Source organism: Nocardioides ureilyticus, from assembly GCF_051280745.1.
GTDB lineage: Bacteria > Actinomycetota > Actinomycetes > Propionibacteriales > Nocardioidaceae > Nocardioides.
Genome location: NZ_JBNCOG010000015.1, coordinates 54,246 through 95,244, shown reverse-complemented (window position 1 = coordinate 95,244; position 40,999 = coordinate 54,246). Strand labels below are relative to the sequence as shown.

Sequence of the window (40,999 nt, the reverse complement as noted above, 5' to 3'; positions counted from 1 at the left end):
CTGCCGGCCGACCTGGAGCGGGCGCTCGGCGCGCTGGCCGACGACCTGGCCGAGGAGCCGTTCGCCGCGCCGTCGGCCGGTCGGCTGGCCGAGCTGGGGCTGGACGCGCGGCGCACCGCTGCGGCGGCCAAGGCGGGGCGGCTGCTGCGACTGGGCCCCGCGGTGGTGCTGCTGCCGGACGCCGACGTGGTGGCGACCGAGTGGCTGCGGGAGCTGCCCCAGCCGTTCACGACCAGCGAGGCGCGGCAGCGGCTGGGCACCTCGCGCCGGGTGGTGCTCCCGCTGCTCGAGCACCTCGACCGGACCCGCCGCACCCGGCGGCTGCCCGACGACCGCCGCGAGGTCGTCGCGGACTGACCGGCCGCCGGGATCAGTCGCCCAGCAGGGCGCGGACGTCCTCGGCGGTCACCGCGGTGGCCATCGCCCCGTCGCCGTCGACCACCTGGGCGAAGAGGGCCGCTTTGCGGGCCTTCAGCTCCATCACCTTCTCCTCGATGGTGTCGGCGGCGACGAGGCGGTAGACCATCACCGACTGCTGCTGGCCGATCCGGTGCGCGCGGTCGACGGCCTGCATCTCGGCGGCCGGGTTCCACCACGGGTCGAGGACGAACACGTAGCTGGCCTCGGTGAGCGTGAGCCCGACGCCACCGGCCTTGAGGCTGATGAGGAACGCCGGCGCGTCGCCGTCGCGGAAGCCGTCGATGGCCGCCTGCCGGTCGCGCGTGCGGCCGTCGAGGTAGGAGTAGCCGATCCCCTCCGCCTCCAGCCGGGCGCGCACGCGGGCGAGGAAGCCGGTGAACTGGCTGAACACCAGCGCGCGGTGGCCCTCGCTGGCGAGCTCGCGCAGGTGCTCGACGAGGACGTCGATCTTCGCCGAGCCGAGCGCGTCGTGGGCGGGGTCGACGAGGGCGGCGTCGAGGCTGAGCTGGCGCAGCTTCGTGAGCGAGCGGAAGATCGCGACCCGGTTGGCGTCGAAGTCCCCGATCAGGCCGAGGATCTGCTGCCGCTCCCGCTGCAGGTGGGTGTCGTAGAGATTGCGGTGCTTGGCGCCCAACGTCACGTCGAGCACCTGCTCCTGCTTCGGCGGCAGCTCCGTGGCGACCAGTTCCTTGGTGCGCCGCAGCAGGAACGGCCGGATCCGGGTGCGGAACCGGCGCAGCGCCCCGGCGTCGCCCTGCTTCTCGACCGGCTGGGCCACGACCTCGGTGAACTTCCGCGGTGACGGGTAGAGGCCGGGCGCGACGATCGAGAGGAGCGACCACAGCTCCATGAGCCGGTTCTCGAACGGCGTGCCGGTCAGCGCCAGGCGGAACCGCGCGTCGACGCGGCGCACCGCCTGGTAGGTCTTGCCCTGGTGGTTCTTGACCTGCTGCGCCTCGTCGAGCACCAGGCCGCCCCAGGCGAGGTCGGCGTACTCCTCGATCTCGAGCCGGAGCAGCGTGTACGTCGTGACGACCACGTCCGCTCCGGCCGCCACGTCCGCGACGCTGCGGCCGCGGCGCCGTCGCCCGGCCGTGACGGCGCGGACCTCGAGGTCGGGGGCGTGCAACGCCGCCTCGCGCACCCATCCGGGGACGACGCTGGTCGGGGCGACCACGAGGAACGGACCCGCGCCGGCGCGCCGCGCGTGGCCGACCAGCGCCAGCGCCTGGAGCGTCTTGCCCAGCCCCATGTCGTCGGCGAGGATCCCGCCGAGCCCGGCGTCGTGGAGGAACGCCAGCCACCGGAAGCCGTCGAGCTGGTAGCCGCGCAGGAGGCCGGCCATGCCGGGCGGGTCGACCTGCGGCAGGCCGGTGAACTCGCGCAGCGCCTGCGCCGCCTCCACCCACCGTGACGCCTGCTCGTCGACCACGCCGATCTCCGCGAGCTCGCCCCACACGCCGAGGTCCGTGGTGCCGACGTTGAGCCGGTCATCGTCGTCGTCGCGGTCCCGCAGCTCGCGGGCCGCCCGCACGGCGTCGGCGAGCCGCTGCAGGGCGGGGTGGTCGGTGCGCAGGTAGCGGCCGCTGGGCAGGAAGAGCAGCTCGTGGTCGAGGGTGATCGCCTCGACCACCTGGGCGACCGGGACCTGCTCGCCCTCGACGTCGACGACCACCCGGAGGCTGAGCCAGTCGACCGACCGCGTCCCCTCGCCGCCCTCGCCGGTCGCGGGGTCGTCGAGCTCGAACCGGATCTGCGGCTCCTCGGTGGCCGGCCGGTGGTCGGGCTGGACGCCGAGGTCCTCGACCTCCACGGCCGGCTGCTCACGCAGCGCGGGGAGCACCTGACCGACGAAGTCGAGCAGCCGGCTGCCGCGCAGCTCGTGGTCGCCGACCAGCCGACCGTCGGTGTCGCGCAGCAGGTCGTCACCGACCTCGCCCAGCTCGAGGGCCGCCAGCTGCTCGCGCTCCCGCGCGGGTCGGCGTACGTCGCCGCCCGGAGCGGGCGCGTCGAGCGGGAACCGGTCCAGGTGCTCGCCCAGCTGGTAGCACCACGCCCATGCCAGGTGCGCGACCCCGGGGCCGCGCCACGCCAGGGTCAGCACCAGCCGGGGCGGCGCCTCCTCGGGGATCGGGAGCGAGCCGTCGGACGAGGCCACCGGCAGGTGGCGGCGCAGCCGCGGCAGGTGCCGGCGGGCGAAGAGGTCGGCCTGGGAGGCGGGGATGCGGAGCGGGTCGGGGCTCTCGACCAGGCGCCGGACCGGCTCGGGCACCAGCCGGTCGAGCGGGGCGAGCACCAGCTCCTCGGAGGCCGGGTCGAGCAGGCCGACGCCGTGCCCCCGCCGGCCGACGACGAGCAGGTCCTCCCCGCTCCACCACCGACCGTCGTGCCACACCCCGACGGTCAGCCGGCCGGCCGCCTCCTCGTCCTCTTGCTGGCCGGCCTCCACGAGGTCGCCACCGTCCTCGGCGCGCACCTCCGCGACGAGGGGCAGCGCCCGGCCGAGCAGGGTCACCGAGGAGACTCCGGCGCCGCCGACGAGCCGGACTCCCGCGGCCAGCGCCCGGTCGAGCATCGACCAGACACCCGGGCCGAGGTCGTCGAGCGGGCTGTCGCCCCCGGAGGCGTAGTAGTGCGGCGAGCGCCGCGCCGCCGCGAGCTCGAGCAGGGTCGAGAGCTGCTCGGGGTCGTAGGCGCGGGTGTGGGAGCTGCGGGTCAGGTCGTCCCAGCCCACGCCCCGGCGGACCCACTGCCCCCGCGCGCCGACGGTCAGCGGGCGGATCCGCAACGACGGCCGGCGTGCCTGGACCTGCCAGGACGGCGCGCGACGGTGCTGGCCTCCGGCGGGGCCCACCGGCTCGGGGCGGTCGACGGAGAGCTCGAGGGCCAGCGGCGTGACCGCGAGCTCCGCGGGCGGGTCGAGCTCCGCGAGCACCCGCTCCAGCCGCTCGCTCCACAGCGGCCGGGGAGCCGTGGCTGGAGCGGCCCTTTCCGCCGGCTCGACGCCCCCGTCGCCGGCGGTGGTCGCGGTGGGGGCCCGGACGACCGTGAGCGCCACGGCGGCACCGTGCTTGCAGTCGATGCCCACCGGGCAGGTGCAGTCGCTGTAGAGCTGCCAGCGGCCGTCCTCGCGGACCACCGAGACCTCGACCTCGTACGGCGTCGGCCCGGTGCCCTCGACGCTCGCCGTCAGCAGCACCTCGCCGGCGTCGCTCTCCCGCACGGCGATCTCGCCGATGCGGTCGCTGCCGACGTAGTCGTGCGCCCGGGAGACGGTGCCGCCGTCGAAGGCCCGCCGCACCGTCGCCTCGTCGAGGTCGGCCAGCGGCATCGTGCCCACGAGCCCTCCCCTCGTCGTCAGCGGCGCCCGGTCGTCCGGCGGTCGGGGACGATCATGCCTCGCCGCACCGACACCACCACCTCCCGATCGGCCGCCTGTGGAAATGCCCCGGGATGGAGGACGGGGCCCGGCGCTCGCGCGCCGGGCCCCGTCGTGGTGTGCCTGGTGGAGAGGTCGACCGTGGCTCAGTTGACCCGGACGGTCATGAACCCCTGCCGCTCGTTGCTGTTGACCACCTCGATGGTGGTGCCGGTGCCGCCGACCAGCGTGCTGCCGCCCGGGTTCGCCGGGTCGTAGTAGCGGGTCGGGTCGGTGTCGTCGAAGACCGGCACCGGGGCCGAGGAGGGCACCTCGAGGGTGGTCATGCCGTCCGCGGTCTCCCGGTGCAGGGTGATCGCGTCGGTCCGGTCCAGGCCGAAGGTGGCGTCGAAGGTCTGGATCCGGTTGCGGGCCACCTCACCGTCGGACCAGCGCAGCGCCGTCGGCCGGGCGTCGACCGGCAGGGCCTCACCGCCGCCGGGGTGCTGGCTGGTGTTGTTGTCGCCGTACAAGCCGTTGACGTACCAGATGAGCAGGCCGTTCTGGTACGGGAACCGCTCGACCCGGTCGGGCGCCGAGACGCCCCAGCCGAAGTTGTACGGGCCCTCCCGCAGGGTGGCGTCGTAGCCGCCGTACTGCCGGTTCTCGGCGATGTAGTAGTGGGTGTACTCGGTGGTGTAGGAACCGTCCTCCACCACGAGGAACCCGTCGCGGGTCCAGTCGGCGGCGCCGTCCTCGAACCCGGTCTCCAGCGCCGAGCCGACGCTCACGTCGTCGACGAGGAAGCCGAGCTCGTGGATGGCCGCGTCGTTGACCATCGCGAACCGGAGCTGGACGGTCTGGCCGGCGAACTCGCTCAGGTCGGCGGTCAGGTCGACCCACGCGCCGTCGCTGCTGCCGGTGATGCCATGGCCGGCGTTCTGCTGGTAGGGGTCGGCGTCGGTCGACAGGTTCGTCTCCACCGGCGTGAAGGTCTGGCCCCCGTCGGTCGAGATGTTCGCGTACGCGTAGTCCCAGTCGGCCTCGATCTCGTACTTGACTTGGGCGCTCAGCTGGCCGCCCTCGGGCACCACGAACTCGGGACTGGTGGCGGTCGCGGTGCGGTCGTCGCCGTTGCCGGAGTAGAGGTACGTCGAGCCGGAGGCGGCCGGGCCGACCTCGGTGGCCGCCTTGCCCGGCGGCAGGTTGACGACGACCGCCTGCGCCGCCTTGGTGGCGTGGAACGCCGGCCCGAGCTTGACCTGCTCGCGCTCGCCGGCCTCGACGGTCTCGTAGTCCAGCCAGCCGAGGAAGAGCTTCTCGTGCGGGCCCATCGAGTCCGGCGTGGTGCCGATGGCGCCCGCGTCCGCGCGGCTGAGCCAGGACCCGGAGCTCATCAGGGTCCAGAAACCCGTCCCGTTCTCGCCGCCGTTGGTGTCGTAGTAGTCGGGCAGGCCGAGGTCGTGGGCGAACTCGTGCGCGAAGACGCCGAGGCCGCCGTTCTCGGGCTCGGTGGTGTAGTCGCGGATCCAGAAGCCGGTGTCGCCGATCTCGACGCCGCCCTGCTTGGCGCCCTCGGGGCCGACCGGCTGGTTGTAGTTGACCGCCCAGCGGTGGGACCAGATCGTCCACGGCTCGGCGCCGGCCTCCTCGCCCTCTCCGGCGTGGATGGCCTGGAAGTGGTCGATGTAGCCGTCGGCCTCCTCGTAGTCACCGTCGCCGTCGTGGTCGTAGCGGTCCCAGACGTCGAAGCGCTGCAGGTAGGCCCGGATCTCCTCGGGGCTCTTGCCGGCCGCCTGCTGGGCCTCGACCCAGGCGACACCCGCGTCGGCGATGAAGCGGGTCATGTTCGCGTTGGTCTCGCTGCCGTTGACGTTCTCGCCGTAGCTGGCGGCGGAGCCGGGCACGGTGACCCAGTCGCTGACGTCGCCCTGCAGGTCGAAGCGGCCCGACGACATCTCGTCGTAGGCGTCCGCGAAGGACTCGCCGCCCTGCTCCGGCATGCCGTCGAAGAACATGTCGAGGAAGTGCTCGCGGTCGAAGTCGGACGTCCAGTAGGTGCTGTTGTCCTCGGCGCCGGGCTCCTCGATCTCGTTGTGCTTGAGGTCGTCGAACTCGATGAGGAAGGAGAGCAGCTGCGCGGTCTCCTGGGTGCCGTACTCGACCCACTGGCCGGGGGCGACCTTGACGGCCTCGCCGCCGCCGCGGTTCTGGACCTCGGCCTGGCCGGTCACCACGAGCTCGGCGGCGCGGGCCTTGGCGGCGCGGCGCTTGGTGTGCAGCGGGTCGGGACGGTCGTCGGCCCGGTGCTGGGCCTGCTGGGGTTTGGCGTCGGGGTCGGCCGCCGGCACTGCCGTGGCGGACCCGGGAACGGCCGTGGCCGCGAGCCCGAGGCCCGCGGCCACACCGATGACGCCAGAGATGCGTCGGTTCACGTGTTCCTCCGAGATGTTTCCGAGACGCCCCTGGGGGTGGGGGGCGGGGCGGGCGATGCCCGCCGAAGCACCTGAACAGCCCGAGGTGCCCAGACGGAAGACCTCGGTGCACACCAGCACCGATTTGTTACGCATTCGAGACCAATGACGACGCCGCGTCACAGGTCCTTTACCTCACCGCCCGACCCGGCGCAATCACCCCGCGGGTCGAGCGGCGAGCCCCCTCAGGGAGCCGACGTCAGCGGACGCGGCCGTAGAAGTGGCTGCGCGTCCAGATCGGCGCGCGGGTGACCCGCTTGCCCGAGCCGGGCGCGTGCCAGATCCGGCCGCGACCGGCGTACACGGCGACGTGGTAGACCCGGCCGCCGTTGTGGAAGAAGACCAGGTCGCCGGGGCGGGCGGCGCCGCGGCTGATCCGGCGGGTGCGGCTGACCTGCGCGCGGGAGGAGTGCGGCAGGCGCTCGCCGATGGCGTTGCGGTAGACGAACTGGGTGAGGCCGGAGCAGTCGAAGCGGTGCGGGCCGGAGGCGCCCCAGGCGTAGGGGTCGCCGTTCTGGCGGCGGACGACGCGCATCAGCCGCTCGCTGCGGCTGACGCGGGCGCGCCGGCGCTCGGTGGTCCGGCTCTTCTCGATCTCGCTCAGCTGGCTTCGCTGGGCGAGCTGGGCCCCGGCCGCGCTGGCGGTCGGGGACAGGGGGCTGACCCCGACCGCGAGGCTCAGGGCGAGCGCGGCGGTGAGGGCGCAGAACACGATGCGGGCGCGCAGCAGCGCGCCGTCAAGGGCGTGGCTCAACGGTGGATCCTCGGCGATCGCCTGCGGAAGGTGTCCTGTCGGGTTCGGGCGCCGTGCCCGGCCCAGCGTCACTCGGATCAGCGCTGCTGGGCTCCACCCCGAGCCCTCCGCCGTCTCCGGCGGTGGGCGTCCTGCTCGGGTCTCCCGTGCCCGTCTCTGCTTCCTGTGCTCGGTGTCCACCTGGCGACGTGACGGGCCTCGGCGCGGTCCAGGTCTGTGCATGGCTGCCGACCGGGCTAGACCACCGGCCGACCGCGGAACGATGGCACCTAAGACGGCTCTCGCTCACTCTGCGGCGCGGTGAGGCTGCTCACGCGGCTCAGGCGCGCGAGACCACGGCGGCGATCTGCCGGACCGCCTCGGGGGTGCCCATCCGCGCGCGCTGGCCCGGCTCGGCGACGCAGCGGGCGACGACGGCAGCCACGGCGGCCGGGTCGGCGGCGAGGTAGCGGCTGTCGACGGCGAGCGCACCGGCCGGGGCGGCCGGCTCGCGCTGCCACAGCAGCCGGGTGGTGCGCTGCAACCGCGGCTGCGCCCGCACGAGGACGGCGAGCGGCTCTCCCGGCACCGCGCCGGTCACGTCCTCCCACGGCACCGACCAGCCGACGCCCTCCTTGCGGTGCTCGATCCCCGCAGCGGTGAGCCAGAGCCCGCCGGCGCTCACCTGGCGGCGGGCCACCGCGAGCAACGGGCTGGCCAGGAGCGCGGCGAGGAGGCCGAGGACGACGGCCGCGACGGGCCGCTCCTCCCCCGCGGCCAGGACGCAGCCGAGCAGCGCCCACCCGGCCAGCAGGGCGGGCACCACGGCCGACAGCACCGTCGGCACCGGGGAGCGGGCGACGACGGTCGCCGGCAGCCCCGACGGCGCCGTCCCCACCCGCGGGCCTGGGCGGTGGGTGACGTACCAGCTGTCGAAACAGACGAGCGCCAGCCCGGCGGCCGCGACCAGCAGGAGCAGCAGGCCCGACAGCAGGCCGAGCAGGCGGTCGCCGGCCTCCACGACGAGCAGCGCGCCGAGCGCGGCCAGGGCGACGTAGCAGCCGCCGAGGACGAGGTTGCGGACGGTTCGCGGCACAGGCGTCCCTTCCCCGCTGACGGCTGCTCGAACCTCGCCGTCTGGACCGGTGCGCGCCTCAGCCGCGGGCGGCTCCCATGCCCAGCAGCGCCGCGAGCCCGAGGGCGCTGCGCGGGGCGTACGCCGCACGCCACAGGCCGCCGTGCGCCGCGGCGTACGCCTCGTCCTGCCAGGGGTGCTCGTGCCGCGGCCCGCCGCCGGTGTGCAGGTCGTGGACGAGGAGCGCCGCCATCAGCACGTTCGACGTCGAGGGGTCGAAGACCTCGACGCCGAACCGGTGCGCGCCCGCGTACGCCGCGGCGAGGGCGCGGTTCTTCACCACCGACCGGGTGCGGGTGGGCGGGGCGACGTTCATGGAGACGGTGGTGCCCTCGTGCCGGGCCACGGTCGCGCGCCAGCGCTGCAGCCGCTTGGCGAGCGCGTAGTTGGGGCCCTGCTGCGGGACGAGCGAGTCGTTGAGCCCCGGGTCGGAGCCGGGGGCGTAGGGCCGGCGCAGCAGCCGGCCACCGGAGGCAGCGCGGAGCGGGCGGCCGACGGTCCTCGAGGCCCGGGAGCGGGTCTCGTAGCGCTCGGTAGCCTGATCGACGGCCTCGCGCGGCACGGCGAAGACGTCGGTGGGGGTGGCGAGGAAGCCCAGGGCGACGTCGTCGCGGGCCTCGAGCAGGCGGCGGCTCAGCTCGTCGACGGCGGTGCTCACGCGGACGTTGGTGGCGCCGTCGGCGTAGACGTAGTTGCCGACCACCAGCGTGCCCGGCTGGGCCGCGAGCCACTCGGCCAGCGCCGGCACGTCGGCGAGCAGGTCGGCGCCGGCCGTGCCGTCCTCGCCGGCGGCCGTCGGGCCGGTGACGGGCGCGACCACGGTTCCGGCCCCGGCGCGCGCGGCGCCGGCGACGCGGTCCCACAGGTTGGCTCGGGGCAGGTCGACGGCCGCGACCCGGGCGCCCCAGCGGGTCAGCGCCTGCAACGGCCCCATCTCGGACGCGGCCCCGACCACCGCGACGGTGTGGCCCTCGAGCCGCAGCCACTCGGGGTGGGTGAGCACGGCGTCGACCGCCTCGGCGACGGTCGGCTCGACGACGCCCGCCTCGACCCAGCGGTCGACCTGGCGGCGGATCTCGTCGCCCCGCAGCCGCTCGCCCCGGTACGGCAGCACCAGCTCCTCGACCGGCTCCGCCGTACCGGCCACCTCGACCTGGTCGAAGCCGCCGGCCCCGCCCGGCCACTCGGCCAGCGTCCCCTCGGTCTCGTCGCCGCGCACCCGCATCCGCTCGTGCAGCGACGCCAGCCCCGCCCGGGCGATGCCCACCGCGTCGTCGGGCGAGCCGAGCCCGGCCTCGACGAGGCGGCGGAAGTAGAGCAGGTACTCCGAGCGCCACGCCGTCTCGCGCTCCGCCGCCCGCGCACCCACCGGGTCGGCGGCACGCAGCGCGTCGGCCACGACCGCCCGCCCCGTCGCGGTGGTGCTGCGGCGTCCGCCCGCGTCGTCGGGGTCGCGGGGGAAGACGAGTCCGTGCTGTTCGTCGGCCATGCCGAACATCGTCGCCGACCGGCCAAAGCGGCGCCGGACTCGGCCATGCGCCGCGCGATGGCCGCTCCGATGGGGAACCCAGGCGTCGACGAACGTACACAACGGTCCGCCCGGCGTCCGGGCCGAGCGTGAGACGGCCGAGCGACCGGTCGTTGTGCACGTCCGACGACACCGAACCGCCGCCCGTGCCCGTTGAACACGGGCACGGGCGGCGGCGGCGGTCAGCGCTCGGGCTCCAGCTCCTTGCTCCACAGCACCGCGCCGGTGAGGTCGCGGAGGCTGACGGTGAAGCGGCCGTCGGCGTCCACCGCGACGTGGCCGAAGAACTGGTTGCCGACGCGCGGCGACTCGTTCGGGCGGGCCGCGTGCTTCTGGAAGACGACCTCCGGGCCGAAGGTGCCGTCGAGGTCGTTGGGGCCGAAGGTGCCCGCCGCGATCGGGCCGGCGACGAACTCCCAGAACGGGTCGAAGTCGGTGAAGCCGGCCCGCTCCGGGGAGTAGTGGTGGGCCGCGCAGTAGTGCACGTCGGCGGTGATCCACACGGTGTTGCGGACGCCGTGCCGCTTGAACGCCGAGAGCACGGCCGCGATCTCCTGCTCCTTGCCCAGCGGCTGGCCGGGGTCGCGGTTGGCGAGGCTCTCCTGGTTGACCGGCCCGTCGGGGACGACCAGGCCGAGCGGCATGTCGGCGGAGATGACCTTCCAGGTGGCCTTCGACCGCCGTACCTCGCGGATGAGCCAGTCGACCTGCTCGGCGCCCAGGATGCTGGTGCGCTCGCGCTCGAGCCCGGGGGTGTTGGGGTCCTTGAAGGTGCGCATGTCGAGGCAGAAGACGTCGAGGTGCGCGCCGCGCTCGATCTTGCGGTAGATCCGGGCGGGGGCGAAGCCGCTGTCGCGGCGGCCGGCGCGCGGGTCCGCGATCGGCATGTACTCCTGCCAGGCCCGGCGGCCGCGCGCGGCGAGCACGTCGACGCGGCGCTCCTGGGTGTAGCGCGGGTCGTCGAGCACCTCGCCGGGCCACCAGTTGTTGGTGGTCTCGTGGTCGTCCCACTGGGCGACGACCGGCACCTCGGCGTACATGGCGCGGACGTTGTCGTCGAGCAGGGTGTAGCGGTGGCGGCCGCGGAACTCCGCGAGCGTCTCGGCCACCTTGGTGACCTCGGGGATGACGAGGTTGCGCCAGACCTGGCCGTCGGGCTCGGTGACGGTCTCCTGGATCGGGCCGTCGGCGTAGATGGTGTCGCCGGCGTGGACGAAGAAGTCGGGGCGGGTGGCGTGCATCGCGCGGTAGGCGACAAGCCCGCCGAGGTCGGGGTTGATGCCCCAGCCCTGGCCGCAGGTGTCGCCGGTCCAGACGAAGCTGGTGGCCGCCTCGTGCAGGCTGGCGGTGCGGAAGGTGGCGAGGCGGGAGCCGCCGGGACGGCCGTCCTCGTCCTCGAACGACAGGCGCACGTCGTGCTCGCGGCCGGGGCCGAGCCCGCGGAGCTCGACCTTGGCGGTGAGGTCGCTGTCGGGGGTGGCCCAGGGGCCGCGGACGCGGCGGGTGCGGCGGCCGCTGGTCACCTCGGCGACGAGGCGGCCGGGGCGCTCGGCGCGCGCCCAGAGCACGGCGGAGCGGGAGGTGACGTCGCCGGTGGCGACGGCCATGGGGGTGCGTACGCCGTTGCGCACCAGCGACGGCGCGGTCCGGGACGAGCCGAGCTCGAAGCCGGCGAGGCCCGCCAGCGCGGTGGCGCCGACGGCACCGGAGTGGAGGATCGTGCGACGCGGGAGCGCGCGCCCGAGGGGAGGGTGTCCGAGAGGGTTCATGGCCCTCACGCTGGCGGGGTCCGGTGAGCCGGCGGTGTGGGCCAGGTGACGGCTCGGCGACGGGCTGCTGACCGCCCGGCGGGCTCGGCGACGAGGGCCGCCGACGTTTCGCGTCGGTGCAGGAACGGGGACAGGGTCCCGGGTGCCACGTGCCCTGCCCCCGGGACCCTGCCGCGCCGTTGCCGACCGGAGCGGTGGGTCAGCGGGAGGGGTAGCGCACCTCCACGGTGTGCGCGCCGCCTTCGACGCCGTCGATCCGCAGCCGCTCCTCGACCCGGCTGATCGCCGACCGGCCGGCGCGGGGGCCGACCGCCTTGCCGTTGTTCCACACGAGCCGGCCGTCGAGCCAGACCTGCGCCTTCTCGGCCTCGAGGGGCAGGCCGAGCGACCCGGTGGTGCCGGCGGGCGTCGTCAGCTCGACCCGCAGACCGTCCGCCCCGTCGACCCAGCTGGCCTCGATCGGCCCGGCGGCCGTGACCAGCCGGCCCTCCGCGCTAGCGAGGTCGGCGGTGTGCGGGTCGATCTCCCAGACCTCGCCTCCGTCGGCCTGCTGGATGCCGAGAACCTGCTCGGTGAGCGCCCGCGTCGGCCCGGTCGACCAGCCGTGGGCGTAGGACTGGTAGGAGCTGACGACCTCACCGGACTCGCGCAGCGACTCCCAGAAGGTGCTCTGCGGCCCCTGCGGGCTCTCGAGCATCCAGCCCCACTGACGGCGCATCAGGTCGACCGCCGCAGCTTGCGCCTCGGGGTCGCCGGCGGCGAGTTGCGCCTGGAGCTCGAAGGAGCCGAAGAGCAGCTGGAGGTCGTCGTCGCGCTCGGGCGTACGCGCGCCGCGCTCGACCCAGTTGCGCTCGCGGAGCGCGGCCATGGCCCGGTCGGCGCGGTCCCCCTCGAGGAGCCCCCACCAGACCGCCAGTGAGTTCGCGCTCTGCGGGTAGATGACGGTGTCGTCGGGGTACCACCGCAGGGCACCGACCTCGTCGTCCCAGAGGAGGGCGTCGATCGCGGCGGCGACCTCGGCGGCCTCGGCACGCATCTCCTCGGCCATGGCCGTGTCGCCGAGCTCGGTCGCGAGGTCAGCGCCGGTGAGCATCAGCCGCCAGTACATGACGTTGGCCATCGACTCCTCCCCGTCGGGGATCCGCGACTCGTGGGTGGTGTCGTTGGTCTGGTCGATGAAGAGCAGGCCGCGGTCGCCCATCTTGGCGCGGATGAACTCCACTCCCTTGACGTAGCTGGGCCAGACGTCGCGGAGCCACGCCTCGTCGGCGGTGTTCTCGAAGTTCTCGGCCGTCGCCAGGAGAGTCCACATGTGGTACGTGTCGGAGCGGTAGAACGAGAGCTCCGGCGCCGCGTACGGCAGCTCGCCGGTCGCGCGCTGGTGCTTGTACGCGGTCATGATCGAGTTGCGAACCGACACGGTGTCACCGGTCGAGACGAACGCGGTGCCCTGTGAGACACCCAGGTCGCCGGGCCAGACGGTGCGGTCCCGCTTCGCGCCGTCGACGAGGATCGAGTCCCCCACGCCGCTGGTCGCAGAGTTGTCCCACAGCGCGTCGGGCGCCGGCCAGCTGCGGCCGGTCGTCGGCTCGATGGTGGTCAGCTGGGTGGTGTAGGCGCCGGCGTACCAGAGGCGGTTGAGCAGGTCGGAGGAGGAGTAGAAGTAGTTGGGGTAGTCGCTGGGGTCCTCCATGAGCGGGGCTGCGGTGAAGTCGAGCACCACGTCGTCGACCTCGACCGAGGCCGCGTCGTCGACGAGCAGGGTGACGTAGCGGAAGGCCCCGCGGAGGAGCTGCGGCGGCGCGGTCCAGGTCGAGCCGGGCACCGCGTCGACCCAGAGGGTGCCGTCGCGGCCGCGGGGTCCGCCGGTCGAGGCCTCGGACTGGCGACCGACGTACTTCGAGGTCTCCGAGAAGGCGATGCCGACCTGCGGCACCTCACCGTCGGCGCCGGCCACCTCGCCGAAGGTGAGGCTGAGCGTGCCGCCGACGTTGAGGCCGTAGTCGTAGGTGACCTGGCCACCCTGCCCGATCACCGCGGCGCCGTCGCCGTAGGCCGCCTCGGGGGTGGTCACCGCACCCGAGGCGGCGTGGACGTCCGTGGGACGCAGCCTGCGGGTGGAGGGCGCGAGGACGTAGGCGTCCCACGGCTCGGCGGCGCTGGCGACCGGCGCAGCCGCGTCGTCGAGCGTGGGCGCTCCGGCGGCCGACGGCATGAGCGAGTGGCTGGCGAGGGTGGGGACGGCGAGGGCGACCAGGGTGCCAAGGGCAGCAGCACGCCGGCGGGGGGAGGGGGAGGGCATGAGGAACCTTTCCGAGAGTTGAAGCGTTTCACTAGCACGGCGAACTTGAGGGTGATCCACGTCACATGGCAAGGCTCGTCCTGCCGCGCCCTCCCGGCGCGTCGGTGTGCGCGCGTCGTTCGCCGGCAGCTGAGTGAATCGATTCGGTGCGGAGCGGCGCGTCGAACCTTCACCCAGGAGGTCTCACCTCCTGCCACGGACCGCCGACGTGATAGTCGACGGCTGCCCGGGGCCGTCGACTGTGCAGGCCACGGCGCTCGCGCGAGCGCCGATCGATTCCCAGGAGACCCCATGTCCGAACGACCGCGCACGACGCCCCTCGCGAAGCTCGGCGTCCGCAGCAAGATCCTGGCGGTTGGCGTCGCCGGCGTGCTCTCCTCGGTGGTGGTGGGCGCGATCGCGATTACCAACCTGTCCACCCTGGACCACATCACCCACGAGATGAAGGACCTGCAGGAGCTCTCGACCTCGGTGGAGGAGCTGCGGTTCTTCAACGCCTCCATCACCGGCTGGCAGGTCGCCTACGCGTGGGACACCCGACGGATGTCGCCCGCCGAGGCGGTCGACCCCGAGAGCGCCAACCGCGCGGGCATGCTCGCCGACGCCGAGCTGCTCCGCGAGCTGATGGCCGAGATGCCGGTGGAGACGATGACCGACGCCGAGCGGGCGGAGTACGCGAAGCTCGAGGGCCTCTGGGACGACTTCTTCGTCGCCGACGACAAGGCCGTCGCGGCCTACGCCCTCGGCACGCCCGCCGCGGTCGAGCGGGCCGACCAGCTGATCCTCGGCGAGGTCTACGACATCTACTACGAGATCATCGAGATCAGCGACGCCCTTGTAGGCAGCATCTCCGACCGGGTCGACGCCGACGCGGCCGAGGCTGCGGCCGCCGCCAGCTCGGCCCGCACCGCGGTGCTGGTCTGCCTGCTCCTCGGCGCGCTGGCCGTGGCCGGCGCCGCGATGCTCATCGCCCGCCGGATCGTGGCCGGGGTCGACGCCGTACGCCGCTCGCTCGAGGCCCTCGCGGCCGGCGACCTCACCCAATCCGCCGAGGTGCGCTCGACCGACGAGATCGGTCGGATGGCAGCGGCGTACGAGGTGGCGCGCCAGTCGGTCAACGACATCGTCTCGACGGTGGCGGGCTCCGCGGACGCAGTCGCCGCCTCGGCGGAGGAGCTGTCGGCCTCGAGCCAGCAGATCGCCGCAGGCGCCGAAGAGACGAGCGTGCAGGCCGGCGTCGTCTCCGGCGCGGCGGAGGAGGTCTCGCGCAACGTGCAGACCGTCGCCGCGGGCGCGGAGGAGATGGGCGCCTCCATCCGGGAGATCGCCCACTCCGCCAACGAGGCCGCCAAGGTCGCCTCACAGGCCGTCGCCACCGTGGAGTCCACCAACGAGACCGTCGCCAAGCTCGGCACCTCGAGCCAGGAGATCGGGAACGTCGTCAAGGTGATCACCTCGATCGCCGAGCAGACCAACCTGCTGGCGCTCAACGCGACCATCGAGGCGGCGCGCGCCGGCGAGGCCGGCAAGGGCTTCGCAGTCGTCGCCAACGAGGTCAAGGAGCTCGCGCAGGAGACCGCCCGCGCCACCGAGGACATCGCGCGGCGGGTCCAGTCGATCCAGGACGACACCGGAGGCGCGGTCTCCGCGATCGGTGACATCGCCACGGTCATCGCCAGCATTAACGACTACCAGCTCACGATCGCCTCGGCCGTGGAGGAGCAGACCGCCACCACGAACGAGATGAGCCGCAACGTCACCGAGGCCTCCACCGGCTCCGGTGAGATCGCCACGAACATCTCCGGTGTGGCGTCCGCCGCCGACGCGACGACCTCGGCGGTCAACCAGACGCTCACCGCCTCGCACGAGTTGGCCGCGATGGCTGCCTCGCTGCGGCAGGAGGTCAGCCGGTTCACCACCGCCTGAGCCGGACGTAGGCCGCAGGAGCCCTCAGCGCTGGACCGGCGCTGGGGGCTCCTTCTGGTTCGTTGGTCTCGCCGGCGCCCGATGAGCGGTTACCTCCCGCTGTCGCCCTTAGTAGCCTGCTCGGCATGTCCATGGGGAACATGGAGGTCGAACCGGACGACGTGGCGCCCGCCGTCCTGGAGGTCTCGCCGGACGCCGGCGTCTCCACTCACGAGTGACGCGACGATGAGCGCAGCGAACGTGACGATGCTCGTCGTCGGCGTCCTCCTGGCGGCCTGGACCACGCGTCAGCACCTCGGACGCAGCCGACGCGCCCGCGCGTGGGGCAGGGCCGGCGCCCGGAGCGTGGCCGAGCGGACGAACCTGGTCGTCCACCCGCTCCTGGCCGCACTCCTCATCCTCGCCGGCCTCGGGAACGACCAGGTCGAACCGGCCGGCGCCGGCGCGATCTTCTGGGCCGGCGTCGCCCTGTGCCTGCTGCTCCTCGGCGCCTACATCATCCTCCCGCTGCCCATCCCGGACGCCGTGAAGCCCCGCTGGTACCGCGACATGACCTGACGCCAACCCGGCCGTGCCTGACCCGGCTGGCGGCCTGCCACTCGCCTTCCCGCCGGGTCCAGGCCGCGCTCGCCGGACTCGACACCGGCGCGCCGACGTGCACGGAGTCCGAGCGCGGCTGACCGCGGGACCCAGCGGGCCCCGCGGTCAGTCTCGAACCCTCAGGCGGCAGCAGCGAGCCTGCGCCGCTCGTCGAGCACGTCCTCGAGCACGTCGGGGTAGTTGGTGATCACACCGTCGACCCCGCGGTCGAGGACCTCGTGCATGGCCGACGGCGCGTTCACGGTGTAGGTGTGCACCTCCATGCCGAGCGCCTGGACGCGGTCGACGTACGCCGCATCGAAGGTGCGGAAGCTCGGGTTGATCTGGTCCGCCCAGGTCGAGAGCTCCGGCAGGCGCGACTCGTCGGGCCGACCGAGCAGGCCGACCGGCACCGAGGGCTGGGCCTCGTGGTAGCGCGCCATCGACTGCCAGTCGAAGCTCTGCACGACGAGGCGCTTCGCACGGACCGCCGACTCGACGTAGCCCGGGAAGGAGGCGAACTCGTCAGCCACCTGCTGCTCGATGCCGGGGTAGGACGCCGGCGACTTGAGCTCCATCAGGATGCCCGCGCGGCTGGGCCGGACGAGCTGCACCATCTCCGCCAGCGTGGGCACCGGCTCGCCGGCAAACTCCTCTGAGAACCAGGAGCCTGCGTCCAGCTGACGGATCTCGGCGTACGTGAAGTCCTTGACCCGCCAAGGCGCCCGGTCGGGGAAAACCTCCTCCACGTCCGTGGTGCGCCGCAGCGTCGTGTCGTGAACGAGCACGAGGACGCCGTCCTGGGTCCGCTGCACGTCGGCTTCGATGAGGTCGGATCCCTGCTCGATCCCGAGCCGGAAGGCGGCCAGGGTGTTCTCCGGGGCGTACCCCATGGCGCCACGGTGGGCGGTGTTGACCACCGCGACATGCTCGGGCTGACCGGCGGCCGGGGCGGCCGCCTGGGAAGGTGCAGGGACGAGGGTGGCTGCCGCGGCGCCGACGACGGCGCTCGTGAGCAGGGCGGACAGGTGGGCAGTGAGGCGCATGCGGTCTCCCGAGGTCAGGATGTGCCGAACAGGTCGTCCCGAACGCTGTCTGCTGAGGCTAAGCCTGCGACTACTGGGGGATGACCAGTCCGGGACGCGCGGTCGAACGTCTTGCGTCGAGCCCCGTCAGGAAAGTGCGCTGGCGAGTGCCTGACGCCCGCAAGGGACTCGAGGACCGTCGTCTCTTCTGCGTGTTCCAGGATCTGAGCAGATCATCTGCGACAAGCTGAACGGCAATGACTTCTGAGCCCCTTGTCGACGGCCTGTACGAGCGCGTCGTCACCGCCGGTCTTGCGCCCCACCTCGACGACCTGGTGGACGCCGTCAGCGTCGCCGGCATCGACCCCGCGGACCAGCCGCATGTGCTCGCACGCCAGGTCTACGAGGCAACGCTGCGAGCACTCGAGTCGGCCCCGCAAGCCGAGCGGCGCCTCGAACTCGTCAACGACGTTCTGCAGCGCCTGGACGCCGAGCCCGACTTCGTCATCGAGCCGGCCCGCCGCCTCCTCCGGGTGGCTCGCACCCATGAGTTGAGAACGACTCGCTTCGTCGACGCCCGGCCGAGCACTCCCCTGAACGAAGCGGCGCTGCTCACCAACGCCCCCGGTGAGCCGAACCTCGGCGCGGAGTTGCGGGCCGAGATCGACACCTCGGATGAAGTCGACCTGCTGTGCGCCTTCGTGAAGTGGCACGGCCTCCGACTCCTCGAGACGGAGCTCGAACGCCGCCGGGTGCGAGGCGCACCGCTGCGCATCATCACCACGACGTACATGGGGGCGACAGAGCGCCGGGCCCTCGACCGGCTCGTGAACGACTTTGGCGCCGAGGTGCGAGTGCAGTACGACGCTGCACGGACCCGGCTGCACGCGAAGGCCTGGATGTTCCGCCGCAACACCGGCTACGACACGGCGTACGTGGGTTCCTCGAACCTGTCGCGAGCCGCCCTGCTGGACGGCGTGGAGTGGAACGTGCGGCTCTCCTCCACCGGCACCCCGACCCTGCTGGAGAAGTTCCGCAAGACCTTCGACACCTACTGGCACGACCCGAGCTTCGAGCTCTACCACCCCGAGCGGGATGCCGATCGACTCGACGACGCGCTGGCCGAGGCGTCCGGTCGAACGCAACACGACCGGGTCACCATCTCGCTGTCAGGCCTAGAGGTACGTCCCTATCCGTACCAGCAGCGGATGCTCGATGCCCTGCGGGCTGAGCGCGAGGTGCATGACCGTCATCGCAACCTGGTAGTCGCCGCAACCGGGACGGGGAAGACCGTGCTGGCTGCCCTCGACTACCGGGCCATGCGTGGCGACAGCAGCGCTGACCGGCCGTCGCTGCTCTTCGTGGCGCACCGACGCGAGATTCTCGAGCAGGCCCTGCGCACCTATCGAGAAGTGCTGGTCGATGCCACCTTCGGTGAGTTGTGGGGAGGCGACAGACGACCGGAGCGCGGCACCCATGTCTTTGCGAGCATCCAGTCGCTGACCTCGTACGGCGTTGCTTCAATCCCGTCTGACCGCTTCGACATCGTCGTCATCGACGAGTTCCACCACGCCGAGGCTGCGACGTACCGACGGCTGATGGACCAACTGAAGCCGCGCGAGCTCGTGGGCCTCACGGCAACACCGGAGCGAGGCGACGGTGTCGACGTCCGGGCGTTCTTCGAGGGCCGGATCGCAGCCGAGCTGCGGCTCTGGGACGCGCTCGGAGCGGACCTCCTCTCGCCGTTCCACTACTTCGCGGTGGCCGACGGAACCGACCTGCGAGGGGTGACGTGGAACCGCGGCCGGTATGACGAGGGCGAGCTGGAAAACGTCTACACCGGGAATGACGCGCGCGCCGCGCTCGTGCTCGAGCAGCTGCGCGACAAGGTGCTCGATCCGGGGTCCATGCGGGCGCTCGGCTTCTGCGTCAACGTCGCCCATGCGGAGTACATGACTCAGGTTTTCGTCCGCGCGGGTGTCCCGGCGCGCACGGTCAGCGGCCGCACACCACAGGCCGAACGCGAGCGGACCCTGCAGGACCTTCGCGCCCGCCGCATCAATGCCGTCTTCACCGTCGACGTCTTCAACGAAGGGCTCGACGTGCCCGACGTCGATACGGTGCTCTTCCTCCGGCCCACGGAAAGCGCGACCATCTTCTTGCAGCAGCTGGGGCGTGGCCTTCGCCGGGCGCGCGACAAGGCGGTCCTCACCGTTTTGGACTTCGTCGGCTACCACCGGCGCGAGTTCCGGTTCGACTTGAAGCTCCGAGCGCTCACCGGCCAGACCCGCAAGGGCCTTGAGCGCGAGATCGAACGAGGCTTTCCGCTGCTGCCGTCCGGCTGCCAGATCGTCATGGACCGCCAGGCGCAGGAGATCGTGCTGGCCAATGTGCGCGGTCAGGTGGCGAACCGCTGGCGGGACATGGTGGCCGAGCTCCGTCGACACCCGGATCAGGACCTGCCGACCTATCTCCGGGAAACCGGTGTGGAGCTGGCTGACGTCCTCAAGGCCGGTCAGAAGTCGTGGACCACTCTTCGCCGTGATGCCGGCGTCCTCGACGGCGAGGCGACGCCGGCCGAGCAGGGGTTGGTCAAGAGGATGCGGGCGTTGGCGCACGTCGACGACCCGGAGCGGGCACGGGGCTACCCGCGTCTCCTCTCAGAGGATCGCCTCTACGACGAGCTGTCCGCAGCGGAGCAGCGGCTGGCGAGGATGCTGTTCTTCAGCCTCTACCCGGCCGGCCGGCATGCGTCGTACGACGAGGGTCTGGCCCTCGCGCGGACCGAAGTCCACGCGGTGGCGGAGTCGCACGCCGTTGTCGACCTCGCCTTCGACTCGTCGCGCCACACGACCGCCGCGCTGGAGGGCGCCCTGTCTGAGGTGCCGCTGCGTGTTCACGCGCGCTACCAGCGCGAGGAGGTCCTCGCCGCCCTGGACTACGCGTCCCTGACGCGGAAGCCGACGAGCGTCATGCAGGGCGTGGCCTACTCCGAGGCGCTCAACGTCGACATCCTGCTCGTGACGCTGCGGAAGTCCGAGGCCGACTTCTCACCGACCACCATGTACCGCGATTACCCCATCGACGCGACGACGTTCCACTGGGAGTCGCAGTCAACCACCTCGGTCAGCTCGCCCACCGGCCAGCGATATCTCACCGGGGCGAGCACGGTGCTGCTCTTCGTCCGGCACGAGCAGAAGGACGACTTCGGCACGGCGCCGTACCTGTTCCTCGGCCCAGTTGCGTACGTCTCCCACCAGGGTGACCGGCCGATCGCCATCACCTGGCATCTGCAGCACGCCATGCCGGCCGAGTTCCTGGCGGCTGCCACAGTGGCCGCGCAGTAGGCAGGCGGCCGCTACGCGCCCCAGTGCGCCCAGGATGGGCTACCCCTGTTCGCCCACTATGGGACAGGCAGTTCGCGCGAAGCTCACACGCCCGTGCAGAGGAGAGCAGGATCTCCGATGACCGGCCACGCCTCGACGGCATCGCGTCCGGCGGTGCCGCCGGGGGTGGTGTCGAACGCCTGAATCCCGAAGCGATAGGGCTTGGCGAGCGCCACGCTGACCAGTAGGTCCATGCCGGGGGTGAGAGCCGGCGACTCGTAGACGACTGCGTCGTCGGCGGTGAACCTGATGAGTCCGCTGGACTCGTCATGAGAGATGTCAGCGACACCGAGAACGCCGCGGAAGGTCTTGCAGTGCCGACCCGCGGTGAATCGGGACTCCCACGTACCGGTGTGGGAGTAGGTGCGGGGGCCCCAGCCGTTGTACGAGTGGCCGTTGATCTGAGTGGTGCCGAAGCCTGCGGCATAGGGCTCGGCTTCGTAGTAGGGGGTGTACCGGGAGAGCGGAATCCATCGCCAGACAATGACGCCGACGGGCTTCGACCTGACCGGCTTGGCGCCTCTGTAGGAGACGACCGCGCGATACCGCTCGATGTTGAGTCCGGTAGCAACGACAGCAAATCTGAGCGTCCGCTTGCCTCGGACCGCCAGTGTCTTCACGGGCTCCCAGGTCGGCTCGCCGTTGTAGGGAGGCACCTGCCACTTGTGGAGCGTCACCTTGCCGGCTCTCCCCGGCGACTTGATGACCGCGGTGAGGGCGAGGCGGTCGCCCTCCTGCACCTCGCGCGCGGATGCCCGGAGAGTGGCGCCCCGCGAGGTGGCCCGCGACGCCTGCTGGTGACTGACGCTTGCTTCGTCTTGGCTCGAACCAGACGCGTGCGCCGCGTTCACGCCAAGAGCCACGGAGGCAGTCATCAGCACAGATGCCAACGCGGCGCTTACGTGGACTCGCTTCGACATCTCTCACCCTCCAAGTAGCCCGGCACGTTCAGTAGCGAGATCTTTACTTGTTGGACCGAGACGATGGGCGAGAACGGTGAAACCCGAGCAGCCTTCTCCCCTGGAGAGCCGACGGCCCCGACACCTCGCGGTGTCGGGGCCGTCGTACGAGCGACTAGCTGTCAGCTGCAGCCGGACGTGCTGCCGCAGCCCTCGCACACGTAGCAGGAGCCGGCGGGGCGCATCTTGGTGCCGCAGGTGAAGCAAAGCGGGGAGTCGACCGCGGTGCCCGTGATCTTCTCCAGGAGCTCGGCGGAGGTGTGGGCCTCCTTGGCGGGCTTGGCCGGGACCTCGCGGGCCTCGGCGCCGTGGGTGTCCTTGGTCTCGAGGTCGGCGGTTCCGGAGGTCGTGGTCTCGACAGGCTCGACCACCGAAGAGGACGGCTCGACCACCGAAGACGACGAGTCGTCGATGAGCTCCGACGCGCCGCCGGTCTCCTCGACGGGCTCGTAGGAGCCGGTCTCGAGGTGGCGCTGGCGCTCCTCGGCGGAGTAGATGCCGAGGGCGGAGCGCTGCTCGAAGGGCAGGTAGTCCAGGGCGAGGCGGCGGAAGATGTAGTCCATGATCGACTGCGCCATCCGGACGTCCGCGTCGTCGGTGAGGCCGGCCGGCTCGAAGCGCAGGTTGGTGAACTTCGAGACGTAGGTCTCCAGCGGCACGCCGTACTGCAGGCCGATCGAGACCGCGATCGAGAAGGCGTCCATCACGCCGGCCAGGGTCGAGCCCTGCTTGCCCAGCTTCAGGAAGATCTCGCCCAGCTCGCCGTCGTCGTGCGCACCCGAGGTCATGTACCCCTCGGCGCCACCCACGGTGAAGGAGGTGGTGCGCGAGACGCGGGACTTCGGCAGGCGCTTGCGGGTCGGGGCGTAGACGACCTTCTCCACGACCTTGGTCGCCGAGGCGTCGGCCGCGGCAGCCGCGTCGGCGGCGTCCTTCTTCGCCTTGCCGCCGCCGTCGGCCAGCGGCTGGCCGACCTTGCAGTTGTCGCGGTAGATCGCGGTGGCCTTGAGGCCGAGCTTCCACGACTGGAGGTAGACCTCCTCGATCTCCTCGACCGTCGCCGTCTCCGGCAGGTTGACGGTCTTCGAGATCGCCCCGGAGAGGAACGGCTGCGCCGCGGCCATCATCCGCACGTGGCCCATCGGCTTGAGCGCCCGGGCGCCCATCGCGCAGTCGAAGACCTCGTAGTGCTCGGGCTTGAGGCCCGGCGCGTCGACGACGTGGCCGTGCTCGGCGATGTAGGCGACGATCGCCTCCACCTGCTCGGGCTGGTAACCGAGCTTGCGCAGGGCACGCGGCACCGTCTGGTTGACGATCTGCATCGAGCCGCCGCCGACGAGCTTCTTGAACTTGACCAGCGAGAAATCGGGCTCGATGCCGGTGGTGTCGCAGTCCATCATGAAGCCGATGGTCCCGGTCGGCGCGAGCACCGAGGCCTGCGCGTTGCGGAAGCCGTTGGCCTCTCCCAGGTTGATCACGTCGGCCCACGCCTTGGTGGCGAGCTTGTGGACCTGCGCGTCGGCGATGTGCAGCGGGCGCACGGTGTCGTTGGCGGCCTGGTGCTTGCGCATGACCCGCTTGTGGGCCTCGGCGTTGCGGGCGTAGCCGTTGTAGGGGCCGACGATGCCGGCGAGCTCCGCGGAGCGCTTGTACGACGTACCGGTCATCAGCGAGGTGATGGTCGCCGCCATCGCCCGGCCGCCCTCGGAGTCGTAGCCCAGGCCCATGGCCATGAGCAGCGCGCCGAGGTTGGCGTAGCCGATGCCGAGCTGGCGGTAGTCGATCGTGGTCTGGCCGATCGCCTCGGTCGGGAAGTCGGCGAAGCAGATGGAGATGTCCATCGCGGTGATGATGAACTCCACGGCCTTCGCGAAGAGCTCGGCGTCGAAGGTGTCGTCGTCCTTGAGGAACTTCATCAGGTTCAGCGACGCGAGGTTGCACGACGAGTTGTCGAGCGACATGTACTCCGAGCACGGGTTGGACGCGGTGATCCGGCCGGTCTCGGGGTTGGTGTGCCAGTCGTTGATCGTGTCGTCGTACTGCAGGCCCGGGTCGGCGCACTCCCACGCGGCGGTGGCGATCTTGCGGAACAGGTCGCGGGCGTCGACCTTCTCGATGACCTCGCCGGTCATCCGGGCGCGGAGGCCGAAGTCGGTGCCGTCCTCGACGGCGCGCATGAACTCGTCGGAGACGCGGACGGAGTTGTTGGCGTTCTGGTACTGCACCGAGGTGATGTCGGCGCCGCCGAGGTCCATGTCGAAGCCGGCGTCGCGCAGGGCGCGGATCTTGTCCTCCTCGCGCGCCTTGGTCTGCACGAACTCCTCGATGTCGGGGTGGTCGACGTCGAGGACGACCATCTTCGCCGCGCGCCGGGTGGCGCCACCGGACTTGATGGTGCCCGCGGAGGCGTCGGCGCCGCGCATGAAGGAGACCGGGCCGCTCGCCGTACCACCGGAGGAGAGCAGCTCCTTGGAGGAGCGGATGCGGGAGAGGTTCAGGCCGGCGCCGGAGCCGCCCTTGAAGATGAAGCCCTCCTCCTTGTACCAGTTGAGGATCGAGTCCATGGAGTCGTCGACGGCGAGGATGAAGCAGGCGGAGACCTGCTGCGGCGACGGGGTGCCGACGTTGAACCAGACGGGGCTGTTGAACGAGAAGTACTGGTGGACCAGGAGCCAGGTCAGCTCGTGCTCGAAGACCTCGGCGTCGCCGGGCGTGGCGAAGTACCCGTGGTCGACGCCGGCCTTGGTGTAGGTCTTCACGACCCGGTCGATGAGCTGCTTGAGGCTCCACTCGCGGGCCTCGGTGCCGACGGCGCCGCGGAAGTACTTGGTGGTGACGATGGTGGAGGCGTTGGCCGACCAGAAGTCGGGGAACTCCACGCCGCGCTGCTCGAAGACGGCCTCGCCGGTCTTCCAGTTCGTCTGGACGACGTCGCGGCGCTCCCAGGTGATCTCGTCGTAGGGGTGCACGCCGGGGGTGCTGAACACCCGGTCGAGCGTGAGGCCCTTGCCCTTGGCGCCCCGGCGCGTCTTGCCTGCCGTCGCGCCGCTCGCGGCGCCGCTCACCGTCTCCGTCATCCCTCTGGGTCCCGTCTGTCGAGGTGGTTTGTTGTCGAGTCTTGCTGGGGGCACCGACAGTGCGGTGGCCCGTTACTTCTCTGCGGTTGGTGCGCCCGGCAGGCAGCTTCCCCACTACCTGCCGGGCGGTCTGTGGTCAGCCAGTTGGAGCCGGCTGAGGGGTGGCTGGGTCTCGAGACGGGCACGGAGCGCCCTCCTCAACCAGCCGGCGGTCGCGCAGCATCGCGATCTCGGCCTCGAAGTCGTCGGCCGACTCGAAGGCGCGGTAGACGCTGGCGAAGCGCAGGTAGGCGACCTCGTCGAGCTCGCGGAGCGGGCCGAGGATGGCCAGGCCGACCTCGTGGGCCGGGATCTCCGCCGCGCCCGAGAGGCGCAGGGCGTCCTCGACGGCCTGGCCGAGGCAGGCGAGCTGGTCGGCCGTGACCGGGCGACCCTTGCAGGCCTTCCGGACGCCGGCGATCGCCTTCTCGCGGGTGAACGGCTCGGTCGCGCCGCTGCGCTTGAGCACGCTCAGCTGCATCTGCTCCACGGTCGTGAACCGCTTCGCGCAGGACGAGCAGGTGCGACGCCGGCGGATCGAGCCGCCGTCGTCGGAGACCCGGGAGTCCAGGACGCGGGTGTCGGTGCCACGGCAGTACGGGCAGTGCATGTCGTCCCTCCTCCGGGCGCGCTCAGGACACCCGCCGAGGGGTGTGCGTCGAACTGTGGATAACGGCTGTTTCCCTGTGTAGAACAACGTCCCCGCTGTGGGGCTTCCACCTCGTGCTGTGCACTGGCGACCCTCGTCCTGTGTACGAAGGACCGCCGCGCTGTGCACTAGATGTGGATAACTACAACGTTGTAAGTACTACATCTGGTGGAACCGTACGCCGGGCCTCGGCGGCGCGCAACCTGATCGGCGTGTCTGGCCCGAAGTCTGGGGGCACCGGTCTGGACACGCCCGCAAAGCCGCAGGTCAGGGGCGTGCGGCGGGGGTTTCGAGACGGGCGCTGCGCGCCCTCCTCAACCAGCCGGCCCGGCGATGCGCGCCCTCCTCAACCAGCCGGTGGGAGGTCAGTCGGGCGTGTCGAGGCCGCAGATCATCGCCAGGTCCCGCCACCAGGAGAGCCGGTTCGGACGGCCGTCGTAGTCGCGTCGCTGGTTGGCGCCGGAGGCGCCGGGGAGCACGAAGACCTGCGCGGGCCCGACGTACCAGTCCTGGACGCCGAGCCCGGGCCGGCCTCGGCGGCCCAGTGCCTTGGACGCCTCGTGCGCGGCGCCCTTGCCGGTGATCGCCAGCCACTCCGGGTGCCACCGCTCGCACTTGGCGACCAGCTCGTCGATCTCGACCCAGCGGGGGTCCCAGTGGCCGACCAGGTCAGTGAGGCCGAGGCCTATCTCGGTGACCAGCCGGTCCTCGTGCGGCTGGAGGCGGCGCGGCGAGAAGCCGGAGAGGTGCAGCGACTCCCAGAAGCTGTTGCCGGGCGACTCGTAGTAGTGGTCGCGGTGCTTGGTGCTCGCCGCGCCCGCCAGCCCGCAGAAGACGACGAGCGGCTCGGGGGCGACGAGGTCGGGGAGCACCTGCACGCCGCCACGGTGACCGCCGTACGGCGCAGCCACACGTGCTCGCGCGTCCCCGCCGGTCGGATCAGGCCGGCGCTGAACCCTCGCCGAGCTCGAGGGCGAACCAGACGGTGGTGCCGGTGACGTCGCGCTCGGAGCCCCAGCGGTCCGAGAGCGCGTCGACCAGCTGCAGGCCGCGGCCGTAGACGCGCAGCGGGTCGGTGTCGCCCGACGGCTTGGGCTCGTCCCTGGCGGGGCGGCCCAGGCCGCCGAGGTCGCGGACGGTGACGGTCAGCAGACCGGCGTCAAGCACCACCCGCAGCTCCGAGGCGGTGCCGGCGTGGACGACGGCGTTGGTGACCAGCTCGGAGAGGCAGAGCTGGGCGTCGCCGATCGCGTCGTCAGGCACGCCCCACGCCTGCAGGTGCTGGCGCAGGAACCGGCGAGCGGCCGCCGTCGCCCGGGGGTCGCCCTCGAGGAGCACGCTGGTGGTCAGGGCCCCCTCGGGGATCACCGGCTCCTCCGGGACGGCGTCCGAGCCCTGCCGACCCGAGACCAGCCGTACCCGACGGATGGCGTCGGAGGCGCGGCGGGCCGCGCCCTCGAGCAGCTCCAGCTGGCTGGCGGAGAACTCGTGGTCGGCACCGGCGTAGACCAACAGGCCACCGATCGGGGAACCGGTGCCGGGCAGCGGCAGCGCCGCCAGCGCGCCGACGCCGAGCTCTCGCTGAACCTTGACCAGGGCGGCGTACCGGTCGCCGAAGGACTCGAGGGAGCCGTGGACGACCTCGCCGGAGCGGACGACCGTGGTGAGCGGGACGTCGTCGTAGGCGTCGATGTGGCACCACTCGACCTCGGGGTCCTGCTCCACCCGCAGGCTGTCGACGAACCGGAGCCGGCGCCCCCCGCCCTCACTGAGCGCGAGGGCCACCCGGCACACGCCGGGCAGGTCGGCCACGACCCCGAGCGTCGCGACCGCGATCTCGTCGACGTCGTGCGCCGCGCGGACCGCGTCGGCCAGACGGGCGAGCGGACCTCCCGACGCGTCCGAGTGCTCGATCCGCGCCGGCGATCTCCCCACCTCGCCGTGCACGCCCGAAAGGGTAAACCCTCGGCAGCCCGCCCGTCGCGGGGCGACCTGCCTGCCGGACCACGCACTCCCGACGAAGCCCGCGGGTCCGGCCCCATGGACACCCCGGATCGGTGACAATGGTGCGCGTGGGTCAGGGCAAGCGAGCAGGCGCGCGCCGGGGCGCGAAGCGCCGTACCGGCCTGCAGCCGCGCCTGCTGCTGCTCGCAGTGGGGATCACGGTCCTGGTGGTCGCGTGGGGCTATCTCGTCTACGCCGCGATCGACTTCGGCGCCAGCGCCCGGGGCGGCGAGTCGAACGCGTGGTGGTTCCTCGCGCTGGCCTCGGTCGGCGCGGTCGCCTGCCTCTTCGTCGGCCTGATGCTCGTGGCGCGACTGCTGCGCGCCATGGGCATCACCTCTCCTCCCCCGCCGCTCCGTGACGCCGAGCGCGAACGGACCCCTGTCGCGCCCGGGGGCCGGCGAGCCTCGCGCTGACCTGGTCACCGGAGGACGGGAAGGACGTACCCGCGCCCGCGCGGGAGTGCCCGGAGATGCCGCAGGGGCGGGGCCGTGCCCGGCCCCGCCCCTGTCTTCCCCGGCCCGTCAGCCGGGGTCGAAGCGGCTGACGGAGTCTGTGGTGTGTCGACTACTCGACGGGCACGCGGAGGCGCTGGCCGGCGTCGAGGACCGCGGAGTCGAGGGCGTTGAGTCGCTCGATCCGCTCCATCATGGCGCGGACGTCACCGTCCTCGGCGAGGTCGGAGGCGATCCCCCACAGGGTGTCGCCGGTCCCGACCATCACGACCTCGGTGGGCTCGGGCGTGCCGGCCTCCTGCGTGGCCACGGAGCCCGCCGCGATGAAGATCCCGGCCGCGAGCACGGCGGTGAGGGCGAGCAGGAACACCACCAGGCGGCCACGGCGGGTCAGCCGGACACCACTCGCGCCGGCGCCTGCACCGGCTCCGACACCAGCACTGGCTCCGACGCCGGCCCGGCGGGCGGGAGCGATGCGGGTGGCGCGGGGAGCGTTGACGGTGATGGTGCTCATGGGGACCTCCTGGGGAAGTGGCGGTCAGCCTCGGGTCGTCTCGATCTCGGTCGTCCCGATGTCTAACCGCCCCCACCGACAACGGCCGGCGAGCGAGGGGCGGAGCGACGATCGAGCAGACGTTCGATCGAACATGTGTGCGACCTTAGAGCACCTGTTCGAACGAATCAAGGGTCGGCGCGAACAAATGTTCGAACAGCCCAGGGCGGAGGTGCCGTGTCCGGGAGCTGCTCACCGCGGCGCCGGGCGCGCGGGAGCCTCACGGCCATCCCTGACGCTCCTCGGGTGTTGCAACAGCCGCGAAGCGTCAGCATCCCAAGTGAACTTGGGATGCTGACGCCTCCCCGCCTTTCCTGACCGAGGCCGACTACGACCGCAGCCGGCGCCTCCCCTGCGCGGCGAAGGCGGCGAGCACCGGCCCGGTTAGCGACGGCGCCAGCTGGCCGGCGCGCATCGCCGCACCGCGCCAGCCGGGCACCGTGCGCACCACACGACGACTGCCCACCAGGTCGACCGCCGCGGCGGCGACCTCCTCGACGGTCAGCAGCCGGCCGCCCGAGGCCACCAGCCGCTTGCCGAGCCCGCGGTCGTCCATGCCGGCGACCATGTCGGTGTCCACGCCGTCGGGGCACAGTGCGTGGACCCGCACGCCGCGCGGGGCCTCCAGGGCGACCGACGAGGCGAGCGAGACCACCGCGGCCTTGGTCGCGGCATACAGGGAGAGCCCGGGCACCGGCCCGAGGGCGGACAGCGAGGCGGTGACCACGACGTCGCCACCGCTGGACCCGAACGCGTCGAGCGCAGCCCGGATGCTCCACGCCGCGCCGAGCAGGTTGACCTCGACGACCTTGCGGACCTGGTCGTCGCCCAGGTCGGCCAGCGCGCCGTCGTCCCCGACGCCCGCGTTGGCGAACCAGGCGGTGAGCTCGCCGTGCCGGGCCGCGGCCTCGGCGACCCGCCGGTGCGAGTCGGGGTCGCGCACGTCCTGCACCACCGCCTCCGCCGCTCCGATCTCCTCCGCCGTCCGCGCCAGCGCCTCGCCGTCGACGTCGGTCACCACGACGCGGAAGCCGCGCGCGACCATGAGCTCGGCGATCCCGCGGCCGATGCCGCGCGCCGCGCCAGTGACGACGGCGCTGCTGGGAGTGGCGGGAGTGGTGGCAGCACGGCGGGGAGAGGCGTCCATGACCGGATCATGCCAACCCGCCCGCGCGGGCCGCCGACACGCCCGTTCGAACAGATGTTTGAACGACAGGCCGGGAGTCACTACCGTGCTGCCAGCACCCCGCACCAGACTCATCAGCACCTGCATCGGCAGCACGCGTCCCGCGCCCACCCCGGAAGGCACCCCATGGCGAAGAACCCCGGCCCGACCAACCCCGGCCCCCAGGTCTCCGAGCTGCCCGACGGTGCGCCCGGCGTCACGGGCCTCACCCCGCGGCAGACGCGGATCCTCACCCACATCCGCGACTGCGTGGAGAGCCGGGGCTACCCGCCCAGCATGCGCGAGATCGGCGAGGCGGTCGGCCTCACCAGCTCCTCCAGCGTGGCCCACCAGCTGAAGGTGCTGGAGGAGAAGGGCTTCCTCAAGCGCGACCCCCACCGCCCGCGGGCGCTCGAGGTCTTCCTGCCCGAGGCGATGGCCACCCGCCGCTCGATCTCCAGCGGTGACGAGAGCTCCTTCGACGAGACCGGCGTGGGCGACGCCATGCCCGCCGCGCAGTACGTCCCGATGGTCGGCCGGATCGCCGCCGGTGGCCCGATCCTCGCCGAGGAGCGGGTCGAGGACGTCTTCCCCCTGCCCAAGCAGCTCGTCGGCGACGGCCAGCTCTTCCTGCTCGAGGTCGCCGGCGACTCGATGATCGAGGCCGCGATCTGCCACGGCGACTACGTGGTCATCCGCCAGCAGCCGACGGCGAACAACGGCGAGATCGTCGCCGCGATGATCGACGGCGAGGCGACGGTGAAGACCTTCCAGCGCAAGGACGGCCAGGTCTGGCTGCTGCCGCACAACGCGGCGTACGAGCCGATCGACGGCACCCACGCCACCATCCTCGGCAAGGTGACGGCGGTCCTGCGCCGGATGTGAGGCCGGTCGGGGCCGGAGCTGGGGAGATCGGGTGAAGGTCAGGGTCAAGCCTGATGCCTAATCACCTGTCTTGATGAGAGGCTAAGCGCGTGCCTCCCTCCACCAGCCCGACCGGACGCTCCCGCCTGCGGCGCGGGCTCGCCGAGCTCGCGCTGCTGGCGGTCCTCTACGTCGCCTACAGCGTCTCCCGGCACTTCGCCGACGACGCGATGGGGCCAGCACTGAGCCGGGCCCAGGAGCTGCTGAACGTCGAGCGGCTCGTCGGCCTGCACTGGGAGTTCGCCCTCAACCAGCTCTTCGTGGAGATCCGACTGGTGGGTCTGCTGTCGAGCTTCTGGTACGCGACCGCGCACTACGTCGTCACGGCCGGCGCCCTGGTCTGGCTCTTCCGGAAGGGCCCCCGCCGCTACGTCCCCGAGCGACGCGCGCTGGTCGCCGCGACCACCGTGGGCCTGGCGCTCTACCTGATGCTGCCGATGGCGCCGCCCCGCTTCGTCGACGGGTACGTCGACGTCCTCGCCCTCCACGCGACCGAGGGCTGGTGGGGCTCCGACGCCTCGGCGCCGCAGGGCCTCGGCGAGCTGACCAACCAGCTGGCGGCGTTCCCGTCGCTCCACGCCGGCTGGGCGCTGTGGGTGGCCATCATCGTCCAGCGCCACTCCAGCAGCCGATGGGCGCACGGCCTGGCATGGGCCCACGCCGCGATCACCGCGGTGGTGATCGTCGGCACCGGGAACCACTGGGTCCTCGACGTGCTGGCCGGCTGGGCCGTCATCGGCGTGGGTTTCGCCGTCGCACGGTGGATGACCCCGAGAATGACCCGTACGAGGCATGCGCACGAGCACCCCGCTCCTGTTGGCTGACCCTCCCCGCCGTACCTGGAGCCCCCATGCGCGCTGCCCGTCCCCTGCTCACCCTTGCCCTGGTCCTGGCGACCGGCGCCTCCCTCGCGGCGCCGGCAGCAGCCGGTCCCCGCGCGTCGGCTGACCGTCCGGTCGCCGAGCGCACGACCGGCCCCATGACCGAGCCCACGCCGCGGGCGCTCTCCAGCGCACGCCGGGCCCTGGCCCGCGCCGAGGCGGTGCTCGAGGGCCGCGGCGGCCCCAGCGCGACCCTCGCGCTGCGCGACCTCACGCTGCGCCGCTCGACCCTCACCGGGGCCGAGCGGGCCCGCGCCGACGCGCTGCTGCGGCGGCCGGCGACCAGCCAGGCGCGGTGCACCGCCACGATCTGCCTGCACTGGAACGCCAGCGACGTCGAGCCCGGCTACGTCGACGCCGTGATCGCCACCGTCGAGGGCCTCCAGCAGACCTACGTCGACGCGGGCTACCGGCCGGTCAAGCCCGACGGCAGCGCCGGCGGGAACGCCCTGCCCGACATCTACCTGCAGGACGTCGGCGCCGAGCAGCTCTACGGCTACTGCAGCCCCGACCAGCCGCCGGCCGACGGCCGCTACGACACCTCTGCCTACTGCGTGCTCGACGACGACTTCTCGCCGACGCAGTTCCGGCACGGCACGCCGCTGCAGAACATGCAGGTGACCGCCGCGCACGAGTACTTCCACGCCGTGCAGTTCGGCTACGACGTCGCGGAGGACGGCTGGTTCATGGAGGCCACCGCCACCTGGGCGGAGGACGAGGTCTTCGACGACGTCGACGACAACGTGGGCTACCTCGGCACCAGCCCGCTCTCGCACCCCGCGCGCTCGCTCGACCAGTACGGGGACGGCCACGAGTACGGCGGATGGGTCTTCTTCCGCTTCCTCACCGAGCGGTTCGACACCGAGGCGGGCGGCATGCCCACCCTGGTGCGGGACATGTGGCGGCGCGCGGACGACGCGCCCGGCGGCCCGAAGCAGTACTCCCTGCAGGCGGTCGCCAGCGAGCTCACCGCCCGCGGGACCAGCCTCGGCGCGGCGTACGCCGCCTTCGCGGTGGCCAACCGCCGGCCGGCGCAGGCCTACGCCGAGGGGGCCGCCAACCGCTACCCGACCGCGCCGCTGGGCCGGTTCAGCCGCAAGCGCGGTTGGTACGCCACGAAGCTGGACCACCTCGCCTCCGCCACCGGCCGCTTCCTGCCCAAGCGGGGCAGCCGGCGGCTGGCCGTCCGGGTCGACATGGCCGACCTGAGCCGCGGGTCCATCGCGCTGGTCACGGTCGTGTCCCGGTCCGGCTCCACGACGACCACTCCCATCCGGCTCGACCGCAGTGGCGCCGGCCGCCGCACCGTCCCCTTCACCCGGGCCAAGGTCGCCGCGGTGGAGGTGACCCTGGTCAACGCCAGCGGCCGCTCGCAGTGCTGGCGGTCCAAGTCCTCGCCGTTCTCCTGCATGGGGGTGCCGGTGGACGACAACCAGGTCGCGCGGGTGAAGGCCGTCGTACGCCGCTGAGCGCGCGCCCGGCTGCTGCCGGCCGAGCCCGGAACGTCCGGCGTCCGGCGGTTGAACAGACGGTGCTCACATCGCCAAGCTCGTCACGTCCGGCCGCGAGTGTCGTTCACTGAGGCGTGAACACCACCACGACCGTCGGTCGTCGCACCGTCGTCGCCTCCGGGGCCACCGGCCTCGGCGTCGCGACGGTGGCCGGCACCTCGACCCCCGCCATCGCCGCCGCCCGGCACCGCGTCTTCCAGCACGGGGTCGCCTCGGGCGACCCGCTGCCCCACGCCGTGCTCATCTGGACCCGCGTGACGCCGACCCGGTCGGCGAAGCCGGGGTCGGGCAAGGGCCCGCGCGCCGAGGTGCGCTGGGAGGTCGCCCGCGACCGGCGGTTCCGGAAGGTGGTGCGCCGCGGCCGCTTCGTCACCAGCGCCAGCCGCGACCACACGGTCAAGCTCGACGTCACCGGCCTGGCGCCGGAGAGCTGGTACTACTACCGCTTCAGCTACGGCGGCCAGCGCAGCCGCGTCGGCCGCACCCGCACGGCACCGGCCCCGGAGGCCACGCCGGACCACCTCCGCTTCGGCGTCGTCTCGTGCTCGAACTGGCAGGCGGGGTACTTCAGCGCCTACCGCCACCTCGCGGCCCGCGACGACCTCCACGCGGTGCTGCACCTCGGCGACTACCTCTACGAGTACCCCGCCGGTGAGTACGGCGCCGGCAGCGACCAGATCGTCCGCCGCCACCAGCCGGCCGGTGAGATCGTCACGCTCGCCGACTACCGCCAGCGGCACGCGCAGTACAAGACCGACCCCGACCTGCAGGACCTGCACGCGAAGGCGCCGTTCGTCACGATCTGGGACGACCACGAGACGACCAACGACTCCTGGCGTGACGGCGCGGAGAACCACACCCCCGGCTCCGGTCCCGGCGGCGAGGGCGGCTGGCCCCGGCGCCGGGCCCGCGCCCACCGCGCGTACGACGAGTGGATGCCGGTCCGCCTCGACGGCACCGCCCGGCTCGGCGACGGCACCCGGCTCTACCGCCGGCTCACGTTCGGCCGCCTGGCGGAGCTGAGCATGCTCGACCTGCGCACCTACCGCGACGAGCAGGTGCTGGTCCCGGGGGTCGACCCGGCCGTCAGCGACCCCGACCGCACCATCACCGGCCGCCAGCAGATGGACTGGCTGAAGAAGTCGTTGGCCCGCGACCGCGCCCAGTGGAAGCTGGTCGGCACCTCGGTGATGATCACGCCGGTCACCTTCGCGGCGTTGCCCAACGACCTGATCGGGCCGATCAGCGACGTCACCGGCCTGCTGCCGCGCGACGGCCTGCCGTACAACGTCGACCAGTGGGACGGCTACACCGACGACCGCCGCGAGCTGTTCACCCACATCCGCGACCGCGGCATCAAGGACACGGTCTTCCTCACCGGCGACATCCACTCCGGCTGGGCGTGTGACCTGCCCTACGACCGCGGCGCCTACCCGCTGGCGAGCGAGACCGCCGGCGTGGAGTTCGTGTGCACCTCGGTGACCTCGAACAACCTCAAGGACATCATCGGCGCCCCGCCGCGCACCGCCAGCCTGGCGGTCGAGGGGGCGATCCGGACGGCGAACCCGCACATCAAGTACCTCGACTTCGACAGCCACGGCTACTCGGTCCTCGACGTCACCCCCGCGCGGGCGCAGATGGACTGGTACGTCATCGGCTCCCGGACCGACCGGCGCACCGGCGCCACCTGGTCCCGGTCGTTCGCCACCCGGGCCGGCACCAACAAGGTCGTCGCCGTCGACGGGCCGGTGAACGGCTGATGTGCGCACCGACCTCCCCGAACGGCGCCGCCGTCGCTACTGACGCCGCCGGCGCCCTGGCTCCCCGGGCGACCGACCGCCGTACGCTGCTGAAGGTCGCCGGCGCCGGTGGCGCGGCGCTGACCTTCTCGACCGCGGTCGGCGCGCTCGAGGGCCCGGCCCACGCGGCCGGCCGCCGCAACCGCCGCCGGGCCTACGTGCTCGTCGTCGACGGCTGCCGACCCGACGAGATCGACAGCGGGCTGATGCCGAACCTCGCGGCCCTGCGCGCCGGCGGCCGCCACTTCCCGCGGGCGCACTCGATGCCCGTGATGGAGACCCTGCCCAACCACGTGATGATGATGACCGGCGTGCGGCCCGACCGCAGCGGCGTGCCCGCCAACGAGATCTACGACCGTCGGCTCGGCGAGCTGCGGACGATGGAGCGGGCGAACGACATCAAGGTCACCACCGTGATCGAGCGGCTCAACCGGAACGGCTACACGACCGGCACGGTGCTCAGCAAGGACTACCTCTACACGATCTTCGGGGAGCGCGCCACGCACCGCTGGGAGCCGTTCCCGCTGCTGCCGATCACCAACCACTCCCCGGACGCCGCCACCATGGAGGCGACGCTGAGCATGGTCGAGGAGCTCGACCCGCACCTGGTCTTCGTCAACCTCGGCGACGTCGACCGCGTCGGCCACAGCGACCTCACCGGCGGCTCGCTGCAGGTGCTGCGGCGCGCGGCGCTGGTCTCCACCGACCTCCAGGTCGGCCGCTTCCTCGACATGCTGAAGTCCAGCGGCCGGTGGGAGCGCTCGATCGTGATGGTCCTGGCCGACCACTCGATGGACTGGTCGCGCCCCGACCGGATCGTCTCCCTCAGCGGCCCGGTCGGCGCGGACCCGCTGCTGGCCGGGAAGGTCGTCATCGCCCAGAACGGCGGGGCGAACCTGCTCTACTGGACCGGGCCGGCCAAGCAGCGCGAGCGGGCCGTGGCGCGGATGGTGAAGATCGCCCGGGCGACCGACGGCGTGCTCACCGCCCACGACCGCGCGGCCAGCCCGTGGATGCGGCTGGGCGCGAACGCCGGTGACGTGGTCGCCTACTGCCGGGCCGGCTGGCGGTTCAGCGACCCGACGCCGTTCTCCAACCCGATCCCCGGCAACCACGGCCACCCGGCCACGCGAGCCATCCCGTTCTTCATCGGCGGCGGGCACCCGGCCGCGCGCCGCGACGTCTCCTCGGTGCTGGCCTCGACCGTCGACGTCGCGCCCACCGTGGCGGAGTTCTTCGGCCTGAAGGGTCGGCCGCGGGGCGGGTGGGACGGCCGCTCCCGGATCTGAGGGCGCTCAGCCGCTCCCGTGCTGCCCAGCGTGCGCCCTGGCGCACGCTGGGCAGCACGAGAGCGGAAGAGGGTCAGCGGGCGGTGGCTGCGAGCCGCGCCAGCGCCTTGCGCACGACCGCCGGGTCGGTGGTCGTCCACATCGGCGGCAGGCTGGCCTTGAGGAAGCCGCCGTACCGGGCCGTGGCGAGGCGGGGGTCGAGGACGGCGACCACGCCGCGGTCGGTGGTGGTGCGGATCAGCCGGCCGGCGCCCTGGGCCATCAGCAGCGCCGCGTGCGTGGCTGCGACCTGCATGAAGCCGTTGCCGCCGGCCTGGTCGGCGGCCTTCTGCCGCGCCGACATCAGCGGGTCGTCGGGACGAGGGAACGGGATCCGGTCGATGAGCACCAGCTGGCAGGTGTCGCCGGGGACGTCGAGGCCCTGCCACAGCGACAGGGTCCCGAAGAGGACGGTGTGCGGGTCCGCGACGAACTGCTTGGCCAGCTCCGGCAGCTGCGCGTCGCCCTGGGCCAGCGTGGTCAGGTGCGGCAGCCGCTCGCGGACGACCTCGGCCGCGGCCTCGGCCGCCCGCCGCGAGGAGAAGAGCCCGAGCGCCCGGCCGTCGGCGGCGTCGACCAGCTCGACGATCTCGTCGAGCTGCGCCTTCACCAGCCCGTCGCGGCCCGGCGGCGGCAGGTGGCGGGCGACGTAGAGGATCCCCTGCTGGCCGTAGTCGAACGGCGACCCCACGTCGATCCCGCGCCACGGGAGCCGAGTGTCGGTCCGCTGGGCTCCCCCACCACCGGCACCGTCGTCGCCGATGACCCGCTCGCTCGGCTTGAGCCCGACGTTCGAGGCGACGTTGCCGAAGTCTCCGCCCAGCATCAGCGTCGCGCTGGTGAAGACCACCGTCTTGTCGGTGAGCAGCTTGTCGCGCATCGGACCCCACACCTGCAGGGGCGCCACGCACAGCCGCGGCGGCAGGCGGTCGGTGCCCTCGGTCAGCCACAGCACGTCGGAGTCGAGGTCGGCCGCCATCCGCTCGGCGGTCGCGAAGACCTCCTGCACCGACGCCTTCGCCTGCCGGAGCCCGGCGTCGGGCTCGCCGTCCTTGTCGTCTCCACGGGGGTACGCCGAGAGGCACGCGCGCGCGGCGTCGCGCACCAGCACCAGGGCGTCGCCGAGGTCGACCGGCATCCGGTCGAACCGGCCCGGCCGGGCCTCGTCCATCGCGCTGCGCAGGGCGTCGGCGGCGTCGGCGAGGTCGTCGGCCTCCGAACCGGTTCCTGAGCCTGTCGAAGGGTCGACGTGGCGCTGGCTGCGCCGGGCGGCCCGCTCGACCTCGGCCGCCCACAGCTCGTCGGTCGCGGCCTGGGTGACCCGCGCGGTCAGCTCGTGCGCCTCGTCGATCACCACGGCGTCGTACTCCGGGATCATCGGCACGCCCTCGATGGCGTCGATGGCCAGCAGGCTGTGGTTGGTGATCACCAGGTGCGAACGCTGCGCCTTCTCCTTGGCGAGCTCGGCGAAGCACTCCTGGCCGAAGGGGCACTTCGCCGCGCCCAGGCACTCGCGGTGGGTGACGCTCACCTGGCGCCACTCGCGGTCGGTGTGGCGCGGAGCGTTGTCGCGCTCGCCGGTGCCGCTGTCCTCGGCCTCCCGCTCGGCCCAAGCGCGCAGCTCGAGCACCTTCTGGCCCATCGAGCCCTCGGGCATCTGCACCAGCGCGCCCTGGTCGTCGGGGACGCCCTCGCGGACCCGGTGCAGGCAGGCGTAGTTCGAGCGGCCCTTGAGCACCGCGTACGACGTGTCGGCGTCGCTGGCGGGGCCCTGGGCGACTGCCTCGACCAGGCGGGGCAGGTCGCGCTCGACCAGCTGGTGCTGCAGGGCGAGCGTCGCCGTGGCGACCACGACCCGCTCGCGGTGGAGCAGCGCGGGCACGAGGTAGGCCAGCGACTTGCCGGTGCCGGTGCCCGCCTGGACGAGGAGGTGCTCGTCGTCGGCGAAGGCCTTGGCCACGGCCTCGGCCATCCGCACCTGGCCCTCGCGCTCGGTGCCGCCGAGGGCGGCGACCGCCCCGGCGAGCACCTCGCTCACACGGCTGGTGGGCGTTGCCACCGACGGGGTCCCGGACACCAGAGAACCCTAACCGCGCCCGCCGACACCCCGGGCCTCCGCTGTGGAGGAGCAGTCAGCTCGTGAGCGCCGCGCTGGCGGTGTCGATGTAGTCCGGCGACAGCACGTGGCCGATGGCCAGCGCCGCCGCACCGGTCACGGCCGCCCGCTCGCCGGCCTGTGAGGTGGTGATCCGCAGGTGCTGGGTCGCCAGCGGCAGCGACCGCTGGTAGACGACCTCGCGGATGCCCGCGAGCAGGCTCTCCCCCGCGTCGGCGAGCGAGCCGCCCACCACGATCGCCGCGGGGTTGATGACGTTGACCAGCGCGGCCAGCACCTCGCCGAGGTCGCGCCCGGCCTGGCGCACGGCGTGGATGGCGCGGACGTCGCCGCCGCGGACCAGCCGTACGACGTCGCGCCCGTCCTCGGCGCGGACGCCGGCGGCCCGGAGCGCTGCGGCGACGGCCGGGCCGGCGGCGACCGCCTCGAGGCAGCCGCGGTTGCCGCAGCGGCACAGCACGTCGGCGGCCCGGCCGACGGCCACGTGCCCGAGGTCGCCGGCGGTGCCCTGCGCCCCGCGCTGCAGCCGGCCGCCCGAGATGATCCCGGCGCCGATCCCGGTGCTGACCTTGACGAAGAGCAGGTCGGCCACGTCGCGCAGGTGGGCGTGCTGCTCGCCGAGCGCCATGATGTTGACGTCGTTGTCGACGAGGACCGGCACGTCGTAGGCGCGCTGCACGTGCGCGGGCACGTCGTAGCCGTCCCAGCCGGGCATGATCGGCGGGTTGATCGCGCGGCCGGTCGAGTGCTCGACGGGGCCCGGCAGCCCGACGCCGATGGCGGCGAGCTCGGCGACGCCGCGGCCCTGCTCGGCCAGCAGCTCGGCCAGCACGTCCTCGACCCAGCCCAGGACGTGCTTCGGCCCGAGGGCCACGTCGAGCTCCTCGCGGCGCTCGACGAGCACCTGCCCCGAGAGGTCGGCCAGCGCGGCGGTGGCGTGGCTGGCCCCGATGTCGACCCCGGCGACGACCCACGCGAGCGGGTTGAGCGCGAGCAGCGACGGTGGCCGGCCACCGGTGGAGACGCCTCCGCCGTACGGCGCGACGAGCCCCAGCCGCATCAGCGCGTCGATCCGGGCGGCGATGGTGGAGCGGGCCAGCCCGGAGGACTCGGCGAGCTGGGCCCGGGTGCGCGGCTGACCGTCCCGGAGGAGGTCGAAGACGTCGCTCGTGCGCACGGCGGGAGTCTTCCACGCCCACTTCTGGACGTCTAGCCATCGACTTCTGCCGACCTCTCGACAAAAGACGGTGACGCGTGCCACAGTCGGCACGTGTCCACCACACCGCGGGCCGACGCCCCGCCCAGCGCCACCTCGGCCGAGCCCGGCGCCGTCGTGCTGCGCGCCCGAGGCCTGACCAAGAGCTTCGTGGGCCACACCGTGCTCCGCGACGTCGACCTCGAGCTCCGCGCCGGCCAGGTGCTGGGCCTCGTCGGCGAGAACGGCGCGGGCAAGTCGACGCTGATGAAGATCCTCGCCGGCGTGCACTCCGCCGACGCCGGCACCGTGGAGCTGGACGGCGCCACGGTCGCCTTCCGGCACCCCGTCCAGGCGCAGCAGGCCGGCCTCTCGACGGTCTTCCAGGAGTTCAACCTGCTCCCGGAGCGGACGGTCGCGGAGAACGTCTACCTGGGTCGGGAGCCGCGCAGCCGCGGCCTCGTCGACACGGGACGGATGGTCCGCGACACCGAGGAGCTCCTCTCCGGGCTCGGGATCACCGGCCTCACGGCCGGGCAACGGGTCGGCAGCCTCTCGGTGGCCGAGCAGCAGATCGTCGAGATCGCCAAGGCGGTCAGCTACGACGCCCGGGTCATCCAGATGGACGAGCCCACCGCGGCCCTCGCCGAGCACGAGGTCGAGCTGCTCTACGCCGTCATCCGCCGGCTCACCGCCCGGGGCGTCGCGATCATCTACGTCTCCCACCGGCTCAAGGAGATCTTCGACCTCTGCGAGGTCATCACCGTGCTCAAGGACGGCGAGCAGGTCGCCACCCGTCCCGCCGCGGACCTCGACGACGCCGAGCTGGTCCGGCTCATGGTCGGCCGCTCGATCTCCTCCTTCTTCCCCCAGCCGCGGCCCGGCACGGAGGTGGGGGAGCCGCTGCTGGAGCTCTCCGGCGCCGGCAACGGGTACGTCGACGGCGTCGACCTGACCCTGTGCGCCGGCGAGGTCGTCGGCGTCGCCGGCCTGCAGGGCTCGGGCCGCACCGAGCTCCTCGAGGCGATCTTCGGGGTCCGCCCGTTCACCCGCGGGTCGATGCGCGTGGCCGGCGGCGACGTCCGCCCCCGGTCGCCGCGCGCAGCCGTCCGGGCCGGCCTGGCCATGGTCACCGAGGACCGCAAGGCCACCGGCCTGGCGCTCAACCAGTCGATCCTCGACAACGCGCTCGCGGTGGTCCGCGCGGTCTTCCCCGGCCGCACGAGCACGGTGCGCCGCGACGTACCCGGCCTGCTCTCCTCGCTCGAGGTCTCGGCCCGGGCGATGGACCAGGAGGTGCAGTACCTCTCCGGCGGCAACCAGCAGAAGGTCGTGCTGGCCCGCTGGCTGAGCACCGAGCCCCGCGTCGTGCTGATGGACGAGCCCACCCGTGGCATCGACGTCGGCGCGAAGCACTCCATCTACGAGCTGGTGCGCGAGCTCGCGGCCGGGGGCGTCGCCGTCCTCATGGTCTCCAGCGAGCTGCCGGAGGTGATCGGCATGTCCGACCGGATCCTGGTGATGCACGACGGCCGGCTGGCCGGCGAGCTGCCCGGCGGCGCCACCGAGGAGCAGGTGCTCCAGGTGGCGACCGGCATGGGCACCGGCACGGGCGCTGGCACGGGCGCCGGCACGGGCACCGAGCGGGTGAGCGCCCCGTGAGCGCCCTGACCGCGCGCGCCGCGCGCCTCTCCTCGACCGGCATCGTG

29 protein-coding genes (1 of these 29 running past the window's edge) are annotated in these 40,999 nt (G+C 72.7%); 12 read left to right on the top strand and 17 right to left on the bottom strand.

What is annotated here, in order from left to right; translation table 11 throughout:
• Positions 1-357: SelB domain-containing protein (locus ACSMHG_RS10530; protein WP_435744564.1), on the top strand; the 357-nt coding region annotated here is incomplete at its 5' end.
• Positions 358-370: 13 nt separating this feature from the next.
• On the opposite strand, the gene ACSMHG_RS10525 is transcribed toward ACSMHG_RS10530, so the two are convergent.
• From ACSMHG_RS10525 to ACSMHG_RS10495, 7 genes are all read right to left on the bottom strand, one after another.
• Positions 371-3,751 (bottom strand): DEAD/DEAH box helicase, encoded by a 3,381-nt coding sequence (locus ACSMHG_RS10525; RefSeq protein ID WP_435744568.1) that lies wholly within the window; start codon positions 3,749-3,751, stop codon positions 371-373.
• Positions 3,752-3,945: 194 nt separating this feature from the next.
• Complete coding sequence (locus ACSMHG_RS10520) at positions 3,946-6,213, bottom strand: immune inhibitor A domain-containing protein (RefSeq protein WP_435744561.1); 2,268 nt, start codon at positions 6,211-6,213, stop codon at positions 3,946-3,948.
• Positions 6,214-6,451: 238 nt separating this feature from the next.
• Positions 6,452-7,006, bottom strand: a complete 555-nt coding sequence (locus ACSMHG_RS10515; RefSeq protein WP_435744558.1) for a C40 family peptidase — start codon at positions 7,004-7,006, stop codon at positions 6,452-6,454.
• Positions 7,007-7,325: 319 nt separating this feature from the next.
• Positions 7,326-8,081: a hypothetical protein gene (locus ACSMHG_RS10510; protein WP_435744555.1), complete on the bottom strand. Its 756-nt coding sequence runs from the start codon at positions 8,079-8,081 to the stop codon at positions 7,326-7,328.
• A gap of 58 nt (positions 8,082-8,139) precedes the next feature.
• Positions 8,140-9,609, bottom strand: coding sequence for a hypothetical protein (locus tag ACSMHG_RS10505; RefSeq protein ID WP_435744553.1), 1,470 nt, complete (start codon positions 9,607-9,609; stop codon positions 8,140-8,142).
• A gap of 221 nt (positions 9,610-9,830) precedes the next feature.
• Positions 9,831-11,417, bottom strand: a complete 1,587-nt coding sequence (locus tag ACSMHG_RS10500; protein WP_435744550.1) for an alkaline phosphatase D family protein — start codon at positions 11,415-11,417, stop codon at positions 9,831-9,833.
• Positions 11,418-11,616: 199 nt separating this feature from the next.
• Entirely contained in the window at positions 11,617-13,719 is a 2,103-nt protein-coding gene (locus ACSMHG_RS10495) for an alpha-L-rhamnosidase-related protein (protein WP_435744548.1), read from the bottom strand.
• A 291-nt stretch (positions 13,720-14,010) separates the two neighbouring features.
• Here ACSMHG_RS10495 and ACSMHG_RS10490 point away from each other — a divergent pair, with 291 nt between their 5' ends.
• Positions 14,011-15,645: a methyl-accepting chemotaxis protein gene (locus tag ACSMHG_RS10490; RefSeq protein WP_435744547.1), complete on the top strand. Its 1,635-nt coding sequence runs from the start codon at positions 14,011-14,013 to the stop codon at positions 15,643-15,645.
• A gap of 225 nt (positions 15,646-15,870) precedes the next feature.
• Entirely contained in the window at positions 15,871-16,203 is a 333-nt protein-coding gene (locus tag ACSMHG_RS10485; RefSeq protein ID WP_435744545.1) for a hypothetical protein, read from the top strand.
• Between the two features lie 161 nt (positions 16,204-16,364).
• Here ACSMHG_RS10485 and ACSMHG_RS10480 read toward each other — a convergent pair whose 3' ends face one another.
• Positions 16,365-17,270 (bottom strand): glycerophosphodiester phosphodiesterase, encoded by a 906-nt coding sequence (locus ACSMHG_RS10480; protein WP_435744542.1) that lies wholly within the window; start codon positions 17,268-17,270, stop codon positions 16,365-16,367.
• A 236-nt stretch (positions 17,271-17,506) separates the two neighbouring features.
• Here ACSMHG_RS10480 and ACSMHG_RS10475 point away from each other — a divergent pair, with 236 nt between their 5' ends.
• Positions 17,507-20,596, top strand: a complete 3,090-nt coding sequence (locus tag ACSMHG_RS10475) for a DEAD/DEAH box helicase (RefSeq protein ID WP_435744540.1) — start codon at positions 17,507-17,509, stop codon at positions 20,594-20,596.
• A gap of 83 nt (positions 20,597-20,679) precedes the next feature.
• On the opposite strand, the gene ACSMHG_RS10470 is transcribed toward ACSMHG_RS10475, so the two are convergent.
• The 5 genes from ACSMHG_RS10470 to ACSMHG_RS10450 all read right to left on the bottom strand — a co-directional run bounded on the left by ACSMHG_RS10470 (position 20,680) and on the right by ACSMHG_RS10450 (position 27,306).
• On the bottom strand, positions 20,680-21,555 hold the full coding sequence (locus ACSMHG_RS10470; RefSeq protein WP_435744538.1) for a hypothetical protein: 876 nt from the start codon (positions 21,553-21,555) through the stop codon (positions 20,680-20,682).
• 161 nt (positions 21,556-21,716) lie between these two features.
• On the bottom strand, positions 21,717-24,671 hold the full coding sequence (locus ACSMHG_RS10465) for a vitamin B12-dependent ribonucleotide reductase (protein ID WP_435744536.1): 2,955 nt from the start codon (positions 24,669-24,671) through the stop codon (positions 21,717-21,719).
• A gap of 136 nt (positions 24,672-24,807) precedes the next feature.
• Positions 24,808-25,320, bottom strand: coding sequence for a transcriptional regulator NrdR (gene nrdR, locus ACSMHG_RS10460; RefSeq protein WP_435744534.1), 513 nt, complete (start codon positions 25,318-25,320; stop codon positions 24,808-24,810).
• Between the two features lie 404 nt (positions 25,321-25,724).
• Positions 25,725-26,237 (bottom strand): mismatch-specific DNA-glycosylase, encoded by a 513-nt coding sequence (locus tag ACSMHG_RS10455; protein ID WP_435744532.1) that lies wholly within the window; start codon positions 26,235-26,237, stop codon positions 25,725-25,727.
• A gap of 61 nt (positions 26,238-26,298) precedes the next feature.
• On the bottom strand, positions 26,299-27,306 hold the full coding sequence (locus ACSMHG_RS10450; RefSeq protein WP_435744530.1) for an ATP-binding protein: 1,008 nt from the start codon (positions 27,304-27,306) through the stop codon (positions 26,299-26,301).
• A 125-nt stretch (positions 27,307-27,431) separates the two neighbouring features.
• Here ACSMHG_RS10450 and ACSMHG_RS10445 point away from each other — a divergent pair, with 125 nt between their 5' ends.
• Complete coding sequence (locus ACSMHG_RS10445) at positions 27,432-27,779, top strand: hypothetical protein (protein WP_435744528.1); 348 nt, start codon at positions 27,432-27,434, stop codon at positions 27,777-27,779.
• A 151-nt stretch (positions 27,780-27,930) separates the two neighbouring features.
• Here ACSMHG_RS10445 and ACSMHG_RS10440 read toward each other — a convergent pair whose 3' ends face one another.
• Positions 27,931-28,332 (bottom strand): LysM peptidoglycan-binding domain-containing protein, encoded by a 402-nt coding sequence (locus ACSMHG_RS10440; protein WP_435744526.1) that lies wholly within the window; start codon positions 28,330-28,332, stop codon positions 27,931-27,933.
• Between the two features lie 367 nt (positions 28,333-28,699).
• Positions 28,700-29,518, bottom strand: a complete 819-nt coding sequence (locus tag ACSMHG_RS10435; protein ID WP_435744523.1) for an SDR family NAD(P)-dependent oxidoreductase — start codon at positions 29,516-29,518, stop codon at positions 28,700-28,702.
• 165 nt (positions 29,519-29,683) lie between these two features.
• On the opposite strand from ACSMHG_RS10435, the gene lexA reads away from it, so the two are divergent.
• The 5 genes from lexA (at position 29,684) to ACSMHG_RS10410 (ending at position 35,940) form a co-directional block, all read left to right on the top strand.
• Positions 29,684-30,421 carry a transcriptional repressor LexA gene (gene lexA, locus ACSMHG_RS10430; RefSeq protein WP_435744520.1) on the top strand — a complete coding sequence of 246 codons (738 nt, stop codon included), beginning with the start codon at positions 29,684-29,686 and terminating at the stop codon, positions 30,419-30,421.
• A gap of 89 nt (positions 30,422-30,510) precedes the next feature.
• Positions 30,511-31,284: a phosphatase PAP2 family protein gene (locus tag ACSMHG_RS10425; RefSeq protein ID WP_435744517.1), complete on the top strand. Its 774-nt coding sequence runs from the start codon at positions 30,511-30,513 to the stop codon at positions 31,282-31,284.
• Positions 31,285-31,310: 26 nt separating this feature from the next.
• Entirely contained in the window at positions 31,311-32,810 is a 1,500-nt protein-coding gene (locus ACSMHG_RS10420; RefSeq protein WP_435744515.1) for an MXAN_6640 family putative metalloprotease, read from the top strand.
• A gap of 116 nt (positions 32,811-32,926) precedes the next feature.
• Positions 32,927-34,612 (top strand): alkaline phosphatase D family protein, encoded by a 1,686-nt coding sequence (locus ACSMHG_RS10415; protein WP_435744512.1) that lies wholly within the window; start codon positions 32,927-32,929, stop codon positions 34,610-34,612.
• The gene (locus tag ACSMHG_RS10410; protein WP_435744510.1) at positions 34,612-35,940 is read left to right on the top strand and encodes an alkaline phosphatase family protein; all 1,329 of its coding nucleotides are present in this window, start codon (positions 34,612-34,614) and stop codon (positions 35,938-35,940) included. The genes ACSMHG_RS10415 and ACSMHG_RS10410 overlap by 1 nt, the downstream gene beginning before the upstream one ends.
• 73 nt (positions 35,941-36,013) lie before the next feature.
• Here the strand turns inward: ACSMHG_RS10410 and ACSMHG_RS10405 are convergent, their stop codons facing one another.
• Positions 36,014-38,056 (bottom strand): ATP-dependent DNA helicase, encoded by a 2,043-nt coding sequence (locus ACSMHG_RS10405; RefSeq protein WP_435744508.1) that lies wholly within the window; start codon positions 38,054-38,056, stop codon positions 36,014-36,016.
• A 55-nt stretch (positions 38,057-38,111) separates the two neighbouring features.
• Positions 38,112-39,272 (bottom strand): ROK family protein, encoded by a 1,161-nt coding sequence (locus tag ACSMHG_RS10400; protein ID WP_435744505.1) that lies wholly within the window; start codon positions 39,270-39,272, stop codon positions 38,112-38,114.
• 93 nt (positions 39,273-39,365) lie between these two features.
• Here ACSMHG_RS10400 and ACSMHG_RS10395 point away from each other — a divergent pair, with 93 nt between their 5' ends.
• Together ACSMHG_RS10395 and ACSMHG_RS10390 are read left to right on the top strand one after the other, a co-directional pair.
• Entirely contained in the window at positions 39,366-40,952 is a 1,587-nt protein-coding gene (locus ACSMHG_RS10395) for a sugar ABC transporter ATP-binding protein (protein ID WP_435744503.1), read from the top strand.
• Positions 40,949-40,999, top strand: the 5' end (the start) of a protein-coding gene (locus ACSMHG_RS10390) for an ABC transporter permease (protein ID WP_435744501.1). Its footprint extends 972 nt past the window's final position; only the first 51 of its 1,023 coding nucleotides appear in the window; its start codon is at positions 40,949-40,951; its stop codon lies beyond the right edge, outside the window. The genes ACSMHG_RS10395 and ACSMHG_RS10390 overlap by 4 nt, the downstream gene beginning before the upstream one ends.

Bases quoted from the DNA above. Each gene is read 5' to 3' on its own strand.
- ACSMHG_RS10470 (WP_435744538.1), bottom strand. From the start codon at position 21,555: ATGTCGAAGCGAGTCCACGTAAGCGCCGCGTTGGCATCTGTGCTGATG.
- ACSMHG_RS10420 (WP_435744515.1), top strand. From the start codon at position 31,311: ATGCGCGCTGCCCGTCCCCTGCTCACCCTTGCCCTGGTCCTGGCGACC.
- ACSMHG_RS10480 (WP_435744542.1), bottom strand. From the start codon at position 17,270: ATGCGCCTCACTGCCCACCTGTCCGCCCTGCTCACGAGCGCCGTCGTC.
- ACSMHG_RS10435 (WP_435744523.1), bottom strand. From the start codon at position 29,518: ATGGACGCCTCTCCCCGCCGTGCTGCCACCACTCCCGCCACTCCCAGC.
- ACSMHG_RS10505 (WP_435744553.1), bottom strand. From the start codon at position 9,609: ATGGCCGACGAACAGCACGGACTCGTCTTCCCCCGCGACCCCGACGAC.
- nrdR (WP_435744534.1), bottom strand. From the start codon at position 25,320: ATGCACTGCCCGTACTGCCGTGGCACCGACACCCGCGTCCTGGACTCC.
- ACSMHG_RS10490 (WP_435744547.1), top strand. From the start codon at position 14,011: ATGTCCGAACGACCGCGCACGACGCCCCTCGCGAAGCTCGGCGTCCGC.
- ACSMHG_RS10495 (WP_435744548.1), bottom strand. From the start codon at position 13,719: ATGCCCTCCCCCTCCCCCCGCCGGCGTGCTGCTGCCCTTGGCACCCTG.
- lexA (WP_435744520.1), top strand. From the start codon at position 29,684: ATGGCGAAGAACCCCGGCCCGACCAACCCCGGCCCCCAGGTCTCCGAG.
- ACSMHG_RS10440 (WP_435744526.1), bottom strand. From the start codon at position 28,332: ATGAGCACCATCACCGTCAACGCTCCCCGCGCCACCCGCATCGCTCCC.
- ACSMHG_RS10485 (WP_435744545.1), top strand. From the start codon at position 15,871: ATGAGCGCAGCGAACGTGACGATGCTCGTCGTCGGCGTCCTCCTGGCG.
- ACSMHG_RS10475 (WP_435744540.1), top strand. From the start codon at position 17,507: ATGACTTCTGAGCCCCTTGTCGACGGCCTGTACGAGCGCGTCGTCACC.
- ACSMHG_RS10500 (WP_435744550.1), bottom strand. From the start codon at position 11,417: ATGAACCCTCTCGGACACCCTCCCCTCGGGCGCGCGCTCCCGCGTCGC.
- ACSMHG_RS10410 (WP_435744510.1), top strand. From the start codon at position 34,612: ATGTGCGCACCGACCTCCCCGAACGGCGCCGCCGTCGCTACTGACGCC.
- ACSMHG_RS10525 (WP_435744568.1), bottom strand. From the start codon at position 3,751: ATGCCGCTGGCCGACCTCGACGAGGCGACGGTGCGGCGGGCCTTCGAC.
- ACSMHG_RS10465 (WP_435744536.1), bottom strand. From the start codon at position 24,671: ATGACGGAGACGGTGAGCGGCGCCGCGAGCGGCGCGACGGCAGGCAAG.